Here is a 55,329-nt window from a genome sequence, read left to right as displayed (position 1 = left end):
AGAGGGCCGCCGGGCGGGGCGGTGCACGCGATCGGCCAGGGGCCGCCGGGGACGGGCTTCCAGAACAGCTGCGCAGGCTCCGGGTAGCGGGGGTCGAGCAGCGGCGGGGCGAGCAGCCGCGACGCGACACCGAGGAACGTCACCGACGCGACGACCCGCACCGGCACCACCGCGGGGTCGAGCCCGAACATCGTCAGAAGGGTCTCGCGCGCCACCCCGACCCGCTCCGCCGCGACGGCCGGGTCGAGCAGGTCGGCGAACGGCCGCCAGCCGTCTCCCGGTGTGCGGTCCTCCCAGACGAAGTACGGGTTCACGAGGCGCAGCGTAATCCAGCGATGCGGGACGATGACCGGATCGCGGCCCGGCGCGGGCGATACCATTGGCTGATGTCCGTGACCGCAGACACCGGCGAGCGTTCGCGGATCATCGAGGCCGCGCACCGCTGCCTGGTCGACACCGGCGGCGAAGGCCTCTCCGTCACCGGGGTCCTCACCGCCGCAGGCCTGTCCACCAGGGCGTTCTACCGGCACTTCGGCTCCAAGGACGCGCTGCTGCTGGCGATGTTCCGCCGCGACAGCGACCGGGTCCACGCGGAGCTGACCGCGGCCGCGGACGCCGCCGCCACGCCGCCGGACGCGTTGCGGGCGTGGATCTCCGGGTTCCTGTCGCTGACCGCCGACAGCCGGCGCCGGCGAGGGGTCCTCGTCATGTCGTGCGGCGAGCTGATGGGCACCGCCGGCTATGCGGCGGAGCGGGCGCGCCAGCTCGGCGCGCACCGGTGCGCGATCGCCGCGATCCTTGAGCGGGGGCGCGTGGACGGGTCGCTGCCGTGGGCCGACCCCGACGCGGACGCGCGGACGATCACGGCGGCGTTGTCCGCGGCGTTCCAGGAGCGGATGGCCGCCAGCCCGTCGCCCGGGGCCGCCGAGTCCGCCGCGGGGCAGGTCACCGACTTCGCGCTGCGCGCCCTGGGTGCGACCGCCAACTGACGCTTCCCCAACCTGTGGCCTATTGGCTACAGTCAGCGCATGCCGCCACGGTACGAGCTGGTCGCCGACTCCCTTCGGGCCCAGATCATGGCCGGGACGTTACGACCGGGAGCGCTGATCCCGAGTGCCGGCGCGCTCGCCCACGAGCACGACGTCGGCCGGGACACGGCGTTGAAGGGCATCGCCGTCCTCCGGCGGGAGGGGCTGCTGTTCCTGGCCCCGGACAAGTCCATCCGGGTCGGTCCGGTCGTGGGCAGGGCCACACGCGGGCCGCTGAGCGGCCCCGACGACGTGCTCGACGTGCCGCCCGGCGGGGTCGTGTCGGCCCGGATGCCGACGCGGCGGGAGCGGGAGCGCTTCGACCTGCCGGAAGGGGTGCCGGTGCTGGTCGTGCGCACCGGCACCGGGGAGGAGGTCCACCCCGCCGACCGGTACGGGCTGCGGCTGCCGTAACCATCATGGTCAGTCGGACCAGGCGGCGACGCCGTCCAGCCGGGTGGCGATGGCGTGCCACGTGGAGCGGACCGTGTCGGCGTCGACGGTGGCGAGGCGGCGGCGGCTGGAGCGGGCGGTGAAGGGCTGGTCGGCGGCACGGAGCAGGTCGTCGACGGTGTCGAGGAGCGTGCCGGGGGCGAGGAGCGCGCTGATGTCGTGCAGGTCGAACTCCTCGGCCAGTTCGACGGCCACGTCCCGGGCGCCGATCAGCAGGTCGGGCAGCCACTGCTGCGGCGGGAAGCCGAGGTTGTACTGCACCAGGTCCAGGTCGATCAGGTCTTCGTCGCCGGGGTGGCTGACGAGCGTCACGAACCGCTCGCGGGCGGCGTCCCAGCCCGGGACGGCGGCGAGCTCGTGGGTGTCGTCGGTCAGCAGGTACTCCGTGAGGCCTTCGACGCTGCGGAACAGCAGCGGGCCGCCGGCCCGGGCGAGGAACACGGTCCGTTCGGGTTCGGTGAAGCGGGCCCGGATCGTCCAGCCGCTCCCGGAGGGCAGGCCGAGGTGCAGCGGGTGGAACGGCGCGTCCCGCCACACGTCGGCGGCCACCAGCGTCCAGGGGTCCGGCAGCCACCTCCACAGGTGTGCGCCGTCGCCACCCGACTGCCTCGGCGTCGCCGGCGGAGGCGCCGGGGCGGCCGCCTGCCGGGGGAACCCGCTCAGGACCGCCAGGCTGCCCTCGGCGGCGGCGAGTTTCGGGTGGTCGGCGGCGACCGGCTCGATTCCGGTGGCGCGGTGGAGCAGGGTCGCGACGAGCGGCAGCAGGGTCGCGCCGCCGGCGAGGTGCACGCCTTCGACCGACGTCTCGTCGACGCCGGCGGCCCGCATGGTCCGCAGGGTCAGCTCGGCGGTGGGGCGGAGCAGGGGCGTCGCGATCCGCTCCAGGTCGGCCGGGGTCAGGGTCACGTCGACCCCGCCGGCGACGCGGACGGTGACGGGCACCCCCGTGGACAGGAGCTCCTTCGCGCGCCGCGCCTGGTCCAGGAGCCCGCGCCAGGCGCCGGACCCACCGCCCGGGGCCGCCGAAGAGCCGCCGGACGTGCCAGGGGCGCCCGGGGTCGCCGCGAGCAGGTGGGTGGCGATCGCCGCGTCGAGGTCCAGGCCGCCGGCGCCCGCCAGGCCCGCGGAGGCGACGATCCGTGGGCCGTCGGCGGAGGGTTGGACGACGGCGACCTCGAAGATGGCGGCGCCCAGCTCGTACGTAATGAAACTCCGCCCGGACGTGACCGGCAGCCGCCCGGCGAGCGCGCCGGCCAGCGCGACCGGTGACGGCACGAGCCTGGCGGCCGGCAACCCCGCCATCGACGCGGCGGCCAGCAGCGCACCACGGGCGTGGGCGCCCCAGGACGCGGGATGGGTCAGGGCGACCTCCCGCAGCGCGGCCCCGCCGGTGACCCGAAGCGCCTCGGCGTGCACGGCCCACAGGATCGCCGCGAACAGGTGCACGACCGGGACGTCCATCCCACCGAGCGGCACGCTCTCCGCGGCGGCGTGCGACTTCGGATGCGGCTCGAACCGGTCAGGATCCCCGGCGCCGCCCCGGACCGCGGCGGCGCCGACCGCCAGGACCCCCTCGGCCACGTCGAGGTGCACCGCCGACGGCAGCAGCGGCGACCCGTCGAACAGCAGCGGCGTCACCCGCCCGCCGGCGCTCTTGAGGACCGCGACCGTGCTGCCGGTGCCGACGTCGATGCCGAGATGCATCGACCGATGGTGCCAGGCCGTCCGCCGCCTGTCGCCCCCGCCGGCGCGGCGGCGGGAGGTCAGGGCTGCGTGGGGATGCCGATCGGGTCGGTGTCCATGCCGAGATGGGCGGCGACGCCCGTGTCGGTGTCCTCGTCCTCGGGGGCGGCGTGCGCGCCACGGGTGCGAGGCCCTGCGTCCGGGTCGGTCGCGAGGTGGTCCACGACGACGACGGTGACGTTGTCGCGCCCGCCGGCGAGGACGGCCCGGCGCACGAGGAGGTCGGCGGCGGCCTGGGCGACCGGCTCGGCCCGCAGGGCGGCGGCGATCTGGTCGTCGGTGAGCTCCAGGGGCAGGCCGTCGGAGCAGACGACGAAGCGCTCCCCCGGCACCGGCGACAGCACCCACAGGTCGGCGTCGGGTGCGGGCCTGGTGCCGAGCGCCCGCGTGATCACGCCGCGGCGGCGGGTGACGCTCTCGGGCGCGGTGTGGTCGACGGTGAGCTGGGTGAGGGCGTCGCCGTCGTAGCGGTACACCCGGGAATCGCCGACGTTGAACACGGCCCAGCGCTCGGTGTCGCCGTCGAGCACGAGGCTGAGACCGGTGACCGTGGTGCCCATGCCGGTGCGGACGGGGTGCTCGACGGCTGAGGCGAGGATGTCGGCGTTGGCGCGGGCGATCTCGTCGTGCACGTCCTGCGGGGTGCGGTCGGGCAGGTCCGCGAGCCGCCGCAGCGCCGAGACGGCGAGCTCGCTGGCGATGTCACCGGCGGCGTGCCCGCCCATGCCGTCGGCGACGGCGTACACCCCGGCGGCGACCAGCGCACTGTCCTCGTTGCGCCGCCGCACCCGGCCGATGTCGCTGGCAACGCCAGCCCGAACCGTCGTCACAAGGCACCAGCCCGGACCGTCATCACCAAGGCACCCACCCGAACCGTCGCTACAAGGCACCAGCCGGCACCGTCATCACACAGGGCACCCGGCCGGACCGTCGTCGCCAGGCACCGGCCGCACGCCGCACGCACCGGGCCCGGACCGGAGGTCACGAGGCACCGGCCTGAGCCGCGCCCGCCGCGGTGCCGGCGCCGAACCGCGACACCAGCGCGGCGACCACGTCGTCCCGATCGACCGGCGAGAGCGCGCCCGAGCCGTCGTCCGCCGACAGCATCCACGTCCCGTCGGCGGAGCGGGCGATCGCGACCCCCGCACCCTCCGACGCGATCGCCACGGCGGCCTCACCCTCGCCGGCCGTGCACCGGTCGACGAACCTGGCGAGCGGCGACGCAAGGGGCTCGGCCGGGTCGAGGACCTCGATCCCGAACAGCCCGAAGGGCCCCGGGTAGGTCGCGAGGCGGCCGGCCGTGCCGCTGAACACATGCATCGCAAGCGTCCTGTCGCCGGCCGATCCGGCCGCCTCCGTCGTCGTGTGCAGCGTCGCCAGGGCCGCGACCGCGCCGAGGACCAGCGCGCCCGGCACGACGTCGCCGCCCTCGTCGGTGCACAGGCCGCGGGCCAGCAGCGACGCGACCCCGGCGGCGGTGACGATGTCGGTGGCCGCCTCGGGCTGCAGGGCGAGCCGGCGCCGGACGCCGTCCATCGCGGCCGTGCGCTCACCGTGCGGGCCGGCGGCGGAGCGGAGCAGAAACTCCAGCTCCGCGAACGTGCACAAGGTCGTGTCCGCCATGCTCCTCCTTCACGTGTGCGCCGCGAGAAGCCGAGAAAAGCCGAAGGAAGAACGGCCCGATGAGACTACCAGGAGCCGGACCGCCGCAATCCGCCGCGGCCCAGCCGGCCCGTCCGAGCACGGCACGGAACGGCACACTGATCGCCCTCACCCTCAATTCGTACAAATGGCGCAAAACGCGGGCGTTTCACTGTTCACCTGCGGGTGAGGGCGGCGGCGGGGCAACGTCGAAGGAGTGGATCACGCAACAGGGCTGAGCCGGCGCGCGGTGCTGCTCGCGGCCGCCTGCGCCGGCGCGGGTGTCGCCGCCGAAGCCCCGGACGCCGCGGCGGCGGCCCCCTCACCCGGCGCGCTGCGGCCGGTCAGCATGGCGACGCACATTCACGGGCCGTTCAGCGAAGGGCTCGCCAGCTACGCCGCGCACCTCGAGCAGGCCCGCAAGCACAAGGTCGACGTGGTCTGGTGGACCGACCACGACTTCCGGATCGCGGCGTCCGGGCACCGGCAGGCCGTGCACTTCGACGGCGCCTCCGAACCCGAGCACGGGCTCGACTGGACGTGGAAGCAGCACCTCGTCGGCAAGCCCCGTGGCCACACCGCCGACTTCGTCGCCTCGCCGCACTCCCCGCGCGACGGCACCGGCAGGGCGCTGCGCCTGAGCGCCACCGGCGACGGCGCGCTGCGCATGGAGGGCATCGCCTGGAACGCGATGGCGAACGCCTGCGTCGCCGACACCGTCCTCACCCTGGACGTGCTGCCCGAGCAGCTCGCCGGCGGGTCGCTGACGCTGGAGATCCAGCTGTCCAACCAGCCGGGCAAGGGGGTGCTGCGGCTGCGGTACGACATCGGCGGCGCGAACAAGATCACGCACAAGGCCGACAAGGCGGTCGGCACGGTGACGCGCCCCGTGCAGGCGGGGGCCTGGCAGTCGCTGACGTTCGCTTTGCGCGACGACATCGCGGCGCTGTGGCCCGACATCACCGCCGGCGACAACGCCCTCACCGGGCTGGCGCTGGAGGTCCGGCAGGCCCGGTTCGTGGTCGACCGGCTCACCTTCGACCGGACCCGCCGCGCCGGGCAGGCCGGCGAGCAGCTGCGCGCCGAGGTCATCGCCGCCGTCGCGAAACGCTACCCGGACGTCACCCAGTTCCGGGCCCTCGAGGTCTCGATGGTCAGGCACCTGAACTGGTTCGGCGGCGACCTGACCCTCCCGCCGTTCCCGAGCCCGCCGCTGCGCGACAACGACCCCGACCTGACGGAGTCCATGGTCCGCCGCCTGCACGCCCACGGCGGCCTCGTCTGCTGGAACCATCCGATGGACGTGGCGAAGCGCGACGAGCTGGCGAAGCTGATCGTGACGCGGGGCGCCCTCGGCGCCGACCTCGTCGAGATCGGCCGTGACCCTGTCGAGGACCTGCTCTGGGTGTACGACGTCGCCGCCCGCAACTGCGTCTTCTTCACCGCTCTGGGCAGCAGCGACGACCACGACGCCACCGACTGGGCGACCAACGAGGACCACTTCGTCAGCCATGTCTGGTCCCCCTCGAAGAGCCGCGCCGACCTGCTGCGCGCCCTGTCGGCCGGCGCCGCCTGGTTCACCGACCTCGTCTCGTTCCGCGGTGCCCTCGACCTCCGCGTCGGCGGTGTCTCCTACATGGGGGCGGTCCTGGTGGGCGCGGCGCCCGTGAAGGTCGACGTGACGGCGACGAAGCTGCCGAAGGGCGCGAAGCTGGAGGTCGTCACCGGCAAGCTCGGGAGCGGCCTGTCGCCGTCCACGAAGATCACCGGCGGCACGTCGGTGCTGCTGCAGCCCGGCACCTACGTGCGATCGCAGGTCCGGCTCAAGAACGGCACGGTCGCGGGCGTGTCGAACCCGCTGTGGCTGCTGGCGAAGGCGCCTGCCACACCGATCCCGGTGGCCCGGCGGCGGGCATTGCCCTACTGAACTCCGGCCCGCGCTACTCGCCCGGGGTGCTACCCGCCCGGGTGCTACTCGGCCGAGTGTTGCTTGGCCGGTGGTTCTTGGAGCGGACGACGAGATTCGAACTCGCGACCCTCACCTTGGCAAGGTGATGCGCTACCAGCTGCGCTACGTCCGCGTTGCTGTGAAGACTCTAGCGCATCGTCGTGCGGCGTTCACCGAGGGGGGCGGTCACCCGATAGCGTGACGCCGTGAGACGCCTGATGTTCACGATGCCGCTGCTGCTCATCGCCGGTTGCACGGCCACCGCGGCACCCTCCGCCGCCGTGCCGTCGCCGTCCTCATCGCCATCTTCACCGGCTCCGGCCTCCCCGTCTCCCACCCCGGTCGACCTGACGCTCGCCTTCGCCGGCGACGTGCACTTCATGGACCGGACCGCCAAGCTGCTCGCGGACCCGGCGACCGCGTTCGGCCCGATCGCGGCGCAGCTGTCCTCGGCCGACCTCACGATCGTCAACCTGGAGACGGCGATCACGTCCCGCGGGACCGAGGAGCCGAAGACGTACCACTTCCGCACCACGCCCGTCGCGATCGACGCCCTCAGGGCGGCCGGGGTCGACGCGGTCAGCATCGCCAACAACCACACCCTCGACTACGGCCGGGGCGGGCTGCTCGACACCCTGGACGCCGTCCACAAGGCCGGCTATCCGGCGTTCGGGGCCGGCGCCACCATCGACGAGGCGTACCGGCCCTGGCTGACCACCGTCCGCGGCGTGAAGATCGCCGTGCTCGGCTTCAACCAGGTCAGCGAGCTCGCCTCCAGCTGGGCCGCCGGCCCCGGCAAGCCCGGCATCGCCATGGCGTTCGACACCGCCCGCGCGACCGCCGCGGTCGCCGCCGCCCGCGCCCAGGCCGACCTCGTCATCGTGTTCAACCACTGGGGTGACGAAGGCAACAGCTGCGCCAACAGCGCCCAGAAGACCTTCGCGGCCCAGCTCTCCACCGCCGGCGCCGACCTGATCATCGGCTCCCACGCCCACACCCTGCAGGGATCGGGCTGGCTGGGCTCCACGTTCGTCGCGTACGGGATGGCCAACTTCCTCTGGTACGGCACCTCCAAGAGCACCGAGACCGGCGTCCTGCGCCTGACGGTCCGGGACCGCAAGGTCACCAAGCGCGAGTTCCTGCCCGCCGTCGTCTCGGGCACCGGCCAGCCCAAGCTGCTCACCGGCACCGCCGCGACCAAGCTCAGCCAGCGGTACGACAGCCTCCAGACCTGCGCCGGCCTCGCCGCCCAACCCCGCTGACCCACCCCCGACGCGCCGGATCCGGATACCGGTTTGGCATGACGGTTGGCGGTCGGCTAGAGTTTCAATCCGTCGCCGGGTGCAAGACAGGCCAGGCGGTGCGGACGTAGCGCAGCTGGTAGCGCATCACCTTGCCAAGGTGAGGGTCGCGAGTTCGAATCTCGTCGTCCGCTCGGGAACAAGTGACCACGGTGGGGTGGCCGAGAGGCGAGGCAACGGCCTGCAAAGCCGTGTACACGGGTTCAAATCCCGTTCCCACCTCGGAAAGGCCACACCACGGTGAGGCACCCCAAGCTAGGGCGATTGGCGCAGTGGGAGCGCGCTTCCTTGACACGGAAGAGGTCACTGGTTCAAACCCAGTATCGCCCACGCAGGTCAGAGGGCCGGTCGACACAGTCGACCGGCCCTCTGCTTATGCCTGAGTGCCCAACTGAGTGCCTACGCTCCTCGCCGAGATTCCGATCTCCGTAAGGATCGGGCGTCGAGGGGATGATCACGCCGTGACTCCGGAAGAGCTGCTGACGTTGGCCCGGTCCGACAGCTGGGCGGACCGAGCACAGGCTGGCCGAGGACTGAGCGGCTTCGTAGGCGACCCGCAGGTGGACGAGGCCGTGCGGTACCTGCTTCTGAATGCCGGCGACACCGCCGTGATCGACGCGACCGCCGAGGCGCTGTTGGAACGCGGTGATGTCGCGGCGCTGCGACTGTTCGCGTACGCCTGGAGAAGGGCCGACGGCGAGTACGCGGATCACCTGTCCTCGGCCCTCAGCGGTCTGTTCTTTACGTTGTCTTGTGGCTCGTCGGCAGATCGTGACGGCTTCCGGTCGCTCCTGCACGAGTTGCTTGCCGATGTTGACGTGACGGTCCGGGACGGCGCACAGAATCTCCTGACTCGCCTCGACTGGGTGCGATTCGAGTAGCGGGTGGGGTCACGTCGATGCGACGTGACCCCACCCGCCCCAGCTCAGCCGAAATCCGTCCGGTCAGGGTCACTGACACCGAAAATTTTGTCCATGGCGACCGCCCCGGTGAGCAGCACCGGGCGGAGTTCGTGGCGGTAGACCGCCTCCGTCACCCGCGTGCCGGCGTGACCCATGAGATCGGCGATCTCCTCGATCCGCATTCCCCCGCTGGACAGCAGCGACACGAAGCTGTGGCGTAGCTCGCGCGGCGTCCAGTTGTGATCCGTCAGCCCGGCCTTCCTGGCGACGGCCCGGAAGGCGCGCCGCACGTTGGCCGCGTCGAGCGCCGCGCCGCTCGACGTCGAGAACACCAGGTCGGTCTCCTGCCAGCCCTCGCGGTCCTTCCGCTGCTTCGCCTGGTGCGCGGTGAGCGCCACAACGCACCGGGCCGGGATGGCGAGGGTTCGACGGGACTTCTTGGTCTTGGTGTCTCCGCCGTCCCGGACCGACCGCCACACCTGGATGGACGGCGGGATCGGCGGGTCGACGTCGTCCAGGCCGACGAGGTCGACGTGCGCCCACGTGAGCGCCCGCAGCTCCTCGGTCCGCGCGCCGGTCAGCAGCGACACCACGATGTATGCCTCGGCCGGTGCGCCCTTAGCTGCGTCGAGCAGTGCACTCGCTTGCGGGAGCGTGAGCGACCTCGACGGACGGCCCGGTTGCCCGGTCGGTACGCCACACAGCGCCACGACATTGCGCTTCACCTTGTCCCGGGCCATGGCCCTGGTGATCGCCCGGTTGAGGTAGTTGTGCAGGTTCTGCAGGGTCGCCGTGCTGAGCGTCTTGGCCTTGGCGGCGAGCCACTTGTCGACGTCGCTCGCGCTCAGTACGCGCAGCTTCCGGGCGCCCAGGTCGGGGATGATGTGGGTGTTGCACATCCCCGTGCACTTCGTCACGGTCGCCTCTGAGCGCCCGTTCAGGCCGTAGGCCAGCCAGTCCCGGACGGCATCCGCCACGGTGTAGTTCTGCGGCGCGATGGCCAGGCCGTCTTCGTGGTCGCGGAGCACCTCCTTCAGCTTGGCTCGCGCTTCGGTCTTGGTCTTTCCGCTCCCCCGGCGCATGATGCGCTTTCCGGCCGGCGTGTAGCCGACCACGACGGCGGCGATGAACCGCTGTCGCTCTTCGTCCCAGTAGAGGCTTCCCTCGCCCCTACCTCTGCGCGCGGTCACGCGGCCTCCCGTTCCAGCAGCGCGACGTACTCGGAGATCGCGCTGTCCGGCACGAGCCGGGCGCGGCCCTGCTTCACGGTGCGGAGGCGGCCGGCGCGGATCTGCTCGTAGATGACGGTCCGGCTGATGCTGAGCTGCTCCATCGCCTCGGGGATCTTCCAGAGCGCTTTGCGGGTGGCGACGGTGGTCACGCGACACCTCCGATGCGTCGGACGGCGGGGGTACCCGTCCCATCCGTCCCAGGCTCGTTTTCGCTGCTCACGGCCGGTACGGATGGTTTCGCCGGTACGGGTTGACCCGTACCGGGGTCGGCATCCGTACCGTCGCTGAGCTGGGAAGACGATGCTGGTACCGATGGGACGGTTCGGTCGGGGCAGTAGCGCTTCCACGCGTCCGCGAACGCCTCGCGGTGGTAGCCCTTGGCCTGCCCGACGGGGAACCGGATGGTCGCCGAGCTGATGCCGAACTCCCGCAGCAGGTCACCGAGCCGCTTGCCGGTCATGCCCGCCGGGCCGAACCCCTGCCACGGGCCTTCCGGGTCGTCGTTGAGTGCGGCGAGCAGCTCGGCGGTGGTGGCGGCGCCCGGGTCGCCGAGCGTCGTGAACGCGGTCCGGATGTCGGCCAGGAGCCGGACGCGGGTCGAGACGTGGCCGGTGTCCTCGGCCTCGGCGGTGAGGACGGTCGCGGCGGCCCGGCCGCGCGACGGCCAGCTCCCGCCCGCGAGGTCGGCGACGGCGATCAGCGGCTCCCAGGTGTCGGCGGCGCGGTCCTCCAGGGGCATCGCGGGTTCCGCGCGCTCCAGCTCGGCGAGATGCCCCCGGAGCCACTGGAACAGTTCGCCGGCCACCTTCCGCAGCACCGGCCCGTCGCGGCGGTGCCGATAGGGCGCCACGGTCTCGCCCGCCATCCGGCGGCGCATCCGTACGACCACGGCGCGGTCTTCGATGGTGTCGGGCATGGCGCCGATCCCGGCGAGCGCCGCCATGGCGAACGTGGGGATCTTTTCGAGGCGGTGTGCGTTGCTGTCCCAGCGGATCGCGGGCCGGTTGCGCTGGTGTCCGGCGTTGAGCAGCCCGCGCAGGTCCTCGTTGGCCTCGGCGTTCTTCCCGCCGAAGATGGTGTCGGCCTCGTCCACCAGGAGCGTGGGCGGCTCGTCGGTACCGATCGCGCGGTACACGGCGGCCGAGGAAGCGTTCACGGTCATGAGCGGGTTGCAGCACATGCCCTCGACCACGTCGAGCAGCCGGGACTTCCCGCAGCGCTTCTCCGGCGCGCGGATGACCAGCCTGGGCGCGTGCGCCCACGCGGGCATCGCGTGGGTCGCGGCGATCCACAGCACGACTGCGTCGATGGCCTCGGGCGACGGGAGCACGACGTAGCGGGTGATGACAGCGTGCAGCCGGTCGAGGATCGCGGCGCCGTCAACGGGTTCGGTGGTCACGCTGCCACTCCTTCGTCTCGGAAGCCGCCGGTGATGGCGGCGCGGGTCTCGCGGTCGGTCTGTCCGGCGCTGATTCCGGCGTCGTACAAGGCGTTCAGCGCGTCGCGGGTACTGATGGCGTTGGCCGCGACCATCCGGGCGACGCCCCGGGCGGAGCCGTAGAGCGTCGCCCGGCGGCGGCCCTTCGGCGCGCGGCGGACGGTGTCGAGCAGGGAGCGCAGCAGCGCGTCGGGCGATGAGATGCCCCCGGCCGGCGTCGAGCTCGGCGCCCTGGTCGTGCTCGCCGACGCGGCGGCCGGCGCGGGTCGGCAGGCCGTGATGAGGGCCGGGGGCATCTCAAACACGGGTCGGTCGCCGATCCAGCGGTACGGGCGGCCGGTGCGCGGGTGGATCGACGGCGGCGCCACGACGTACCCGCCGTCGCCCCGGACGTCGATGCCCTCGCCGAGGCGCCCCTGACTGTTCAGGACGGCCGTTCCCGGGTGGCGGTAGTACAGGTGCCACCCGCCGCTTCCCGTGACCACACAGGCCGTTTCCGGCATGAGCGCCGGGTCGAGGGCGCCGCCGTGGCCCGGGTCGATGTCGACCACGACCAGACCGGCGACCGCGCCGGTCCGCACCGCCAGCAGCCCGTCAGGCTGCGCGGCGACCATCGCGTTGACGCGCTGCGGGTCGAGCGTCGCGGCGTACAGGCCGTGGCAGAACATGCAGGGGCAGGCGTCGCGGTCGTGGTCCGGCCCGGCGGTCCGGCAGCCGTCGCAGTTGGCGATGGGGCGCTTGCTGCGGCCGAGCAGGAAGACCGGCCAGCCACGCTCGATGTAGTCGATCGCGTTGCGCAGCAACGCTTGCGAGTCAGCCATTGCGGATGCCTCCCTTGGGTCGGGCGCTGGCGCGGGTCGCCCGCTCCAGCACGCGGGTCAGGTCGGTGGTCAGGAGGAGCAGCTGCTGGCGCGCGTACGGCTCGGCGGTGGCGAGCGCGACCGTGAGGGTCACTTCCGCGTGCTCCCGGCCGTCGGCGGCGCGCACGCGGGTGAGCAGCGCGCGGCCGAGGCCGGGAACGCTGACCACGAGGGGGTCGGCGCGGTGCTCGCCGAGGTTGCAGCGGTGGCCACCGGCGCACCAGTCGGTGTGCCGCAGCGCGTCGACACCTGCGGCGCCGCCGAGCCGCGCGAGGCGGGTCATCGGTTGCCGCCGGTGCGGTTGCGGTCGTTGGCGCGGACGGTGCGCAGGTAGTTGATGGCGCGGCGGCCGGGGCGGAGCTGGCGGCCGGTGCCGTCGCAGCGGCGGCAGATGCCGAACGCCTTGCCGCCGAACAGGGCGCGGCGTTTGCCGGTGCCCTTGCAGCGGCGGCAGGCCACGAACGGCCAGAGCCAGCACGCCAGGATGTAACCGAACGTGACGACGATGAGAGCGAGGAACAGCAGCGCTGCGGCGGCCGGTTGGCCGGTAGCGGTAGCGGCGAGCGCGGGCATGCGAGAGCCTCCACGGGCTGTTTTGGGCGCGAAAGGGCTGCTGGCGCTACCCGCTACCTCGGTGGGTAGCGGCTGGCCAGGTTGGTAGCGGGGTGGGTAGCGGCGGCGCTACCGGGTAGCGGCGCCGCCGCTACCGTTCAGGCGCTCTTGCGGCGGTCGATCGCACTGTCCACATCGGACACGCGGGCACCCTTGAGTACCTCGCCGCGGACCTTGACGTTCACGCTCGGTACACGGTCGCGGAGCTGTGCGGAGATCGCGTCGGCGGTGATGTCGGCGTAGTGCTCCGGCAGGGCGTCGGCGAGGCGGGCGGCGATGGTGGCCCAGTGCAGGCCGTTCTCCCCGGCGAGGAACACCGACCGGACGTCGGCGAGGGTGTCGCGCAGGTCGCGGGTGATGGTCTCGCCGATCGCGGCGCCGGACAGCGTGCCGGCGGCCTGCCGATGCTTGCGGGCGGCGGTGAGGATCTTCTCCGCATCGCCGTGGTCGGCGAGGTACGTGCGCACCGTGGGCGTCTCGTCGGTGGCGCCGTACATGTAGCCCACGCCCCGGTACTGCGGGCCGTTGGGCAGCGCGGACGCGTCGTAGCCCTCGCTGTACGCCTCACCGCCCAGGACCGCCTCGGACACGACGCGGTTGCCGCACTTCAGCGCGAACCGCACCGCGTGGTTGTCGCGGTACCGGTTGAACAGGCGGCCGACGTCACCGGCACCGACGCCGGACGGCTTCTGCGAGCTGGACAGCAGGATCACACCGGCGGACGGGCCGACGGCCATGATGTAGGACAGGAGCGCGGCGATCTCCTTGTTCTGCTCCTGGCTGTCCAGCTCGTAGTAGACCTGGAACTCCTCCATCACGAGCATCCACACGGCGAGCTGCGGGTACTTCCGCGACAGCTCCCGCGTGATCTTCCCTTCCGGGCACTCTGCGGTGGACAGGGTCGACAGGAAGTCGTTGACCTCCAGGATGTGCGCCTTGACCTCGCGCAGCACCTCCAGGAGGTGCTCCACGGGGTTGTCGTCGCGCAGGTTCGGCACCGGCCCGAACACCATGCGGTGCGCCACGAGGCGGAACTTGTCCCAGTCCGGCGACATCTTGCCGTCCACGACGATGAGCCGCACGTACGGGTCGAGCGCGGCGAACAGGGCCAGGAGCCGGGTGGCGAACGTCTTGCCCTTGCGGGGCTGCGCACCCACGAGCACGCTGATCCACATCAGCAGCAGCGACACCTTCCGGCCACGCTCGTCCAGCCCGAACGGCGCCTCCTGCCAGATGTCGCGGACCTTGCAGTCCAGCAGCGGCGTCTTCCCGGCCGGGATGGCGAGGGGGTCGCGGTCGGCGACGAACAGCACGTGCCGCCGATGCGAGCTCGGGTCGCGGGTGAGAAACACCTGGTTGACCGACACATCCAGCCCGGACGCGATGGCGCCTTTGGCGTTGAGGACGTGCTCCCAGGTCTTGCCGTACGGCAGGTCGATGACCACCTGCGAGCCGGAACCGGAGGCGTCGCGGGACATCGTGGAACCGAACGTGACCTGCTGGTTGGGCTTGTCCGGGTGGCCGAGGCCGGCGGCGTAGTAGGCGCGCAGGATGATGTCGGGGTTGACCCGCCGGTACCGTCCAGCGACCACCGCCGGGCGCAGGATCGGCTTGTCCTGCGGGCGGCCGATGTGGGCCAGCCCGCACACCAGCCCGGCGGCGGCCAGGCCAGTCACCCACCACGGGGCCATGGCGTAGGCGACCGGACCGCCGATGGCGAGCGCGGCGGTCTCGGCGGCCAGGACGATGCCGCGCCATGCGCGGGTGGCCTTGACCTCGCGGTGCAGCTTGTACCAGGTCGCCGGGTCGTTGGCGTCGGCGGCTGCCTGCCGCAGCCCGTACTGCTCCGACAACCACCACCACCGCAACTGGCGCCCGACCACCTTGAACAGGCCCACGGTGGCCCAGAACCCGGCCTGCAGCGTGTACCAGGGCGCCCGGACGGCGTGGTACCCGGCGCGGTGCAACGCGTCCTCGGCGATGTCGCGGACGGTGGCCTTGAAGTTCTGCCAGCCCAGCAACCGCGTCGGGATGATCGGGCGGCGGCCCTTCGGATCGGCCGGCGGCGCGTCGACCAGCACGCCACCGCGCTCCGGCTCGTCGTCCAGCGGCACGTCGAAGTGGCTCTCAGCGCCGGTGCCGTCCCGGCGGGCGCGAGCGGCCCCAAGGTCGACCACGTCGGCGACGTCGGCCACCTCGGACTCGTACTTGGACCAGTCGAACCCCTCGGGGTGCTCGCGGTTCGGTTCGTTGCTCGCCATGCTGGAGATCTCCTGACCTCTGATGGAGGGATGGGGACCGGTGCGCGGCCGAGGGTTCCTAGGCCACGGAGGCCGCGCGCCGGGCGAACTGGTGGTGCCTCAGGCGCTGATGAGCAGCGCGGCGATGAACAGCCAACCGATGTGCCAGGACTGGTCGAGGGCGTACAGGCCGCCACCGCGCTCCAACCACGCCGGAGACTTCTTGAGCGCGTCGGCCATGTGGCGCAGCGGCGCCCGCCGGTCGGCGATGTGGTGCGTGACGGCCGAGACGGTGAGGCCGGCGGCGGTCCAGCCGAGGTGCAGCGCGGCGCCGGTCACGGCGAGCATCGCGACCAGGGCGACGACGGCGGTCAGCGTGTACGTGCCGACGTGCGCGGCACAGGCGAGATGCCCCCGCCACCCGGCGTCGGCCTTGTGGTCGGCCTGGTGCTGCGTCTGGATCCAGTGGTCGGCGACCTGGTGAGCGGCGTACAGGGCGACGAAGACAGCGGCGAGGGTGCCGGCGTCGGTCGGGGTTGCCATGATGGGGGTCTCCTGACTCCTGATGGAGGGATGGGGACCGGTGCGCGGCCGAGGGTTCCTAGGCCACGGAGGCCGCGCACCGGGCGAAGCTAGTCGCGGTTGGCGTGGATCAGGTGGGCGAGCGCGGCACCCATGCCGAGCACGGCGACGGGCAGGCAGGCAACCGCCGTGGTGATCCACCATGGCGCGGAGGTGACACCGGCGGCGCTGAGCAGGTGGTATGCGACCTGTCCGGCGCAGCCGAACACCAGGGAGCCGATCGCGGACCAGCGGGCGAACCGGCGCACCGCCGGGCCGTAGGCGTCGGACAGCCACACGGCGAGGGCGTACGCGGCGTACGCCTCCACGCCGATGGGGAGCGTGATGGCGGTGTTGATGCTGAACCCGTCCGCGATGCCGGGCAGCGGGTGGATCACGCCGAACCCAGTCAGCTCACCGAGCCCCACCCATCCGGACCAGATCGCCACGAACGCGGGCAGGGCCAGCACCCAGACCGGCCAGGACGGCGGCTTGCGCCGGGCGACCGGGGCGGGCGGCGCGCTGATGTTGGTGTCCGGGTGTCCGTCACCCGTGGCCTGCGGCGGCGTCTCGATCGCCTCGGCGGCCAGCGGCGCCTCGGCGGGCGGCTCGGGGTCGGGGGTGTCGGTGTCCGGCTCCAGGTCCGGCACGACGTGCAGCGTGCGCGCCGGGGGCATCTTGGCAGGCTCGGCGCGCTCGTCGGTGAGCGCCTCGCGGATGGCGTTGGCCTTCGGCGCGCCGATGCGGAACTCCTTCATCAGCGCGTTCCGGGAGGGGATCTCGCCGAGCTGGTCGGTGAGGGTGCGGGCCTGCGGCATGAGCGCTTCGATTGGGGCGGGGTAGGCGCTGGGGGCGGTGGCGGTGGTCATTGGGTGCTGCTCCTTCAGTAGTTGAGGACGCGGCCGGACACGGTGTGGGCGCTGAGCGCGATCGGGCCGGTCACGCGGATGGAGCCGGACACGGACTCGGCGCGGAGGTTGCACCGGTCGGTCGCGGCGACCGTGATGCCGCCGGAGATCGTCTTGGCGAACCCGTCGCCGATCAGGCGGTTGATCGTGATGCGGCCGGAGACGGTGGACAGGTCTGGCGCGCTCACCGTGTCGACGTGGACCGCGCCGGACACCGTCTCGACGACCGCGCGGAGCAGGGCGCCGGACACGTCCACGGACGCGCTGACCGTCTCGGCGAGCAGCGAGCTACCCAGCGGGAGCCGCGCCACGATGTCCACCAGCGGGCCGACGCCACCGCCGACAACCGCGTCGCCGGACATGCCGCCGATCGACACGACATCGCCGTAGACGACGCCGACGACGATGCCGGCGTTGTGCCCGACGACCTGGGTGAGGCCGCCGAAGTGCTGGCGGGCCGTGGTCGGCTCCAGGTTCGGCACCCGCACCGCGAGGTGGTCGCCGTGGTCATCGATCGTGGCGCGCTCGACCGCGTGGGCGCCCGGCTCGTTGCCGTCGGGGCTGGTCAAGGTCACTTCGGCGTGCTCGCGGTCCTCCACGATCACGCGGACACTGCCGACGTTGATGCGCACGTCCAGCGTGATCGCGCCGTACTCCCGCGCGGTGTACGTCCTCGCCTTCGGGGCGTTCATGCCGCCACCTCGTTGCTCGTCTCGCGGACGATCCGGACCACCGCGCCGTACGCGACGTGCAGGCGAAGGGCGATGCGGGAGAGGCTCACCGACCGGCGGCGCAGGCGGTTGACCGCGACGACCAGCTCGGCCGGCGTCAGCGTCACCCGCTCACCGCTGCACGCGAGGTCGACGGCGATCTCATCGATGTAGTCCGGGTCCGCCTCCAGCTCCCTGGGCAGGTCGCACTCGATCGCGAACCGCTCGTCGTCGCGGATCGCCAGCTCCCAGCACGCGCCGCATGCCACGCCCCGCGTGAACGGCGTGCGGTGCGCCTCGCAGTGCCGCGCGGCGACGTCGGCCAGGACGTGTTCCGGGCCGAAGTAGCCGGCGATGCCCGGGATCGTGGTCAGCGGCAGGACGTCGGCGCCCCGCTCCGTCTGTGTGATCACTCCGAAACCTCCAGATCGTGCCGGCGTCTGCCGGTCGCACGAATACAGCACCAGTGCTGTATTCGTGTCTGCGACCGTACAGCACCAGTGCTGTATTCGCAACCGCGTGGCGTGCCATTGAGCTGGGACTTGATCGATTGGCGCCCCGGTTGATCAGCGCCTGACACAAGAGAACCGCAGCGGCGACCTGGTCGACAGGGTGCGAGCTACTCGCCACGTGGTACTCGTCTCACACCCTGTGTGAATCGATCGACGGGGTTCCCTGAGCGTCACGGATTCCCTACGCTCCGGAGCATGGCCGAAGCGAATCTCCTGCTCGCAGCGCTCATCGAGCGCGCCGGCCTCTCCAACGCGGGCCTCGCGCGCCGCGTCAACCTGCTCGGCGCGGCGCATGGGCTCCGGTACGACCACGCGTCCGTCGCCCGCTGGATCCGCGACGGCGCCGTACCCCGCGACCCCGGCCCAGAGCTGATCTGCCACGTCATCGGACAAGCGCTGAACACGCCCGTCGCGCTGGCCGACATCGGCATGGAGCGCCGGAAGCCCGCACCGGTTGGGATGCCCCTCGCCCAGGCGGTCGAGCGCGCGTCGGCGCTCTGGCGCGGCGATCAGCGGGACAAGGCCGGCGGACCACCGGCCACCGGCACGGACGCGATCGCGCCGGTCTGGGAGTGGGAGAACCCACCCGACGACCTCGACATCTCGCGCGACGGTCACGCCCAGGTCGGCGCCGCCGACGTACAGCGCCTGCGCCAGCTGCGCGCTCGCTATCAGGAGATGTACCGCCGTGTCGGCGGCGTGCCGGTCCGTCCGCGCCTCGTGGCGGCCCTGAACGAACACGCGGCACCGCTGCTGCGTAACGCCTACGACAACCGCACCGGTCGGGAGCTGCTCCGCGCGGCCGGCGGGCTGGCGGCGCTTGCCGGGGTGTGCGCGTACGACGCCGACCAGCAGGGCCTCGCCCAGCGGTACCTCTTCGGCGCCCTGCGCATGGCGAAAGCCAGCGGTGACAAGGCTTTCGGCGCGTACGTGGTGGCGCTGATGAGCACCCACGCGTTGTATAACAACCAACCGCGGCTCGTCGTGCAGTACGCCGAGTCGGCGCTTCGCGCGGCGCGGGGGCATCTCAGCCACGCCCTCGCCGCCGACCTGCACTCGCTTGCCGGCAAGGCGTACGCGCGGATGGGGCAGGGCGTTGACTGTCAGCGGCACATGGCCGAGTCGGAGTGGACGGCGGGCCGCATCAAGCCGACCGACGAACCCGCCGAAGCGTCCTACGTCCAGCCGGGCCTCATCGAGACCCAGGTCGCGGAGGCGCTCCGGCGCCTGGGTGACCTCAGCGCCGCCCAAACGTACGCGGAGGAGTCCGTCCGGACAGCCGGCGGAACGCACCTACGCGGCCGCGTCCACCGCTTCGCCGGCCTCGCGCTCATCGTCGCCCAACGCGGCGACGTCGACCAGGCCGTACACGTCGGCACCCAGATGCTCGACTACGCCGAAGGCATGGAATCCGGCCGCATCCGCGACCGCGTCGCGCAGGTGACAACCGCGCTCCGGCCACACGCTAGGGTGCCAGCGGTGGCGGAGTTTCTCGACCGGGCCGACACCGACGCCCAGCTGAGGGGGTTCTGATGCGCTGGCAGGTCAACTCCGAACGCACGCTCTACCAAGACCAATGGGTCCACGTGCTGACCGCCGACGTCGAGCTACCCGACGGCAGACACCTCGACCACCGCCTCATCCGCAGCGCCCCCGGCGCCGGCGCCGTCGTCGTAGTCGACGGCAAGGTCCTCCTCCTCTGGCGCCACCGCTTCATCACCGACACCTGGACTTACGAGATTCCGGTCGGCGCCATCGGCAACGACGAACCCGCCGTCGCAGCTGCGCGCGAGGTCGAAGAGGAGACGGGTTGGCGGCCGGGACCGCTGCGCCCTCTGATCTACACGCAGCCGTCGCCCGGTCTCATGAACTCCGAGCACCACATCTTCCGCGCCGACTCGGCCGAGTACATCGGCCCGCCCGTCGACGGATTCGAGTCGGAACGTGTCGAATGGGTACCGCTCGACGACATCCGACGCCTCATCGACAAACGCGACATCGTTACGGGGACGACGCTGGTGGCGCTGCTGTACTTCCTGGTCAACGTTTCAGGGTAGGCGCCTACGCGGTGGGACGCCGGGGCCGAGCCTCCGCCCACGTCTTCACCGTTTCTGGACGCCAAACGGGCGAGCGGCCGAACTTTCGCTCAGCTTGTGGTGCCTGCTCACGTGCCACGTAGGCAGCCCAAGTGCTGCGCGTGATACCAAGAAAGCGCGCACAGTCGTCCGCAGTCCACCAGTCGGTGGGCAGCTCAGCGTCCTCAGCATGCGATGTCATCGTCCACTACGATACGCGGCCTGCTGCCAATGCCGCATTGGGCCCATTTCGGCGTAGCAACCCGACCTAATCGAGCGGCAGTCGCCCTTGACCTCCAGGACCCATCAAATGCTCTGGGTCGATCGGAAGTTCCGCCTGCACGGCGTCGCGTGGCCGCGGAGGGGCCACCCTACCCGGCCTTCTGATAGTCGGATCCGGACCGAAGACAAATCGCTGACCATCGTCGAGAACCATGGTTCCACCATATTGCTCGGGGAACTTTTCTCCGCAAAGCTCGTAGGCAAATAGAAGCAGCTTGTTAACACGCGATGCAAGGAACAGGTCAAACTTGTCATTGAATAAAATGGGGTCGATGAGTGCGGAGTCAAGAATGGCGGCAAGTGCATCTGGGTTCGGCGGCATCATGCTGCGATAATTCGAGGGTGCGTTCGCTCGAATTTTGTTGTTGTCAGCGCGGGTCAAGAAGCAGTGGTTAGCTAGAGAATTCGTCAGAGCTGACGATAGGCCAGTGCTCGACTGAATGAACGCCTTGGGGAAAATGTGATGAAACTCCGCCTTATTGTATGACTGAAGCACGCGCTCAAGATCGATATAATTGCCAGAAATAAAGCTACGTGGATGGCGCTGAGCAAGCATTGTAACGAAGGTGGCAGTCCTCGCGCTGTTGATTCGGAAGTCGGTGCCGAGAAAGAAGTCAGGAGAGATGCTAGCCGGAACTTTGGCCAGCAAATTCTGTTGACCATCGCGCAGTCGGGCCATTTCCTCCACGTCTACCTTCGCAGCCCGAACCGACTGGCCGCTGTAGCGCTCAGCAAAGCACGAACGCCAGAACCATTTTTTTAGGAGGCTTATCTCAGATTCCGGGGTTAGTCTCATTCGACCATTCGGAACTGCAAAGTATACCGATAGAGGAGCAAGCATCAACGGGTACGGAAGGGTTTTGATAGTCGCGACCTTCAGTTGGCGCTTCAGGAAGTCAATGGCACCCTTGATACCATTCTCCACCAGCTCGAAGCGGCTACGAATCTCTTCGCCCTCAAGTCCCATCAGGCTCTCTACCGAAGGGTCCCCCCTAAGAATTGCGGCACAGCAGCGCAGGACCAAGTTAGGATCGGCGGCAATATCACCGAAGGCGAATTCGTCTAGCTCCTCCTGCAGTAGATCGAGCTTATTGCGAAGGTCGAACTGTTCGCTCCAGGTCCACGCTGAGAGCAATTCGAGCGTTGTTAGATCCACGCCCATGCGGTTGATTCTCTCGAAAACAATCGCTACTGTTGCTCGATCTTCTGTCTCCATTTGCTGAATTGGTATCTGCGCCTCCTTGAAGATGCTGTGCAGCTTGTCTATTAGGCGAATCTCGCGTTCGCCCGAAAACAGATCTGACGCTCTTCTGAAGGCCACTGAATCGAATAGGGAGGAGAGGGGAAAATGGATGGACTTGTCTACTTCGGAAGGCTGAAGTGCAATAAATTGAGATTGCTGAACTCCCGGTTTTGCGGACAAGTCAAAGTATACTGATGGCCAGTCTCCCTGCCCGGGCCGCCCAAACTCGGTCTGGAATGTGATGAATAGCGAAGTAACCCGTTGTTGACCGTCAAGTACATAGGTGATGGGGTATTTTTCATGAGGTGCGGGTAGGGTAAATGGGCCAAGCCGACGTTCGGACGCAAGCTTCTCCTGCGTTAACCAAAACAGGAGGGAGCCAAAAGGGTAACCCTTGTAAATGCTATCCAGAAAGTGAGCAACATGTTCTGGATCCCATACGAAGCCACGCTGGAAGGCGGGAATTCTTACCTGCCCACCATAAATGTGGTCTAGCAGCTTACGAATGGGGTAACTAGTTAACTCGCTCACTAAAGAATGCCTCCTGGGTGCGACTGTGCCTACCGCTCGCAAGCACTCAAGCTTCCGGTCGATGTCGCAAAAGGTCAAGTGTTGCGCCACGGAAGAGGCGATCCGCGACTCGGCAAACCGCTACAAATTACGCAAAATGGATTCATTATCGTGTCAGGCGCTGATAGGCCGAGGCGTGACGAGCGTTGACGGAGAGCGATGCGACTACTGGCGTTTGCTGATGCGATGGCGAGCCGAGACCTGCATCTCCACCAGGTTCAGTGAGTGCCCAACTGAGTGTCGACCGGAACGCACAGGACCGGACCGCGGCGGACGTTGGGGGGCGGCCGCACCACGCCACCAGAGGGTCTCAGCAGGTCAACTGGCCTATCGGAAGCCTTGACACGGAAGAGGTCACTGGTTCAAACCCAGTATCGCCCACGGACCTGAGCGGCCCCTACTCGCGTAGGGGCCGCTCGTCGTTTGGTCCGTGGATCCTCCGCGCACCGGCGGGGCCGGTGCTCCCCAGTGGGGGACCTTCGCTCCACCCACACCCCCTCAAGACCCGTCGCCGCCACTTGGGTCGGTAGACCGCCTCCGTGACCCTCGTTCCGGTGTGCCCGACAAGGTCGGCGATCTGCTCCAAGGTCAGCCCGAGGGCGGACGCGATCGACACGAAGCTGTGGCGCAGCTCGCGCGGCGTCCACTCTTCGGCCTCCAGCCCGGCCTCCTTGGCAACGCGCTGGAAGGAGCGCCGGACGTTGGCAGCGTCGAGCGGCGTCCCGACCTTGGAGACGAACACCAGCCCCGTCTCCTGCCAGTTGTCCCCCGCCCGCTTCCGGGCCTAGTCCTGGCGCTGCCCGTGCAGGTCGAGCACCTGGACGCACAGTGCTGGCAGCGCCAGTGTGCGCCGGGACTTCTCGGTCTTGGTGTCGCCACCGTCCCGTACGGACCGCCAGACGGACACAGACGCGGGCACCAGCGGGTTGTCGTCCGGTGGACAGTCAGCACGCGACAGTCGACGACCTGCAGGAACTCCCAGCCGCGCCAAGCCATGTGGTTGCACAGGTGCGCGGTCTGCCACAGGTCACACGACGCCTGCTGATACTCGTAGGGCGCTTCAACGTCGGTCATGACGCCCACGCCAGCGCCTGCTCGACCCGTGCCACGCACGTCAGCGCCCGCGGCACCGCGCAGGAGCGCCTGGACGTCGTCGACCCGCAACCGAACCGTCGCCGGCTACGCCTCCGTGGACTCGTTCGTCTCGACCATGCCGTTGCCGAACGTCATGTCGTCGACCGCTGGCAGCTTCAGCGGAATCCGCGACGTCACCGCAGGGTTGTCGACGTGCCGGCCGCACACAGCGCAGTCGGCCTTCGTCCCCGACGGGCCTGTCTGCACGTTCCGCCAACCGCGCTGGTTACCGCACGGGCACTGGAAGATCATGACGTGGTCTCCGTTCGTTCGGGGGATGGGATGGTCAGTGCGTGCCTCGAGTACGGCGTCGGACTTCTTGCCGGTAGCCATCCGCGCAGCCAGCATTTCGCCGGCCTGGCCCGGGTGGTTGAACGAAATTGGTAGCGAGTCAAGGCCTCGATGGGGCTTCCAGCACCTTTGCCCGCCTCGATCGTGTCGCCCACGAGCGGCCACACAAAGATCACCACCACGGCCACGACCGCCACGAGCAAGCACAGGACAACTCCAGCAGCTATACCACCGGCAATCCAGACCCAGCGCTTACGCGGTCGCACCAAACGGCGGCCGGAACGCGCTCCCTGGTCAGAGCGAGCGATCCATCCAGTCCCCCGGGTGACCACCGTGCCGAAGGTCATCGACCGTTCGCCAGCTCCGGACAAGGGTCCGTCCGGGCCGAGCGGAAGCGACACACCGGTTCAGCGCTGGGTGGTGTGTGCCGTGCGGATCAAGCGGACAGCCGCGACGCCGAGAACCGCTCCCCCGGCGACGGTCATGGCGGTCCAGGTCGGCTCGCGCCGGGACCGGGACCGGGGCCGAGCAGTGATGTCCGTCGACACGAGGGACTGATTCTGGGGCGATGAGGTTGATGCGGCGGCCGATGTCCGTGCGTGACGCGGTCCTGGCATTGGTGGCGACCTCGGTCCTCGGCGTGTGCCTGCTCCTGCTGGCGTGACTGAGCGACGTCAAGTATCGCCAGCGCCGGACCGCGCCGCCGTGCGCGCGGAGCCAGGTGTTCACGCGGGCGGCGTGCCGGGCCGAGGTCGACGGCGTCCGCCGGGGGCGACGGCGTCAGTCGACGGTGGCGTACAGGATGACCATGGCGATGGAGAACAGGATGCCGAAGGTGCCGCAGAGGAGGCCGGCGAGGGCGAGGCCGCGCCGGCGGCCGGGCCCGCCGGACCTGCCGGCCGCACCGAGCAGGGCGACGGCGCCGAACACGACGGCGATGATGCCGGCGATCAGGCCGACCGGGGCGCAGGCCGCCGTGGGGAGGGAGAAGATGCCGAAGACGAGGGCGAGCGTCGGCGCAAGCGGCTGCGGGTCGGGCTGCGGCTGGGCGGGGGCGGCCGGGAGCGGCGGCAGGTCACGTACGATCCGCAGCAGCTCGCCCCAGGTCCGGGCCGCGTACGTGTGGCGGGTGCGGGCGTCGAACTCGGACAGGCTGAGCCGGCCCTCGGACAGGCAGGTGCCCAGGTGCGCCACGACGGCCTCACGGTCGGCGTCGGACGCCCGGAACGACGGCGACGGGTACATGCCATCGACCGTACTGCGGTTGGTCAACGACGGAGGGTGACCGGGATGGCGGCATCGGGCGGTATTCGGGTGCCTTCCGAGGATGAGATCCGCGCGCTGCACGTGCGGCACGCGCCGGACCGGGACACGTTCGAGCTGGTGTGGGCGCACTGCGTGACCGTGTGGCGCATCGCTGAGCAGCTGTTGCGGCAGACGGCCGTCGACGTGGACCCGGCCCTGGTCGAGGCGGGCTGCCTGCTGCACGACATCGGCGTGTACCGGCTCGGCGGCGGACCGTACATCCGCCACGGCGTCCTCGGGCACGAGCTGCTGCGCGGGGAAGGGCTGCCGGAGGCCCTCTGCCGGTTCTGCTCCTGCCACACCGGCGTCGGGATCACCAGCGAGGACATCGCCGGGCAGGGGCTGCCGGTCCCGCCCGGCGACTACGTCGCGGTGAGCGAGGAGGAGCGGCTCGTCATGTACGCGGACAAGTTCCACACCAAGAGCAGCCCGCCGCGGTTCGTGACGGCGGCCGAGTACCGGCGCGACGTCGCGCGGTTCGGTGCGGACAAGGTGGTGCGCTTCGACGCGATGGTCGCCCGGTACGGCGAGCCCGACCTCACAGCGCTTCGACGGTGACGTCCAGCTCGCGCGGGGTGCGGGCGTCGACGGTGTACCCGAGCTCCCGCAGCGCCGTCGCGAGGGCGGCCGGGGTGCGCGGCCGGGCACCCGCCAGCACCAGCGCGCGGACGAGCCGGCCCTTGGTGGCCTTGTTGAAGTGGCTGACGACCTTGCCGCCGTGCAGGACGCGGACCGTGACGCCGTTGCGCGGGGTCCACACCGAGGCGTACGCCGAGGAGCGCAGGTCCAGCACGAGGCTGTCGCCGGCGAGCTCGTCGAGGACCGGGGGCAGCACCGCGCGCCAGTGGGCGGCGAGCGGGCCGGCGGTCGGCAGGCGGACGCCGATCGAGCAGCGGTACGACGGGATCCGGTCGGCCGGGCGGACCGCGCCCCACAGCCCGGAGAAGATGAGCAGCTGTTTCCGCGCGCGGGCGAGCGCCGGCCCGGTGAGCGACGCGAGGCCGAGCGCGTCGTAGAGGACGCCGGTGTACAGCGCGGCGGCCGGGAGGGTCGGCGCGGTGCGCAGTTGTGCGTTGCGGGCGGCCTCGTCGGCCAGGCCGGGGGTCAGGCCGAGCGTGGTGAGCGCGAGCGCCGGGTCGTCGCTGAGCTTCACCAGGTCGTCGACCACGGTGGTGCGGGCGTCGGACAGCGCGGGCAGCGACAGCCGGTCGAGGTCCAGGGCCGCGCCGCGGCGCGGGGCGGCGGCCTTGCCCTCGGACGGTGGCAGCAGGATCAGCACCGCCCGAGGGTACAGCCGTCGTTACGCGTGCCGGCCCGACTGGACGAACGGCATGCCGTGGTGGTTGGTCTGGGCCAGCCGGCTGTTGAGGTTGCCGGCGTTGGCGATCTTGTCGTGGTACGCCTCGCGACGGCGGGCGACGCAGCCCGTCGGCTTGTCGCTGACCGAGACGAGATCGGGGTCGAGGTGTGTGTTGAGGCCGTCGCGCAGCAGCATGAGCGCCTCCGCGCGCAGCTGGGACACCCGCGACTCGGTGACGCCCAGGTCGTGGGCGATCTCCATCATGGGCCGCTCCTGGAAGAAGTACCCCTTCACGACCTTCCCGAGCCGCTCCGGCAGCGCTTCGACGGCGTTGTGCAGGTAGCCGATCCGCTCGCGGTGCAGGATCAGGTCCTCCGGGCCGGCGGCCCGCTCCGGCACCATGTCCTCGGCGCTGCCTGCCGCGAAGCCCTGCAGTGACAGCACCGCCGCCCGCTGCACGTCGTCGTCGATCGCCTGGAGCTCGTCGACGCTGACGCCGAGCGCCTCCGCCAGCTCGTGGTTGGTCGGGGTGCGTCCGAGCGCCGCGGTCAGCTCCTGTTGCATCGCGTCCGCCTGCCTGGCCCTGGCCCGCACGGATCGGCTCGCCCAGTCTAGTCCGCGCAGCTCGTCGAGGATCGCGCCGCGGATGCGGGTCGTGGCGAAGCTGCCGAACGGGATGCCCCTGCTCGGGTCGAACGCCTTCGCGGCGCCGGCCAGGGCCGCCATGCCCGCGGAGACCAGGTCCTCGCGGCTGACGTGGGCGGGTAGGCGTCCGAGCGTCTGGCGCACCAGATGCCCGACGAGTGGCAGATGCTCGCGGATCAGGTCCTCGAGCTCGCGGCCTTCCAACTGGACCTTGAGCGTGGCACCCTCAAGGGTCGCTGTCATCGGTTCCCCCTCGTGTCTGTGGTGAACCCCGTGCAGGCGGTCCACCTGCTGACACGAAGAACTTTCGACTACGAAGGGTGCTGGCACCGTCACTTTCGGGTGCCTTTTGGTTGCGAGACGGTGAGAGTGCTCAGATTCGGCGTGTCGCGACAACTCGCTCAGCGCGCCGATGCATTCGAACACCGGTACAGTCGCCGCGATGAATCTTGTACCGCTCGCACCCCGCCTACGCCGCGCCGCCCGCCAGCACTTCGGCTGGGACCGGTTGCGCGCGGGACAGCTTCCGCCGATGCGCGCCCTGCTCAAACGACAGGACGCTCTCGTCGTGTTACCCACCGGCGGCGGAAAATCAGCCATCTACCAGGTTCCGGCGATGCTGCTGCCCGGGCCCACTGTCGTCATCTCACCACTCCTCGCGCTGCAGCAGGACCAGATCGCCGGACTGAACCGCCGCGTCGCCGGGCAGGCCGTCAGGATCAGCTCGGCCGAGACGCCCAACCAGCAGCAGGCCGCCCTCGAGGCGCTGCGGGCCGGGACGGCCAGATTCCTGTTCATCACGCCGGAGCAGCTCGGCAACCCGGCGCGCCTGGCGGAGGTCAAGGCGCTGCGGCCGAGCCTGGTCGCCGTCGACGAGGCGCACTGCGTCTCCGCGTGGGGCTACGACTTCCGCCCCGACTACCTGCAGCTCGGGCACCTCATCAGGGAGCTCGGCGACGGGCGGGACCGGCCGGCGATCGTGGCGCTGACCGCGACCGCGTCGCCTCCCGTACGGGCGGACATCACCGAGACGCTCGGGCTGCGTGACCCGTTCACGCACGTCGCCGGCCTCGACCGGGCCAACCTGGAGCTGTCGGCGGTGCACTGCACCAGCGACGAGCAGCGCTGGCAGCGGCTCCTCGCGCAGGTCCGGAAGGAGCCCCGGCCCGGGATCGTGTACGCGCCGACGCGGGCGATCGCCGAGCAGTACGCGACCCGCCTCACCGAGCACGGCGTCGAGGCGGTCGCGTTCCACGCCGGGCTCGCCGCCGGTGAACGCAACCGCCGGTACACCGACTTCATGGCCGACAAGATCCCGGTCATGGTCGCGACCAGCGCCTTCGGCATGGGCGTCGACAAGCCCAACATCCGCTGGGTGCACCATGTGGCGCTGCCCGACTCCCCCGACAGCTACCTGCAGGAGATCGGCCGCGCCGGCCGGGACGGCTCGCCGTCCCGCACGGTGCTGTTCTTCCGGCCCGAGGACGTGTCGCTGCAGCGGTTCTTCGCCTCCGGCGCGCCCGACGGTCACGAGCTCACCCAGCTCGCCGCCGCCATGCGGGAGGGGCCGGTGAGCCGGACCGCGCTCGCCACCCGCAGCGGCCTGCCGGCGCGGAAGGTGACGTCGCTGCTGAGCCTGCTCGAGCAGGTCGGCGCGGTCGAGGTCCTGCCCGGCAACAAGCTCGGCACGCCCCGCTACGCGCCCACGCCCGCCGAGGCGTCGCGGCTCGCGCTCGCGCAGTTCGAACGCCACCAGACGCTGCGGCGGTCCCGGATCGACATGATGCGCCAGTACGCGGAAAGCGCCAACTGCCGCGGCAACGCGCTGCTCGCGTACTTCGGCGAGCAGGCCGAGCGCGCCTGCGGGCACTGCGACAACTGCGCCAACGGCACCGTCGTTGTGGATCCCGTGGTGCCGCGCGTGCCGTGGTACCGGCGGCTGTTCCGGCGCCCCGCCGCGGTGGTGACCGCGGACGAGGTCGCCGTGCCCGACCTGGACCGGCCGTTCCCCGTCTCCAGCGAGGTGCGGCACACCGCGTGGGGCACCGGCACCGTCATGGCCTACGAGCAGGACCGGGTCGTGGTCCTGTTCGAGGAGGTCGGCTACAAGACGCTGTCGGTGCCGATCGTGCGGAAGTCGAAGCTGCTGGAGCCCGCGTGACCCCGCCGCCCGTTGTTGGCGGGCGCCGCCGCGGGGCACCGCTTAGGCTGGACGCATGACCGAGCTGCCTGTCGACCAGCGTGCGTACAACCGCGAGCTCATCGCCGAGTTCCGGGCCGCGGGGCGGCGGCTGGAGGACCGGCCGCTGCTGCTGCTCACCACGAAGGGCCGCAAGACCGGCGCGCCGCACACCAGCCCGATGATGTACATCCGGATCGACGACAAGATGTACGTCATCGCCTCCAACGCGGGCGCCGTCAACGACCCGGACTGGTTCCGCAACCTGGTCGCCGAGCCGGCCGTCACCGTCGAGGCGGAAGGTGAGGAGTACGCCGCCACCGCCCGCCCCGTCGCCGACGAGGACCGGCCCGTGCTGTGGACCAGGATCTGCGAGCTGTACCCGTTCTTCGTCGACCACCAGAAGGGCGTCGACCGCAAGATCCCGGTCGTCGAGCTGGTCCGCCCTTCGTTCTAGGCTGGGCTGATCACCTTCTCGGGCTCGACGAACTGCCGGTCGGTCCCCGCTCCCCCGCCGCCCGCCTCGGCCGTCCACCAGGAGCCGTCGCGGAACTCCTCGGGCAGCTCGTCCTCCCAAGGGTCGAGGCCACGCTGCTCGACCGCGTCGAACCACGCGTCCCGCCGCGACGCCGGCAGCCGACCGCCGCACCACGGGCAGTACCCGATCACGACCATCGACGTGCCGCCGTCGCGGACGGGCAGCCCGTACTCGTCGAACCTCGCGTCATGGACGACGACCACATCCGGGTCGTCCTCGCCGTCCTCCGACTCCGCCAGAGCCAGCTGAGCGCGCATTCCGTCGCAGCAGTGTTTCAGCACGGCACGCAGTATGGCGGGCCTGCTTTGTCGGGTGTCCGGCAGGCCCGCAACTGTCGTTTGAGGGATAGTCCAGGCCGCTGAGCACGGTATACGCTCGTTTCACGGCGATGAACGGCTGGCACGTTTCCAGGATTCGACGCCCGCGGCGACGCTCTAGCGTCATCAGCAACACCGACCACTGAAGTCGCGAACACCCCCAACGCAATATCGAGAGGACCCACCATGAGCGAGTTCGACAGCGGCGCGGAATACGGTCACGTCGAGGCGGGCGAGAACCACGAGGCGCTGGACCAGCTGCACCAGGTCGACGCCAGCGAGAGCAACTACGACTCGCAGTTCGGCGTGTACGAGCAGGACCACGCGGCCGCCGAGTCGACCTCCTTCGACCAGGGTCACCAGGTGTCGTACACCGACGCGAGCGGCGCGACGTACCAGGAGTCGGACTTCACGTCGTACGACCACTCCGCCGCCGAGACGGACCACGTCTTCGCCGCCGAGGGCTCCGAGACGGCCAGCTCCAGCGAGTTCCACCAGCTCGACGCCATCCGGGCGCAGCTCGACTCCGCCTTCAGCGAGGCCACCGTCATCGACACCGACACCCCGCCGTCGATCGCCGCCGGCTGATCCTGCCCCGCTGTTCCTACTTCCTGACGCCGGCCCGCGGACCTTCCGCGGGCCGGCGCTCTGCGTGCGGCACCACGCCCCAGGCCGGCACGTGGGCCGGGCAGCGTGCGGCACCGCACGTGGACCGGCGCTCTGCGGGCGGCACCGCACGTGGACCGGCCGGCACGTGGGCCGGGCAGGATGGCGGGCATGACCAACGCAGCCCTGTTCCGCTCCCTGCACGACCCGGCCGACCCGATCGTGCTCGTCAACGCCTGGGACGCCGCCTCCGCGCGGGTCGTCGCCGCCGCCGGTGCCCGGGCGGTGGCGACCACGTCCGCCGGGGTCGCCTGGACGCTTGGCATGCCCGACGGTGACGTGCTGACCCGCGACGCGATGCTCGCGCACCTGCGACGGGTCGTCGCCGCGGTGGACGTGCCGGTGACCGCGGACATCGAGTCGGGGTTCGGCGCGAGCCCGGACGAGGTCGCGGAGACGCTGCGCGGGGTCGTCGCGGCCGGCGCGGTCGGCGTGAACCTGGAGGACACCGTCCGCGGCGCGCGGCCCGCCCTGCGGGAGGTGGCCGACCAGGTGGCGCGGGTCGGCGCCGCCCGGGCCGCCGCCCCGGACGTCTACATCAACGCCCGCGTCGACACGTACCTCCGTGGCGCCGGCGACCTGGAGGGGACCCTGGAGCGGACCCTGGAGCGGGCGCGCGCCTACCTCGACGCCGGCGCGAGCGGGATCTTCGTGCCGGGCGTGGTGGACGCCGACACCATCGGCAAGCTCGCCGCCGCGATCCCGGCGCCGCTGAACATCCTGGTCGAGCCGGGCGCGCCGACGGTCGCCGAGCTCGGCGAGCTGGGCGTGGCGCGGGTCAGCCTGGGCTCGTGGGTGGCGGAGGCGGCGTACGCCGTCGCACGTCGCGCCGCCGAGGAGGCGTTCACCGCCGGCACGTACACGAGCCTCGACGGCGCCCTCGACTACTCGGAGCTCAACCGCCTCATGAGCTGACCAGCGCCTGGGGCTTCCGCAGGCCCTCATCGGAGCAGCTTCAGCGCCGTCCTGACCGGCAGGCGCTCGACGGTGTGTTCGAACGACGTCTCCCCGAGGCAGAACCGCTCGAACATCCGCCACCCCGGCGGGGTGCGCAGCATCGCGTGGAAGAGCCCGGGCCGGCGGCTGAACGTGTCCAGCAGCCGCCGCCCGGCCGTCATCGCCGGGGCGAGCCGCTGCTCGACGGCGGTGACGTAGGCGTCGAGGTCACCGGTGGCGGCGGCCGCGCCGGCCAGGGCACCGGAGCGCACGGCGAAGCTGATCCCTTCGCGGGTCCACGGCTCGAGCAGGCCGGCCGCGTCACCGGCGACGAGAACGCGGCCGGTGCGCAGCGGAGACGTGGGGGTGCGGCAGCGGGTCAGGTGGCCGGAGTCGTGCACGGGCTCGATGCCGTCGAGGCCGACCCGGGTCACGAAGTCGCGCAGGTACTGCTTGGTCCGCTCGCCCTCCCCGCGGGACGCGATCACGCCGACGGTGAGCACGTCGTCCTTCGGGAACACCCACGCGTAGGAGCCGGGCAGCGGGCCCCAGTCGATCAGCAGCCGCCCCTTCCACCGGGCGGCGACGTCGGCGCCGACGGGCAGCTCCACCTCGAGTCCGAGGTCGACCTGGCCGTACTCGACGCCGGCGTGCCGCGCCGTGATCCCTGACGACCCGTCGGCGCCGATGACGGTGCGGCCGGTGACGGTGGAGCCGTCGGCGAGCCGGACCACGACCGCGTCGCCGGTCTGTTCGAGGGACCGGGCCGTCGCCGACTGCCGCACGACCGCGCCGGCCTTCTCCGCGGCGAGCCGCAGCGCGTCGTCGAACCTGGGCCGGCGGACCATCTGCAGCAGCGGGCCGCGCCGGGCGGAGCGGGCGAACGCGCGCCGCCCGTCGTGGGTGAACTCGACCCGCGTGATGTGATCGTCGGCGGGGATGTCGATGCGGCCCTCGACCGACTGGACGGTGAAGCCGATCAGCCCGCCGCCGCAGGTCTTGTACCGGGGGTGCACCGCCTTCTCCAGGACGAGCGTCCGGGCGCCGCCGGTCGCCGCCGCGTGCGCCGCGGACAGCCCGGCCGGCCCGCCGCCGACGACGACCACGTCCCAGTCCTGCGGGGGTGCGCTGTTGGGTTCACTCACCCGAGCAGCGTAGAGGGCCGGATTCACAGGTGAGATTGGCCTCGTGTGACGCAGACGTCATCCGAATGAGTGAGCAATCTGTTTGACTGGCGGAATGTCCGCGATCGACCACCTCATCCACGCCAATGAGCAGTACGCGAGCACCTTCCCGGGCCCTCGCCCGGTGCGCCCGCGGCTGCGGCTGACCGTCATCACCTGCATGGACTCGCGCCTTGACCTCTTCGGTGCGCTGGGCCTGGAGATCGGGGACGCGCACCTGATCCGCAACGCCGGCGGCCTGCCGACGGAGGAGGTGCTGCGCTCGCTCGCGATCAGCCAGCGCCGGCTCGGCACCCGCGAGGTCGTGCTGATCCACCACACCGAGTGCGGCATGCAGGACTTCGACGACGACGAGTTCCGCGCGACGCTCACCGCCGAGACGGGCCGGGCGCCGGGCTGGGACGTGCCCGGGTTCACCGACCTGCACGAGACGATGCGCTCCTCGATCGAGACGGTCCGCCAGTGCGCCTGGCTGCCGCACCGCGAGGACGTGCGCGGCTTCATCTTCGACGTCGCCAGCGCCAAGCTCGAAGAGGTCCACTGACTCCGGTGCGGTCCTACGTGGTGACGGGCGGCGGCCGCGGTGTCGGCCGCGCCGTCGTCGAGCGGCTGCTCCGCGACCCCGGCGCGACCGTCGTCGTGCTGGAGCGCGACGCGAGCGCCCTGGCCTGGATCACCCCGGGTGGGCGGGTCGAGGGGGTCGCCGGGGACGCCGGGGACGAGGAGGTCGCCGAGCGCGCCGCCGACCTCGCCGAGGCGCGGGGCCCGCTCACGGGCTGGGTCAACAACGCCGCGGTCTTCCGCGACGCCTGGGTGGACACGGTGCCGGCGGGCGAGGTGCTCGCCCTGATCATGGCGAACCTCGCCCCGGCCGTGACGGGCAGCGCCACCGCCGTGCGGCGCTTCCGCGCGGCGGGCCACGGCGGCGCGATCGTCAACGTCTCGTCGCACCAGGCGCAGCGGGCCGTGCGCGGCGCCTTGCCGTACGCCACCGCCAAGGCCGCGATCGAGGGCCTGACCCGCGCCCTCGCCGTCGACCACGGCCCGCACGGCATCCGGGTCAACGCCGTCGCCCTCGGGTCGATCGGGACCGAACGGTCGGCGGCGCACCTGGCCGCCCGCCCACCGGACGAGGCCGCCCGCATCGTGGACCAGCTCGCCCACCTGCACCCGATCGGCCGCGCCGGCGACGCGGCCGAGGCCGCCGAGGCGGTCGCGTTCCTGCTCTCGCCCGCCGCGTCGTTCATCTCCGGCGCGGTCGTCCCGGTCGACGGCGGCCGCGCCGCCAGGGGCGACGACCCCGAGTCCCGCTGACGCCCGTCGCTTTCGCGGCTTTCGAGGTGCTTTCTTGGTGAGTGGGATGCAAAGAGCGGGGGTTGCCGCGAGGGGGCAGGGGGCCTCACAGATGCCGGGTCATGCTGCACGATCGATCCCATGCGATACGGGGGGCGGCTGAACCGCATCGAGTTCACAGCGCTGATCGACCAGCGGGCGAACCGGATCCGCGCGAGCGCCGCCGCGCTGCCGCTGTACGGGATGGCGGGCTGGAGCGGCCCGTGCCGCATCGGCGCCTGGACGTGGGACGACGACCGGCTCGTGCACGCCGGCCTGACCTTCGGCGACCCGGCCGCGGGCGGCGGCTGGGTCGAGGTCGTCACCACCGCCGGCCCGCCCCTGCCGCTGCTCATCGACATACGCGTCGCCGCCGTCATGCCCCAGCCGCCCGAGGACCGCAAGACGTACGAGCGCAACCTCCGCGCCGCGTCCACCCCGGCCCCGCACCGCGTGGGCATCACCGTCGACGGCGTGCCGAAGCCCTTTCAGCGCTGGCCCGACCAGCAGGTCACCCCGGCGCACAAGGGCTGGCTCGCGGTCCTCGACGAGGTGCCCGGCCTGCTGCTGCGCGTCTCCAACCTCGCCCCTGCCGAGATCAGACTCGCCCGCGTCGGCGACCTGGAGCCCCACCTGGTCGGCACGAGGACCCAGCTGCTCGCCGGCTACGACGACCACGCCGAGGACCCGGCGCCCTCCTGAACATCCGCTCACCCCTTCGACCCCACAACGGACGAGCTCACGCCTCGCCGGTCTTCCTCTCTGCCCACGACCGGCACTGCCCACGACCGGCACGGCCCCACGACCGCCACGGCCCCACGACCGGCACTGCCCCACGACCGACGCGCCGCCGCCCGGAGTCCGGCCTGCCACGCACCCCTTCGACCCACGACGGGAGCTCCGGCGCCCGAGGCCGGCTGACCACTACTCGCCCCTTCGGCACCCGAACGGGCGGTGCTGGCGCGTGTCTCCCTCTCGCCCACGACGGGCGTGCGGGCACGTCTCTCGTCGCCCACGACGCAGCTGCGACGGCGCGCCTCCCCCTCGCCCGACATGGGCGTGGGCGTCGCTCCCCCTTGTCCGCAGCGGGCGGAGGCGGCGCGCCGGGACGTGGGTCGACGCCGGCTCGCGGCGGGGCGGTCAGTATCGCGAGGCGAGCGCCTGCGCGAAGTTCACCCGTTGCAGCGCCTCGGCCGCGTGCTGCGGCGAGTACACGACCTCCCGCGCCATGTAGTGGAACTGCCCCGCCTGCACCGACACGATCATCGGCCCCGACATCGTGTGCGTCTTCGCCGTCAGGAAGAACAACCCGAACAGCAGAAACAGGCTCAACCCGCACGTGAACGGCGCGAACACCACTCCCAGCACAGCGCACGTCACCCCCAGGCCGATCCCCCACCCCGCCGTCGTGACGACCGGCATCGGCTGCGAGATCACCATCCATCGGCTGCCCTGGATCGGCCACACCCCGACCGGCGTGTAGATCGCCTTGCCGTCGACCCGGACGTCCCCGATCTGCACGTCCGGCCCGTTGTACGCGGGCACATGCCCGCCACCGCCGCTGTAAGGGATGGGTAACGTCACGTTAGCATTGTGCCGCCTCGCCTTCCGCCTCGGGGACCCCCTCACCGGTTCCCACCCACCGGCTGAACGGTCGTCCCCCTCGACCGCCGCTGATGTTCACCTGCGATCCCGCTGCATTCCGGTGACGGTCTGGCCGGATGGGCTGGTGTGCTCCCACCGAAGGCCGGAGTGCGAAGCGCGGGCGGCCGGGCCGCACCGCCGCGGCGGGGATCGGCGTGAGGCGCCGGGGCGGTTCAGTGCCCGGCAAGGTGCTCCGCCAGCCGGTCGAAGAAGTGGCGCCAGCCCGCCGCGGCGCCGGCGGCGTGCTCGGCGTCGGTGTTCACACCCTGCTGGCGCATCGTCATCTCGGTGCAGCCGTCGCCGGTCGGCTTGAACATCACGCTGACGGTCGAGGCGATGTCGCCAGTCGTGTTGTCAGGGTCGCCGGTCGTCATGACGAGCCGGGTGGGTGCGTCGAGCTCACGGTAGAAGCCGCCGAGCGGATACTCGTTGCCGGCGCCGTCGAGCATGACAACCTGCCACGCGCCGCCGGGCCGGGTCTGCATGACGATGCGGTCCTCGGGCGTCGTGAACTCCCGCGGCCCGAACCACTGGCTGAAGCCGGCCGGCGTCGTCCACGCCGTGTACACGCGTTTCGGCTCGGCGGGGAGCCTGCGGGTGATCGAATACTCAACCGTGCTCACGGTGCGCTCCTTGCGCGAGAGTGGAGGGCCGGCGGTCCGCCGGCCCTCCAGGTGAGATCAGGCGTAGACGGCGGCGAGCCACTCGGACCAGGTGCCCTCGGCGGCCGCCTGGTCGATGTCGGCGAACACGTGGTGGCCGGTGAGGATCATGCCGCCGCCGCCCACGAACCGCAGCAGCGCGTCGTCGGTGCGCACGCCCAGGAACCCGGGCTCCAGGACCACGTCGACCACGCCGACGACGTCTCGCCCGCCGACGGTGAGCTGGACCTTGTCGCCCTCGCTGACCGGCCCGGTCAGTCCGACGGCGCCGACGAGGGCGGCCCACGCCTGCTCCTGGTCGGACTGCTGCGGCCCGAACGCGGTGACCGGCACAGCGGTGCGGCCCGGGAAGTGCACCAGATACTGCTCGAGCGTGCGCAGGTAGAGCGGGTTGCCCTTGCGCAGCGCGTCATACTGCTCTTCCCAGTCGCCGGCCAGGATGCCGCTGTGGACCATGCGCAGTGCGGTGCTCCCGCCGTCGCGGCCCTCGACCAGATACTCGAACGCCATGAACGTGCCGTCCTCGGCGGGCGTGCTCTTGTACGCGAACCGGTGCGGCGGCTCCCACGCGGTGACCGTCGACTCGGCGGTGAACCCGGGCATCGTGAACACTCCGCGTCCGCCGACGCGGGGCTCGACCTCGGTCCTGCCCATGAACCAGGAGTCGATGCCGGGGCCGGTGGCGATCGCGTCCCAGACCTGCTCGGGCGTGGCCGCGATGTCGATGTCGTGGGTGAGCTCGAATTCGTGCGACATGTCAGGACTCCTCGGTCTGTGGGCGGTGCTGGCTTTCGATCTGGATGTCGATGTCGGCGTCGACGGCGGCCGCGTCCATCGGACGCCCACCTTCCGGACGCAGGCTCGGATGGATCGCGATGATGACCCTGTGGTCGCGGCCACCCTCGGCGCGCTCGTCGTGATAGCGGCTCACCAGTCCGGCGACGGCCGCGGTCAGCTCCTGGACGAACGCGGCCCTGTCGGCCGCGGAGGCGAACCGCACGGTGCCGTCGAGCGCGAAGGTGGCGACCGGCTTGCCCGCCCGGGCGGCCCCGGTGATGAGCGTGCCGACCTCTTTGACGAGCCGGGCCGCGACGGCGAGCAGCCATCGCGCGGACAGCCTGTCGGGCGACTTCGCCGGGTCGGGCGCCACGGCCGAGAGCGCCGTCGGCGAGATCACGAACGACGCGGCAGCGGCTCGCAGCACGCGCTCCGTGACGTTGCCCTTGCGCCGCTCCTCCACGAGCTCGACGAGGCCGTGCGCCTCGAGCGTCTTGAGGTGGTAGTTCACTTTCTGCCGGGGCAGGCCGACGATCGCCGCCAGACTGGTTGCCGAGTGCGGCTCGACCAGCAGCGACAGCAGCCGCGCCCGGATCGGGTCCAGCGCCACCTCTGCCGCGCCGGCCTCCTCGATGACTCCCACTTCGAACATGCGAGAACCGTATCCGCCGACAACTACAACTGTCAAGACAAAAGAAATTGTCGGTGTCAGGAGCGGGTCGGTGGCAGCAGGCCCAGGGACATCGCGGTGGTGACGGCGGCGGTGCGGTCGCTGACGTCGAGCTTGTTGAACGCGCGGAGCAGGTGGGTCTTGACGGTGGCCTCGGTGATGTGGAGGGTGCGGCCGATGTCGGCGTTGGTGGCGCCGGTGGCGACGAGGGCGAGGACCTGCAGCTCGCGGGTGGAAAGGATCGGGGTCTGGGTGGGTTGGGGCGGGTTGCGGACCCGCTCGACGAGGCGGCCGGCGACGGACGGGGCCAGGACGGTCTCGCCGCGGGCGGCGGCGCGGACGGCGGCGGTGAGGTCGGTGCGGGAGGCGTCCTTCAGCAGGTAGCCGCTGGCCCCGGCTTCGACGGCGCGGAGGATGTCGGCGTCGGTGTCGTACGTGGTGAGGACGACGACCCGGGTCCGCGGGAGGGCGGCGAGGATGCGGCCGGTGGCGCCGGCGCCGTCGAGGCCGGGCATGCGCAGGTCCATGAGGACGACGTCGGGGCGGTGGGTGTGGGCGGCGGCGACGGCCTCGTCGCCGGAGCCGGCCTCGCCGACGACGGTCAGGTCGGGCTCGGGGTCGAGCATTCCGCGCAGCCCGTCGCGGACGACGGGGTGGTCGTCGACCAGCAGCACGCGGATCTCAGGCCGGGTCATGACAGCTCGACCGTGACCGTGGTGCCGGCGCCCGGGCGGCTGTCGACGGTGCAGACGCCGCCGGCGTCCTCGACCCGGGCGCGCAGGACCGCCAGCCCGTAGCCGGAGGCGGCAGCGGCGGCGTCAGCGCCGGAACTGGCGCCGGCGGGGAGGGTGAAGCCGACCCCGTCGTCGGTGACGGTGAGGACGACCGAGGTGCCGGTGGTGGTGAGCCAGACGTCGACGGCGGTGGCGCCGGCGTGCTTGCGGACGTTGGTCAGGGCCTCCTGCAAGGCGCGCAGCAGGACCACCTGCTGCGCGGTCGGCAGGTCGACGAGCGCACCGGTGGCCGGCGGGAGGTGGCAGGCCGTGCGGATGCCGGTCTCGGCCGCCAGCCGGGAGAGCTGACGGCGGACCGCGTCGCCGAGACCCGCGGTGCGCAGGTCGGCGGGGCTGAGGGCGGCGACCAGGGCGCGCGCCTCCGCCAGGTTGTCGCGGGCGGTGCCGGCCACCTGCTCGAGGCGGCGCGCGGTCTGCGCGGGGTCGGCGGCGGCCTGGGCGAGGGCGATGATGCTCGTGAAGCCCTGCGCGAGGGTGTCGTGGATCTCGGCGGCGAGCCGGGCCCGTCCGGTGAGCACGCCGGCCTCGTGGGAGAGGCGGGCGACCTCGGCGCGGCTCGCGGACAGTTCGGCGATCATCGCGGCCCGCTCCTCGTTCTGGTCGGCGAGGCGGGCGATGTACGTGCCGGCGACGATCGCGAAGGCGAGGCCCAGCACGGTGAGCGGGATCAGGCCGTGGACCCGCGTCAAGGTGCCGTCGCGCAGGTAGGCCAGCGGCACCGGGATCAGGTCGAGGGCGGCGACGGCAGCGATGGCGGGGCGCAGCGGGAGCACGGCGAAGAGCATCGCGCCCCAGGCGAACAGCGCGAACGACGCCGTGTGGTCGAGCCAGACCGCGGTGAGGTGCAGCAGCGCCAGCACCGCCACGAAGAGCGGCGAGGCGAACGGCACGAGGCGGAACACGACATACCAGCCGAGGCACGCCACCAGCAGCACGCACGCGAGCACGGAACCGGGAGGGTCGGCCAGCATGAAGCCGACGACCGACCCCACGACCGCCACGTACAGCACGTCCCACCGGCCGAACGTCACCGGCGCGACCAGCGGAACGTCAGCAGGCTCAGGACCAGTCCGGTCAGGCACCACGCCTGCAGGACCAGGACGGGCAGGTTGAGCACCGCCGGTGCGCTGCGGGCCGACCGGGCCAGCGACGAAGCGGCGATGCCCAGCAGGGTACAGGCGACCACCGACAGAATCAGGAGCCAGCCGAACGTCAACCAACGATCAACGCTCAGGAAAACTGGCAGGTCGAAGAGCAGCACGCCGACCAGCAGCAGCACCAGCACCTCGAAGACGGCGGCGAAGAAGACCAGCACGATCTTGCCGATGAAGTAGGCGCCGGCGGTGACGGGCGTGCCGCGCAGGCGCTTGAGCGTGCCGTCCTCGCGGTCGGCGGCGATGCCGACGCCCATGGAGATGAACGCGGTCGACAGGATGCCGTACGCGATCATGCCGGCGGCGAAGACCTGGCTGTGCGTGGTGGGCGACCCCGGCGACACGGGCGTGTCGAAGATGAGGCCGAGCAGGATCGTGAGCAGCGCCGGGAACGCGAACGTGAAGATGACCGCGTCCTTCTGCCGCACGAGCTGCAGCACCTCGACGTGACCACGCGCGCGGCCCATCGCGTACAACGACGGCATGGTCATGACCGGGCTCCGATCAGGTCGAGGTAGACGTCTTCCAGGCTGGGGCGGCGGATCCGCAGATCGAGCGCGTCGGGCGGCAGCGCGGCGACGACGCTGCTGGGCGAGTCGGTGCGCACCTCGTGCAGCCCGGTGCCGTCCCGCCAGGTGACCGTGGCCTGGGCAGTGGCCAGTCCGCCCACAGTGGACGGTGTACCGGCGGCGACGATCCGCCCACCCGCGATGATCGCCAGCCGGTCGGCGAGCGCCGCGGCCTCTTCGAGGTAGTGGGTGGTGAGCAGGACCGTGGTCCCGTCGGCGGCGAGGGAGCGGATCAGCGCCCAGAACTGCCGCCGCGCCTCCGGGTCGAAGCCGGTCGTCGGCTCGTCGAGGAAGACCAGCGAGGGGTTGCCGATGATGCCGAGCGCCACGTCGACGCGGCGCCGCTGCCCGCCGGACAGCGTCCGCACCCGGGCGCCGGCCTTGTCCGGCAGCCCGACGAGGTCGAGCACGAGTGAAGGATCGCGCGGGGCAGGGTAGAAGCGCGAGTAGTGCCGGACGGTCTCGCGGACCGTGAGGTCGGCGGCGTCCGTGGCGGTCTGCAGCACGATCCCGATCCGGGACCGCCACCGGCGGCCGGCGGTGGCCGGGTCCTCCCCCAGCACCCGTACGTCGCCCGAATCGCGCCGACGGTGGCCTTCGAGGATCTCGACGGTGGTGCTCTTGCCCGCGCCGTTGGGCCCGAGCAGGGCGAAGACCTCCCCGGGCCCAACGGAGAGGGAGATCCCGTCGACGGCCGGGATGCCCCCGTACGCCTTGCGCAGCCCGTGCACTTCGATCGGTGTCATGCGGCCATCGAACCCCGTACACCTGCCGCAGCGGGACGACCGGAGGACTGAAGCCGGCTGTCAACCGGTCGATGGACAGGCGCCGAGCCGGAAGACCTGGGCGGGTAGGTCCTCCGGCTCGGCAGGGGATAAAGCTCTTACAGCCCTGTCACGTAGATGATCTGGTTGGCCTGGTTGGCCGGACCACCCGTGTTGTTGATGACGTGGTTGATCGTGCCGACGCCGCCGAGCGAGACGCTGACCATGTTGTGGAAGGCGACGCCCGCCTTGACCGGGGTCTCGAAGGAGCGTTCGCCGACGACGGCGGGGTTGACGTTGAAGTAGCAGTAGCTGCCCAGCCCCCACGCCTCGTGCGTGCTCACGGCGTCGGCGACCTTGTAGGCGGCCCAGCCCCGGGTGGAGCCGTTCATCCAGGCGGCCTGGTTCGGCGGGTCGTAGGGCATCTCGTTCTGGAAGAAGTACGTGCGGCCGCCGTTGCCGTTCCAGATGACCTGGTACTGCTGGTAGTGCTCGACGAACAGCCCGTACATCGTGACGTTGTTGCCGTTGACGACCATGCCGTTCTGGCCGGTGTTGACGGTCCAGCCGAAGGTGCCGGCGTTGCCGTGGTCGGCGCGCCAGATCCACATGTGGTCGCCGATCACGTTGCTGCTGTTGACCTGCAGGCTGACGGTGGCCTTGCCGACGTGGGCGCCGCCGACGCGGAAGTACACGTCGTGCAGCGACGTCGGGTTCGCGGCGTGCGAGGCCGAGGAGCCGGCCGGGCCGAGCTCGACGAGCGTCGGCGAGTTGACGGTGCCGGCGTCGATGAGCAGGCCGGCGAGCTTGACGCCGTCGACGTCGGCGACCTTGATCGCGGTGACGCCGCCGTCGGGGACGAACGTGGCGAGGCCGAGCCCGAGGATGACCGTGTTCGGGTTGTTCACCTGCAGCGGCGCGTTGAGGTGGTAGACGCCGGGCGTGACGAGCAGGTGCCGGCCGGCGGCGAGCGCCGCGTTGATCTGCGCGGCGGTGTGCCCGGGGCGGACGATGAAGAACTGGTCGAGAGAGATCGACGAGCCCGCCGGGGTCTTGCCGAACCAGCTGGTGCCGGTCGTGTTGCTCTGCAGCGCCGGGACGAACACCCGGTAGGTGCCGGTGCCGTCGATGTAGAGGAACGGCTTCTCCCGCTGCAGCGGCGTCTGGTTGATCACGGTGTGCGACGGGTTCGGGAAGTGCGGCGGCGGCGCGCCGGTCACGCCCTGGAAGACCATGTTCCACACGGACCCGGCCCAGCTGCCGAGCTCGCTGTTGCGGGTGTACCACTGCTGCTGCGAGCCGGAGACGACCCGCCCGTCGACCTTCGTGTCGGCCATGAGGCCGCCGGAGGACCAGCCGTCGCCGCCGTTCCAGAGCTGAATCTCGTTGTTGCCGCCGCGCAGGTGCATGCGGCGGTACTGCACGGCCTGCGAGACGGCCCAGCGCTCGACCTGCACGCCGTTGCCGGTGTTCGGCAGGGTCACGGAGAGGTTCTCGGCGCCGCGCCAGAAGTTCTGGGTGGCGTTGCCGCCGAACCAGGTGGCCTCGGCCCGGACGTGGCCGTTGATGTTGACGTCGTCGGGCGAGAACCCGAGGCCGGCGACCTGGGTGTAGAAGCCGACGTTGGCGTCGATGGTGTGGTTGCCGGGCTTGAACAGCACCGCGTAACGCTCGGTGCCGAACTGGTTGGTCTCCTGGCCGGCGAAGATCTGGTTGAGCCGGGCCTGCGCGGCGGCCTGCTGCGACGGGTCGAAGACGGAGACGTTGGGGCCGAAGTTGGGGTTCTTCGGGTCGGGCGTCTCGATCGGGCCGCTGCTCGTGGGGCCGCTGCTCGACGGGTTGGCGCCGCCCGACACGTACACCTCGAACTCCCAGAGCGAGACGCCCCACTGCGTGGCCTTGGCGGTGGCGTTGACCCGAACGTAACGGCCGGTGCCGGTCACGTCGATGGTCTGGACCCCGCCGGTGCCGGTGGTGGTCGAGTGGATCGTGGTCCAGGCCGAGTTGTCGGCGGAGACCTGGATCTGGAAGGCGTTGGCGTAGGCGGCCTCCCAGCGCAGGACCACCCGGCAGACCTGGTACGACGCGCCGAGGTCGACGGTGATCCACTGCGGGACGGAGGCGGCGCTGGCCCAGCGGGTGCCGGTGTTGCCGTCGACGGCGGCGCTCGCGGGCGTGCCGGCGTTCTCGGTCGAGGAGGCGGTGGCCGGGCGGGTGATCGCGCGGTTCGTCGGGCCGCAGGTCTGGCCGGTCGGCGAGGACTCGCCGTAGACCTGGAACTCCCACAGCGAGTAGCCGTAGGCGGTGTTGCGCTGCGTGCCGTACATCCGCACGTAGCGTCCGGTGCCGGTCACGTTCAGGGTCTGGGTGCCGCCGGCGCCGGTCGTGGTGCTGTAGACCTGCGTCCAGGTCGCGGCGTCGTTGGAGATCTGGATCTGGAACGCCTTGCCGGACGCGGCTTCCCAGTTGAGCACGACCTGCGACAGGGCGGCGGGCGCGCCGAGGTCGACCTGGATCCACTGGGGGTCGGCGAAGGCGCTGGCCCAGCGGGTGCCGGTGTTGCCGTCGGTGGCGGCGGTCGCCGGTGTACCGGCGTTCTCGCTGGACGAGGCGGTGGTGGGCTTGCCCTGCGACAGCAGGGTCGGCGCGGCGCTCGCGTCGGGCAGTGCGATCGCGGCGACGGCGGTGGAGAGCATCAGGGTGGCGGCGCCACCGAGGAGCCAGCGGCGCAGACCGTTGCGCCGCGGCGGCGCATCAGCAAGCGCATGCGCGGATGGATAACGCGACAAACGCGGAAATTTCATGATCCTGCCTGTCAGTCGGGGGACGTGGCGGGGCCGTGAGCTGGGCGGACGGAACCGTGAGCGGTGACCTGTCGAGGCAAGGCGGTGCGTCGACGGTCGTCGACATCGCCATGTCGAAGCCGCACATGAGAGAGCGCTCTCTCAGAATCACGAGTGTTACGCCGAGGTTGCACCGCCGTCAAGACATACTTCGATCGCGACGTGAACAATCCCGTTTTGTCCGATCGTACGGACCGGCGGGAGCGCCTCCCGACCTTGACGTCCAGGTGACGCGCCACTTTAATGACGACATTATTTAAGTCCCGACAGAAACCAACTGGTCGCGGCAACACCCCGTTCGGCTGGGACCAGCACCACCTGCACCCCCCTGTCGAGCGTGCGACCGTCACGCCGCAGCCCCAATCCCTGCGGTCGCTTCGGCACGCCGGTCGGCACCCATCGAAAGGGCAGACACCGTGCCGAGACGAAGGCTCGCGTTACTGATGGCGGCCGCCCTGCTGACCGGTTCGCTCGCCGCGTGCGGCGACCCCGTGGCGGACGCCAAGACCCTGACCTACTGGGCGAGCAACCAGGGCAGCAGCCTCGAGTTCGACAAGCAGACCCTGGCCCCCGTCCTGGAGCGCTTCGAGCAGCAGACCGGCATCCACGTCAAGGTCGAGGTCGTGCCGTGGTCGGATCTGCTCAACCGGCTGCTGGCGGCGGCGACGTCGGGCCGCGGCCCCGACGTGGTCAACATCGGTAATACGTGGTCGGCGTCGCTGCAGGCGACGAACGCGCTGATCTCGTTCGACGCGGCGGCGTTCGACCGGATCGGCGGCCGGGACCGGTTCGTGCCGGCGGCCCTCGCCTCGGCGGGCGCGCCCGGCAAGGCACCGGCGGCGGTCCCGCTCTACTCGCTGTCGTACGCGCTCTACTACAACAAGCAGATGTTCGCCGACGCGGGCATCAGCAAGCCCCCGGCGACCTGGGAGGAGCTCGTCGAGGTCGGCAAGCGCCTCACCAACGGCAAGCAGTGGGGCCTCGCGATCGAGGGCGCGAACCTGTCGGAGAACGCGCACCACGCGTTCACGTTCAGCCAGCAGTACGGCGGCGAGTGGTTCGACCTGTCCGGCAAGCCCACGTTCGACACGGACCAGAACGTCAAGGCGATCAAGCGGTACATCGACCTCATGGCCGTCGACAAGATCGTCAACCCGAGCAACGCCGAGTACGCGAAGAACGAGTCGCTGTCCGACTTCGCCAACCGCAAGGCGGCGATGCTGCTGTGGCAGGCGGCCGGGTCCGCGTTCCAGGCGCAGGGCATGCGCCCCGAGGAGTACGGCATCACGCACGTGCCGTTCCCGGCGAACCCGCCCGCCGGCGGCCGGAAGGTCAACAGCATGGTCGCCGGCATCAACATCGCGGTCTTCCGGCACAGCAGGAACCTGGACGGCGCGATGGAGTTCGTGAAGTTCATGACCAGCGACGACGAGCAGGTCGCCCTCAACAAGGTGTACGGGTCGCTGCCGTCGGTCAAGGGCGCGCTCACGAACCCGGCGTTCCAGGCGCCGGAGCAGAAGATCCTCGCCGAGGTGCTCGCCTCGACGGCGTCGCCGCTACCGCAGGTGACCACGGAGAGCCAGTTCGAGACCCTGGTCGGCGCGGTGATGAAGGAACAGTTCGCCAACGCCGCGAACAACAAACCGATCACCGAGGCCGCCATCCGGGCGAAGCTGAAGGCCGTCGAGCAACGGATGAAGGCATGAGCGGGCCGCAGCGGAGCGAGGAGCCGCGAATCATGAGCGCAGTGCCCGGTTCAGGCCGACGCCGCAGCGAAGCGGAGGTGGCGGCATGACGGCGCCGCGGCGGGTGACGCCGATGCGGGCATCGGCCCGGGGGTCGGCGACCGTCCCCGTACGCCGGCCGATGCACGCCGCGCCGGACGTCCGGCAGCATCACGCGCGGGCGATGCCGTCGCAGCGGAAGGCCACCCCCCAGCAGCGTCGCCGGCGGCGGCTGCGGTCCAAGTACCTGCCGTACATGCTGGTCCTGCCGGCCGCGCTGCTGGAGATCGCGATCCACGTCGTGCCGATGCTCGTCGGCGTGTGGATGAGCCTCCTGGAGCTGACCCAGTTCCACATCCAGGACTGGTCGACCGCGCCGTTCGTCGGGTTCGGCAACTACAGCGCGACGCTCGACGTCAACAGCGAGACCGGCAAGGCGCTGCTGCACTCGTTCGGCATCACCGTGCTGTACACGTCGCTGTCGGTGTTCATCTCGTGGCTGTTCGGCCTGTCGGCGGCCGTGTTCCTGCAGCGGCCGTTCCGCGGCCGGGCCCTGCTGCGCACGCTGTTCCTCACCCCGTACGCGCTGCCGGTCTACGCGGCCGTCATCACCTGGGGCTTCCTGTTCCAGCGGGACACGGGCCTGGTCAACCACGTGCTCGTCGACCAGCTCGGGCTCGTCGACGGCGAGCGGCCGTTCTGGCTCATCGGCGAGAACAGCTTCTGGGCGCTGCTGGTCGTGTCGGTGTGGCGGACGTGGCCGTTCGCGCTGCTGTGCATCACCGCCGGCCTGCAGAACGTGCCGACGGAGATGTACGAGGCGGCCGCGATCGACGGCGCCGGGTTCTGGCGGCGGATCACCGCGGTGACGCTGCCGTCGCTGCGACCGATCAACCAGGTGCTGCTGCTGGTGCTGTTCCTGTGGACGTTCAACGACTTCAACACCCCGTACGTGCTGTTCGGCGGCTCCGCGCCGCCGGAGGCGGATCTGATCTCGATCCACATCTACAACAGCTCGTTCAGCACCTGGGACTTCGGCACCGGCTCGGCGATGTCGGTGGCGCTGCTGCTGTTCCTGCTGCTGGTCACGGCCGTCTACCTGGTGATCACGAACCGCAGGAGGATCCATGCGTGAGGGCCGGGGCGAGCGGATCGCCCGCTGGATCGTGCTGACGTTCCTGGCCGCGTTCGTGCTGACGCCGCTGTACGTGATGGTGAGCTCGGCGTTGAAGCCGCTGCAGGACGTGCAGGACTACTTCACCTGGTTCCCCTCGACGCTGACGTTCCAGGCGTTCGTCGACATGTGGAGCACCGTCCCGCTCGGCAACTACCTGCTCAACAGCGTGATCGTGGCGTCGGTCGCGGCGGTGTTCTCGGTGGTGATCGCGGTCTTCGCGGCGTTCGCGATCAGCCGGTACCGCTTCCGCGGCCGGGGCGTGTTCTCCGTCGCGGTCCTGTCGACGCAGATGTTCCCCGGCATCCTGTTCCTGCTGCCGCTGTTCCTCATCTACGTGAACCTCGGCACCGCCGGCGGCGTCGACCTGTACCAGACCCGCCTGGGCCTGGTCATCACGTACCTGACGTTCTCGCTGCCGTTCTCGATCTGGATGCTGGCCGGCTACTTCGACTCGATCCCCCGCGGCCTGGACGAGGCGGCGCAGGTCGACGGCGCCGGCTCGATGCGGACCCTGTTCACCGTCATCCTGCCGACCGCGGTGCCGGGGATCGTCGCGGTGACCGTCTACGCGTTCATGACGGCGTGGGGCGAGGTGCTGTTCGCGTCGATCATGACGGACCAGGACAGCCGCACCCTCGCCGTCGGGCTGCAGGCCTACTCCACGCAGTTCCAGGTGTACTGGAACCAGGTGATGGCCGCGTCCCTGGTCGTCAGCGTCCCGGTCGTCGCCGGGTTCCTGGCGCTGCAGCGGTACTTCGTGGCCGGCCTCACCGCCGGCGCGGTCAAGTAGGGCACCGCGCCGGCGCGGTCACACGAGCCGCCGCCGCGGTCAGGCAAGGCGCAAGCAACCCCCGTCCTCAACCACCAAGAGGAGAACCGTCCCGTGCTGGATCTGTCCAACCTGCCACCGAACTTCATCTGGGGGTCCGCGACCGCGGCGTACCAGATCGAGGGCGCCGTCACCGAAGACGGCCGTGGACCGTCCATCTGGGACACCTTCAGCCATGCGCCTGGCAACGTCGACAACGGCGACACCGGCGACGTGGCCTGCGACCACTACCACCGCTGGCCGGAGGACATCGCGCTGATGCGCCGGCTGAACCTGGAGGCGTACCGGTTCTCGGTGGCGTGGCCGCGGATCATCCCGGCCGGGACGGGTGCGGTGAACGAGGCCGGCCTGGACTTCTACGACCGGCTCGTCGACGGGCTGCTCGAGGCGGGCATCCGGCCGTTCGCGACCCTGTACCACTGGGACCTGCCGCAGGCGCTGCAGGACCGGGGCGGCTGGCCGGAACGGGCGACGGCGGAGGCGTTCGCGGACTACGCGGCGGTCGTCGCGGGCCGGCTCGGCGACCGGGTCGCGGACTGGAACACCGTCAACGAGCCGCTGTGCGTCTGCTGGATCGGGCACCTCGAAGGCCGGATGGCGCCGGGCGAGCGGGACCTGACCCGGGCGGTCCGCGCGTCGCACCACGTGCTGCTCGGCCACGGCCTGGTGAACCAGGCGATCCGCGCGTCGGCGCAGCTGCCGCCGGCGGTCGGGATCGTGCTGAACCTGAGCCCGACGGAGCCCGGCAGCGACCGGCCGGAGGACGTGGCGGCGGCTCGGCGCGCCGACGGGCACATCAACCGCTGGTGGCTGGACCCGCTGCACGGCCTCGGCTACCCGGAAGACATGCTCGACACGTATCAGGTGGAGGTGCCCATCCGCGACGGCGACCTGGACCTGATCGCGGCGCCGACGGAGTTCCTCGGCATCAACTACTACTTCCGCCAGGTCATCGTCGACGACCCGGGCTCCCACGCGCCGTTCGTGCGGCAGATCCCGGTGCCGGGCTCGATCGAGACGGCGATGCCGTGGGAGGTCTACGCGAAGGGCCTGGAGGACATCCTGGTCCGGGTCGCCGAGACGTACCGGCCGCGCAGCATCCTCGTGACGGAGAACGGCTCCGCGTGGGCCGACACGGTCGAGCCGAACGGCGACGTCCAGGACAAGGAGCGCGTCGACTACCTGGAGCAGCACCTGGACGCGGTCCGCAACGCGGTCGTCCGGGGCGCTCCGGTCGACGGCTACTTCGCCTGGTCGCTGCTGGACAACTTCGAGTGGGCGTACGGCTACGACAAGCGCTTCGGCCTCGTCCGGGTCGACTACGACACGCAGCAGCGCACGATCAAGGCGAGCGGCCACCGGTACGCTGAGCTGATCCGAAGCCACCGAGCCAGCCACCAGGCAGGTCACCAGGCTGGTCACCAAGCAGGGCGCGATCCGGTGATTTAGGGTCGAATGTGGCGCTGCCGGGTATGCAGCACGGCAGCGCCACGCCACCTGCGACCGACCGAGGAGACGTGATCATGAGCTCTCACACCGCGAGCTGGGACCCGGCACCGGACGAGGAAGGCCAGCTGTCCGCCGAGGACACCCTGTCGGACCGCGGCCTGGACGACGCCCTCGACGAGGGGTACTCGCCGCCGGAGAAGCCGCTCGGGTTGAACGCGTTCGGGGTCACCCAGGCCGAGGCGCAGCGGGGCGAGTCCTGGGACCGCCGCCTGCAGCAGGAGGAGCCGGACCCGGTGGCCCGCCCCGACCTCGACGACTACGGCACGACGACCGAGTCCGGCGAGTTCTTCGACGCGGGCGAGGTCGGCGACCGGCGGGCCGGGCGGCTCGTCGCCCCCGACGAGGGCTGGGGCGAGGATGAGGAGAAGGACGAGATCGGCTCCGACGTGGGCATCGACGGCGGCGCGGCGTCGGCCGAGGAGGCCGCCGTGCACATCATCGAGCCCGACCTGCGCTGACGCCGCCCGGTGGCCGCCAGGTAACCCAGCGCCACCACGGCCACCCCACCCGCCCACAGTACGTACCACTTGGTGAGGGCGAGCAGCCCGATCACACACAGCAGCGCCACGATCGCCGTTCGCCGGGACCACGTGCCGGCGGGGAGCAGCTTCACGGCGGCGGCCGTGCCCAGGAGGTACACGACCACGAACGACGCGGTCGTGGCCAGCATCAGCGGCGTCGCGCCGACGCCGAGGGGCCCGGCGACCGTGATCGTCGCACCGGCGAGCCCGGCGACCACCGCCAGCGACCGCCTGGGCACCTGCCCGGCGGCGGCCCCCTTCGCGAACCAGGCGGGCAGGGCCCCGTCCCGGCCGAGCGCGGCGCCGAGCTTGGCGGCACCGGCGAAGTAGGCGTTGACCGCGCCGCCGGTGAGCAGCAGCGCGACCAGCGCGGTGAGGACCTTCACGTCGCGGCCGAGGCCGATGGTGAGCAGCTCGGCGAGGGGTGCGGCCACGGTGCCGGCACGCGGGCCGAGGACCAGCTGGCTGGTGGCGGCGACGAGCAGGTAGAGCACGCCGACGACGGCGACGGCGATCCAGGTGGCGCGGGGCACGTCGCGGCGCGGGTTGCGGTAGTCGGCGGCGAGTGACGTGAGCGCTTCCCAGCCGGCGAACCCCCAGACGAGCACGGCGACAGCGGGCCCGATCGCGAGCCAGCCGTGCGGGGCGAACGGCCGCAGGTTGGCCAGGTCGGCGTGGGGCAGCGCGGTGACGACCGCGAGCAGCAGCAGCGCGGCGAGGATGCCGGCGAGCCAGAGCTGCGCCTTGCCGGAGACCTTCACGCCGCCGAAGTTCAGGCCCGCGACGACGACGATGAGGGCTCCGGCCGTGAGCATGGTCGTACGGTGGCCGCCGCCGACGACAGCGGTGACATAGGCGGCGCCGAAGCTCGCGGCGGGCAGGAACCCGACGGGGACGGCGAGGTAGAAGATCCACCCGACGACGGCGGCGGCGCGCGGGCCGAACGCCGTGCCGACGTACGTGGAGACGCCGCCCGCGTCGGGGTACCTGGCGCCGAGCGCGGCGAACGTGGCGGCGAGGGGCGCGGAGAGCACGACGAGGGCGAGCCACGCGACGAGCGAGGCCGGGCCGGCGGCCCGGGCGCCGAGGGCGGGCAGGGCGATCACGCCGGTGCCGAGGACGGCGCCGACGGACAGGGCCGCGCCTTGCTTGACGGTGAGCATACGATCGACGCTAGGCTCGGGCTTGGCCCGGTAGAAGTACCAATGTCGTACTAGTTCGAGTGGGCCAAGTTGGATCTGCACATCACCCTCGGCGGCCGCGGTGACCAGGCGGCCCGCATCTACCGGCAGGTCCGCGACGCGATCCTCGACGGGCGGCTGCGGGCCGGCGAGCGGGTGCCGCCGAGCCGGGAGCTGGCGCGGGACCTGGCGGTGTCGCGCAACACGGTCGCCGCCGCCTACGACCGCCTCGTCGGCGACGGGTTCCTGGAAGGGCGGGCGGGCGCGGGCACATTCGTGGCGATGCCGCCGCCGGCGTCCGGGTCGCGCCGTGCCCCGGTCGGCGCGCTGCGCCCGTCGCCGCGCTTCGCCCTCTCATCCGCCTCCCCCTCCGTCGCCCCGGCGCGGTACGACCTGCGGGCCGGCCACCCGGACGGCACGCTGTTCCCCCTCGCCACGTGGCGGCGGCTGCTGACGCGGTCGCTCAGCGCGTCACCCGACTACGGCGAGCCGGCCGGCCTGCCCGCGCTACGGGCGGCGATCGCGCGGTCGGTGGGGCTGTCCCGGTCGGTGCGCGCGTCGCCGGAGGACGTGATCGTCACCAACGGCGCCCAGCAGGGCCTCGACCTCGTCGGCCGGGTCCTGATCGAGCCCGGCACGGTCGTCGCCGTCGAAGAGCCCGGATACCCACCCTCGCGGCTGGCCTTCGAGTCGCTCGGCGCCCGCGTCGTGCCCGTCCCCGTCGACGGGTCGGGCCTGGTCGTCGAGGCGCTCCCGAGGTCCGCGCGGCTGGTGTACGTGACGCCCTCGCACCAATATCCGCTCGGCGTCCCGATGACGATGACGCGCCGGTCGGCGCTGCTCGGATGGGCCGAACGGCACGGCGCGGCGATCGTCGAGGACGACTACGACAGCGAGTTCCGCTACTCCGACCGCCCCCTGGAGCCGCTGCAGAGCCTGGACCGGGCAGGCAGGGTCGTCTACGTCGGCTCGTTCGCCAAGACGCTCCTGCCCGCGCTACGCCTCGGGTTCCTGGTCGCGCCCGCGTCGCTGCGCCCGGCCCTCGTCACGGCGAAGCGCCTCGCCGACTGGCACACCGAGCCCGCCGCGCAGGCCGCCCTCGCCTCGTTCATCGACGACGGGCAGCTGCGGCGGCACGTGCGGTCGGTGACGCGGGTGTACGCGACCCGCCACGACCTCGTGACCGCCGCGGCACGCGGGGTGCTCTCCGACCGGTTCACGCTCGTGCCGTCGTCGGCGGGCCTGCACGTGACGCTCGTCGCCGCCCCGCACGTCGACGTGCCGCTGGTCGTCTCGCGCCTGCGCGACTCGGACGTGGCGGTCGAGCGGCTCGCCGGGTTCTTCCTCGACGCCCCATCGGTGGACGGGCTCGTCGTGGGGTACGGCATGATCGGCGCCGACGACCTGCCTGTCGCCCTCGACCTGCTCGACCGCTGCTCCGCTCCTTCGGCCGCTCCGGACCTTCGGCGGCCGACCGGACGACAGACCGCCGGCGGCGGCTCCGCTATCTTGGACGGATGATCGTGCGCCGCGCCGCTGCCCTCACCGCGCTCACGATCTGCCTCACCGGCGTCGCGGCCTGCGGCTCGTCGAAGCCCCGCGCCGCCGCCCCGGTCGCGTCGTCCGCGCCGCCTGCCGCGCCCGCCTCGGCCGCGCCGTCGGCGTCCTCGCCGGCGTCCGCACCCGCTTCAGCCGCTCCGGCCCCCGCCGGCATCCCGACGATCACCTACACGAAGGCCGCGACCGGGTTCCCCGCCGACCCCGACCAGTCCTCGACGGCGCCGCTGACCGAGGCGGTGCACCCGACGGTGAAGCTCGCCGCCTACGACGCGCCCGGCGGCACCGCCCGCGCCTACCTCACCCCCGACATCAGCGGTGTGCCGCTGGTCATGCCGATCGTCGCCCGGCAGGCCGGCTGGGTCGCGGTGCTGCTGCCGTCGCTCAACCGCAGCATCGGCTGGCTCCCCGAGGGCGGCTGGAACAAGGTGCCGCTGCACGACCAGCTCGTGGTGCGGCGCGGCGCGTTCACGCTCACCTGGGTCCGCGACGGCGTCACCCAGCAGACGTGGACCGTCACCATCGGCGCGGCCGAGACCCCGACGCCGCTGGGGCGCACGTTCGTCCTGGGCCGCTCGTCGCTGCCGAGCAAGGTGTACGCGGGGCTCGACGTCCTCGCCCTCGGCGCCGTCCCGGACGACAAGGGCGCCGTCGCCGAGGGTCTGGCGGACGCGCACACCGGCATCCACGCGTGGTACCGAAACGAGTTCGGCTTCCGCCGCTCCAACGGCTGCGTCCGGATGCCGCCGGCCGCGCAGAAGGTCCTGCTGGACGCGGTCCCCGCTGGCACCAGCGTCGTCGTCCTGCCCTGATCCGTCACCTTCGATCAGTCTTCGATCAGCCTTCGATCAGCCTTCGATCAGCCTTCGATCAGCCTTCGATCAGTCGGATAGCGTTCATCTTCACTGGCACTTCACCCGCGACGGCTTACCGTTGGGAAGGTGATCCGTACAGTGGCACTGATTGGTATCGACGGCGCCGGCAAGTCCACCCAGGCGCGGTGGCTCGCCGACTGGCTCGACGCGAGCGGCACCCCCGCCCGCTACCACCGCAACGCCGCCGGACGGGTCTTCTTCGGCCGGCTGGCCCAGCGCCTCGGCCGCCGCGACGCCGAGGACCTGCTCGGCGTGCGGCTCTTCCTGCTGGTGGAGACGCTGCTGCGGGGCCTGGTCATCACGAAGGCCCTGCTGCTGTCCCGGCTGACCGGCACGGTGGCCGTGATGGACCGGTACACCTACTGCCAGTACACCAGCATCACCGTCCGCAAGGGCAGGCTCTGGCCCGCGCGGCTGCTCTTCCGTCTCCTGCCGCAGCCCGACCTGGTCTTCTACCTGTCGGTGCCGGCGCTCGTGGCGCAGGCACGGGTCGAGGCGCGGGGCAAGGACCACGAGGAGCTGGACTACCTGACCGCCTGTGACGAGGCGTACCGGGCGCTGCCGGAAGCCTCCCGCTTCACGGTCGTCGACGCCGGCACCGACCCGTCGGCGGTGCAGGCGTCCCTGCGCGCCGCGCTGTGCCCCGACCTGCTGCCGGGCGCGACCCAGCAGCCCCCGGCACGGGCCACGTCCCACCTGCTCCCGATCGGCTGACCTCGCTCACCGGGTCGGCCGGCCTTGCTCGCCGGCACGGCTGCTCCTGACCGGCCGACCTCGCTCGCCGGTGCGGAACGCGTGGCTGTCCCGATCGGGTGACCTGCTCGCCTGTCGGTCAGCCGGCAGGTCGGAAGCCGGTTTAGCGTCGATGTCTCGGGCCGCGCGGGCATCCGAGCACGACGAAAGGAGCACGCGTGTTCTCCACCGGCGACGATCCCGCGGCACGACTGCGCCACGAGCTGCACACCCCGTTGACGTCGATCCTCGCGTACACCCGGCTGCTGCGCGACGACCTCGCCGGCACCCCGGCCGCGGACGCCCTGCGCGAGGGTGTCGCCTGCCTCGACGCCATCGACCGCAACGCGCTCCGCCTCCAGCGCTACGTCGACGGCGTCATCCTCCCCCTGGCCACCGTCGCCGAAGACCCCACGGACGCCCACCGCGCCGGCGCCACCGACCTGGTCGCGGTCCTGCGCGACGCCGTCGACCTGGCCCGGCGCGTGGCGGTCGCCGGCGCCGTGAGCATCCACGCGGACGCCCCAGCCACGGTCCACGTCGCGGTCGACGACCTCGTCTGCCGGCACCTCGTCGGCCAGCTCGTGCTGTGGCTCGCGACGACCGCACCGAGCCGCGCCCACATCGAGATCGCCCTCCGCGCGAACCCCGTCCCGGCGATCGACGCGAAGATCGTCGCCCACGGCGAGCTCACCGCGCCGCAGCCCCGCCCCAGCGACCCGCAGAAGCCCGCCGACCTGCGCGTGGCGAGCGCCGTCGCCAGCCTCTGCGGCGGCGAGGTCCGCCTGGACGAGACCTCGTTCCGCCTCACCCTGCCCGCCAGCGTCCTCGCAACAGCGAGCCACCTGTCGCCGTAACGACCAACGCACGCAGGCGACGGCGACGGCGACACGGCCTCGGACAACTCACGTCCCGGCCCAACGGTGACCCCGCCAACGCACGAGCCGGCGGCGCGGGCCGTACGCGGGACGGACAACGCGCGGGCCGTGCACGGCGCGGGCGACGCGCAGGCCATGCACGGCGCGGGCGACGCGCAGGCCATGCACAGCGCGGGCGACGCACGAAGGCGACGGCGACGCGGCCGGGCCTCGGACAGCTCACGTCCCGACCCAATGGCGACCCCGGCCAACGCGCGAGCCCGCGGCGCGGGCCGTATGAGGGACGGACAACGCGCGGGCCATGCGCGGCCCGGGCGACGCACGAAGGCGACGGCGACGCGGCCGGGCCTCGGACGGCCCGCGTCCCGGCCCAACGGCGACCC

Annotated in this window: 56 protein-coding genes, 4 tRNA genes and 2 pseudogenes (1 of these 62 cut by a window edge); 28 read left to right on the top strand and 34 right to left on the bottom strand. The window is 71.4% G+C overall.

The features are described 5' to 3' along the window. A protein-coding gene (locus ACFY3L_RS12175; protein WP_389321909.1) for a (2Fe-2S)-binding protein crosses the window boundary here: on the bottom strand, window positions 1-314 show its 5' portion. The gene continues 307 nt to the left of window position 1, outside the view; 314 of the gene's 621 nt are visible here — the first part of the coding sequence; its start codon is at window positions 312-314; its stop codon lies beyond the left edge, outside the window. 72 nt (window positions 315-386) lie between these two features. On the opposite strand from ACFY3L_RS12175, the gene ACFY3L_RS12170 reads away from it, so the two are divergent. Together ACFY3L_RS12170 and ACFY3L_RS12165 are read left to right on the top strand one after the other, a co-directional pair. Next, window positions 387-989, top strand: coding sequence for a TetR/AcrR family transcriptional regulator (locus ACFY3L_RS12170; RefSeq protein WP_389321907.1), 603 nt, complete (start codon window positions 387-389; stop codon window positions 987-989). A 39-nt stretch (window positions 990-1,028) separates the two neighbouring features. After that, window positions 1,029-1,442, top strand: a complete 414-nt coding sequence (locus tag ACFY3L_RS12165; protein WP_389321905.1) for a GntR family transcriptional regulator — start codon at window positions 1,029-1,031, stop codon at window positions 1,440-1,442. A gap of 9 nt (window positions 1,443-1,451) precedes the next feature. Here the strand turns inward: ACFY3L_RS12165 and ACFY3L_RS12160 are convergent, their stop codons facing one another. The 3 genes from ACFY3L_RS12160 to ACFY3L_RS12150 form a co-directional block, all read right to left on the bottom strand. After that, window positions 1,452-3,185: an Hsp70 family protein gene (locus tag ACFY3L_RS12160; protein WP_389321903.1), complete on the bottom strand. Its 1,734-nt coding sequence runs from the start codon at window positions 3,183-3,185 to the stop codon at window positions 1,452-1,454. A gap of 59 nt (window positions 3,186-3,244) precedes the next feature. Further along, entirely contained in the window at window positions 3,245-4,054 is an 810-nt protein-coding gene (locus ACFY3L_RS12155) for a PP2C family protein-serine/threonine phosphatase (RefSeq protein WP_389321901.1), read from the bottom strand. 151 nt (window positions 4,055-4,205) lie between these two features. Then, on the bottom strand, window positions 4,206-4,847 hold the full coding sequence (locus tag ACFY3L_RS12150; RefSeq protein WP_389321899.1) for a hypothetical protein: 642 nt from the start codon (window positions 4,845-4,847) through the stop codon (window positions 4,206-4,208). Between the two features lie 235 nt (window positions 4,848-5,082). On the opposite strand from ACFY3L_RS12150, the gene ACFY3L_RS12145 reads away from it, so the two are divergent. Beyond that, window positions 5,083-6,792, top strand: a complete 1,710-nt coding sequence (locus ACFY3L_RS12145; protein ID WP_389321897.1) for a hypothetical protein — start codon at window positions 5,083-5,085, stop codon at window positions 6,790-6,792. Between the two features lie 78 nt (window positions 6,793-6,870). On the opposite strand, the gene ACFY3L_RS12140 is transcribed toward ACFY3L_RS12145, so the two are convergent. After that, window positions 6,871-6,946: transfer RNA gene (locus tag ACFY3L_RS12140), tRNA-Gly, on the bottom strand. A 73-nt stretch (window positions 6,947-7,019) separates the two neighbouring features. Between ACFY3L_RS12140 and ACFY3L_RS12135 the strand changes: the two genes are divergently transcribed. The 5 genes from ACFY3L_RS12135 to ACFY3L_RS12115 all read left to right on the top strand — a co-directional run bounded on the left by ACFY3L_RS12135 (window position 7,020) and on the right by ACFY3L_RS12115 (window position 8,995). Then, window positions 7,020-8,075, top strand: a complete 1,056-nt coding sequence (locus tag ACFY3L_RS12135; protein WP_389321895.1) for a CapA family protein — start codon at window positions 7,020-7,022, stop codon at window positions 8,073-8,075. A gap of 100 nt (window positions 8,076-8,175) precedes the next feature. Beyond that, a tRNA-Gly gene (locus ACFY3L_RS12130) sits at window positions 8,176-8,248 on the top strand. Window positions 8,249-8,265: 17 nt separating this feature from the next. After that, window positions 8,266-8,336, top strand: a tRNA-Cys gene (locus ACFY3L_RS12125). Between the two features lie 36 nt (window positions 8,337-8,372). Further along, window positions 8,373-8,444: transfer RNA gene (locus ACFY3L_RS12120), tRNA-Val, on the top strand. 131 nt (window positions 8,445-8,575) lie between these two features. Further along, complete coding sequence (locus tag ACFY3L_RS12115) at window positions 8,576-8,995, top strand: hypothetical protein (RefSeq protein WP_389321893.1); 420 nt, start codon at window positions 8,576-8,578, stop codon at window positions 8,993-8,995. A 44-nt stretch (window positions 8,996-9,039) separates the two neighbouring features. Here the strand turns inward: ACFY3L_RS12115 and ACFY3L_RS12110 are convergent, their stop codons facing one another. The 11 genes from ACFY3L_RS12110 to ACFY3L_RS12060 form a co-directional block, all read right to left on the bottom strand. Further along, window positions 9,040-10,206 carry a tyrosine-type recombinase/integrase gene (locus ACFY3L_RS12110; protein ID WP_389321891.1) on the bottom strand — a complete coding sequence of 389 codons (1,167 nt, stop codon included), beginning with the start codon at window positions 10,204-10,206 and terminating at the stop codon, window positions 9,040-9,042. After that, window positions 10,203-10,349: a helix-turn-helix domain-containing protein gene (locus ACFY3L_RS12105; RefSeq protein ID WP_259868948.1), complete on the bottom strand. Its 147-nt coding sequence runs from the start codon at window positions 10,347-10,349 to the stop codon at window positions 10,203-10,205. The genes ACFY3L_RS12110 and ACFY3L_RS12105 overlap by 4 nt, the downstream gene beginning before the upstream one ends. 44 nt (window positions 10,350-10,393) lie before the next feature. Beyond that, window positions 10,394-11,647 (bottom strand): DUF3631 domain-containing protein, encoded by a 1,254-nt coding sequence (locus ACFY3L_RS12100; protein ID WP_389321889.1) that lies wholly within the window; start codon window positions 11,645-11,647, stop codon window positions 10,394-10,396. Further along, window positions 11,644-12,507 (bottom strand): bifunctional DNA primase/polymerase, encoded by an 864-nt coding sequence (locus ACFY3L_RS12095; RefSeq protein ID WP_389321887.1) that lies wholly within the window; start codon window positions 12,505-12,507, stop codon window positions 11,644-11,646. The genes ACFY3L_RS12100 and ACFY3L_RS12095 overlap by 4 nt, the downstream gene beginning before the upstream one ends. Continuing rightward, window positions 12,500-12,829, bottom strand: a complete 330-nt coding sequence (locus ACFY3L_RS12090; RefSeq protein ID WP_389321885.1) for a hypothetical protein — start codon at window positions 12,827-12,829, stop codon at window positions 12,500-12,502. Before ACFY3L_RS12090 ends, ACFY3L_RS12095 begins: the two co-directional genes overlap by 8 nt. Further along, a complete protein-coding gene (locus ACFY3L_RS12085) occupies window positions 12,826-13,119 on the bottom strand; it encodes a hypothetical protein (protein ID WP_389321883.1) in 294 nt (97 codons plus the stop codon). Before ACFY3L_RS12085 ends, ACFY3L_RS12090 begins: the two co-directional genes overlap by 4 nt. Before the next feature lie 137 nt (window positions 13,120-13,256). Beyond that, window positions 13,257-15,419, bottom strand: coding sequence for a cell division protein FtsK (locus ACFY3L_RS12080; RefSeq protein WP_389321881.1), 2,163 nt, complete (start codon window positions 15,417-15,419; stop codon window positions 13,257-13,259). 99 nt (window positions 15,420-15,518) lie between these two features. Continuing rightward, on the bottom strand, window positions 15,519-15,944 hold the full coding sequence (locus ACFY3L_RS12075) for a transcriptional regulator (protein ID WP_389322616.1): 426 nt from the start codon (window positions 15,942-15,944) through the stop codon (window positions 15,519-15,521). A gap of 86 nt (window positions 15,945-16,030) precedes the next feature. Further along, window positions 16,031-16,828: an ABC transporter permease gene (locus tag ACFY3L_RS12070; protein ID WP_389321879.1), complete on the bottom strand. Its 798-nt coding sequence runs from the start codon at window positions 16,826-16,828 to the stop codon at window positions 16,031-16,033. A 14-nt stretch (window positions 16,829-16,842) separates the two neighbouring features. Next, window positions 16,843-17,559: a DUF4097 family beta strand repeat-containing protein gene (locus tag ACFY3L_RS12065; protein WP_389321877.1), complete on the bottom strand. Its 717-nt coding sequence runs from the start codon at window positions 17,557-17,559 to the stop codon at window positions 16,843-16,845. Next, the gene (locus ACFY3L_RS12060) at window positions 17,556-17,990 is read right to left on the bottom strand and encodes a hypothetical protein (protein WP_389321876.1); all 435 of its coding nucleotides are present in this window, start codon (window positions 17,988-17,990) and stop codon (window positions 17,556-17,558) included. Before ACFY3L_RS12060 ends, ACFY3L_RS12065 begins: the two co-directional genes overlap by 4 nt. Before the next feature lie 294 nt (window positions 17,991-18,284). Between ACFY3L_RS12060 and ACFY3L_RS12055 the strand changes: the two genes are divergently transcribed. Further along, window positions 18,285-19,622 carry a hypothetical protein gene (locus ACFY3L_RS12055; RefSeq protein ID WP_389321874.1) on the top strand — a complete coding sequence of 446 codons (1,338 nt, stop codon included), beginning with the start codon at window positions 18,285-18,287 and terminating at the stop codon, window positions 19,620-19,622. Further along, the gene (locus ACFY3L_RS12050) at window positions 19,622-20,146 is read left to right on the top strand and encodes an NUDIX hydrolase (RefSeq protein ID WP_389321872.1); all 525 of its coding nucleotides are present in this window, start codon (window positions 19,622-19,624) and stop codon (window positions 20,144-20,146) included. Before ACFY3L_RS12055 ends, ACFY3L_RS12050 begins: the two co-directional genes overlap by 1 nt. A gap of 286 nt (window positions 20,147-20,432) precedes the next feature. On the opposite strand, the gene ACFY3L_RS12045 is transcribed toward ACFY3L_RS12050, so the two are convergent. The 3 genes and pseudogenes from ACFY3L_RS12045 to ACFY3L_RS12035 form a co-directional block, all read right to left on the bottom strand. After that, window positions 20,433-22,220 carry a DUF262 domain-containing protein gene (locus ACFY3L_RS12045; RefSeq protein ID WP_389321870.1) on the bottom strand — a complete coding sequence of 596 codons (1,788 nt, stop codon included), beginning with the start codon at window positions 22,218-22,220 and terminating at the stop codon, window positions 20,433-20,435. Window positions 22,221-22,656: 436 nt separating this feature from the next. Continuing rightward, window positions 22,657-23,007, bottom strand: a pseudogene (locus tag ACFY3L_RS12040) (tyrosine-type recombinase/integrase); the annotation flags it as partial. Between the two features lie 36 nt (window positions 23,008-23,043). After that, a complete protein-coding gene (locus tag ACFY3L_RS12035; protein ID WP_389321868.1) occupies window positions 23,044-23,178 on the bottom strand; it encodes a hypothetical protein in 135 nt (44 codons plus the stop codon). Window positions 23,179-23,195: 17 nt separating this feature from the next. On the opposite strand from ACFY3L_RS12035, the gene ACFY3L_RS12030 reads away from it, so the two are divergent. Next, window positions 23,196-23,780 carry a hypothetical protein gene (locus ACFY3L_RS12030; protein ID WP_389321866.1) on the top strand — a complete coding sequence of 195 codons (585 nt, stop codon included), beginning with the start codon at window positions 23,196-23,198 and terminating at the stop codon, window positions 23,778-23,780. A gap of 684 nt (window positions 23,781-24,464) precedes the next feature. On the opposite strand, the gene ACFY3L_RS12025 is transcribed toward ACFY3L_RS12030, so the two are convergent. Further along, window positions 24,465-24,956 (bottom strand): DUF1707 domain-containing protein, encoded by a 492-nt coding sequence (locus tag ACFY3L_RS12025; protein WP_389321864.1) that lies wholly within the window; start codon window positions 24,954-24,956, stop codon window positions 24,465-24,467. 42 nt (window positions 24,957-24,998) lie between these two features. On the opposite strand from ACFY3L_RS12025, the gene ACFY3L_RS12020 reads away from it, so the two are divergent. Then, the gene (locus ACFY3L_RS12020) at window positions 24,999-25,547 is read left to right on the top strand and encodes an HD domain-containing protein (protein ID WP_389321862.1); all 549 of its coding nucleotides are present in this window, start codon (window positions 24,999-25,001) and stop codon (window positions 25,545-25,547) included. Here the strand turns inward: ACFY3L_RS12020 and ACFY3L_RS12015 are convergent. Further along, window positions 25,528-26,268: a YaaA family protein gene (locus ACFY3L_RS12015; RefSeq protein ID WP_389321860.1), complete on the bottom strand. Its 741-nt coding sequence runs from the start codon at window positions 26,266-26,268 to the stop codon at window positions 25,528-25,530. The two genes, ACFY3L_RS12020 and ACFY3L_RS12015, sit on opposite strands and share 20 nt — an antisense overlap. Window positions 26,269-26,289: 21 nt before the next feature. Then, on the bottom strand, window positions 26,290-27,177 hold the full coding sequence (locus ACFY3L_RS12010) for a sigma-70 family RNA polymerase sigma factor (protein WP_389321858.1): 888 nt from the start codon (window positions 27,175-27,177) through the stop codon (window positions 26,290-26,292). Between the two features lie 199 nt (window positions 27,178-27,376). Between ACFY3L_RS12010 and ACFY3L_RS12005 the strand changes: the two genes are divergently transcribed. Together ACFY3L_RS12005 and ACFY3L_RS12000 are read left to right on the top strand one after the other, a co-directional pair. Further along, window positions 27,377-29,095 (top strand): RecQ family ATP-dependent DNA helicase, encoded by a 1,719-nt coding sequence (locus tag ACFY3L_RS12005; RefSeq protein ID WP_389321856.1) that lies wholly within the window; start codon window positions 27,377-27,379, stop codon window positions 29,093-29,095. Between the two features lie 55 nt (window positions 29,096-29,150). Continuing rightward, complete coding sequence (locus tag ACFY3L_RS12000) at window positions 29,151-29,570, top strand: nitroreductase family deazaflavin-dependent oxidoreductase (RefSeq protein WP_389321854.1); 420 nt, start codon at window positions 29,151-29,153, stop codon at window positions 29,568-29,570. On the opposite strand, the gene ACFY3L_RS11995 is transcribed toward ACFY3L_RS12000, so the two are convergent. Further along, window positions 29,567-29,932 (bottom strand): DUF6980 family protein, encoded by a 366-nt coding sequence (locus tag ACFY3L_RS11995; RefSeq protein ID WP_389321852.1) that lies wholly within the window; start codon window positions 29,930-29,932, stop codon window positions 29,567-29,569. The genes ACFY3L_RS12000 and ACFY3L_RS11995 overlap by 4 nt on opposite strands. Before the next feature lie 222 nt (window positions 29,933-30,154). Between ACFY3L_RS11995 and ACFY3L_RS11990 the strand changes: the two genes are divergently transcribed. Next, window positions 30,155-30,556, top strand: a complete 402-nt coding sequence (locus ACFY3L_RS11990) for a hypothetical protein (protein WP_389321850.1) — start codon at window positions 30,155-30,157, stop codon at window positions 30,554-30,556. Window positions 30,557-30,745: 189 nt separating this feature from the next. Beyond that, the gene (locus ACFY3L_RS11985; protein ID WP_389321848.1) at window positions 30,746-31,549 is read left to right on the top strand and encodes an isocitrate lyase/phosphoenolpyruvate mutase family protein; all 804 of its coding nucleotides are present in this window, start codon (window positions 30,746-30,748) and stop codon (window positions 31,547-31,549) included. A gap of 26 nt (window positions 31,550-31,575) precedes the next feature. On the opposite strand, the gene ACFY3L_RS11980 is transcribed toward ACFY3L_RS11985, so the two are convergent. Further along, window positions 31,576-32,715 (bottom strand): geranylgeranyl reductase family protein, encoded by a 1,140-nt coding sequence (locus tag ACFY3L_RS11980; protein WP_389321846.1) that lies wholly within the window; start codon window positions 32,713-32,715, stop codon window positions 31,576-31,578. Window positions 32,716-32,809: 94 nt separating this feature from the next. Between ACFY3L_RS11980 and ACFY3L_RS11975 the strand changes: the two genes are divergently transcribed. The 3 genes from ACFY3L_RS11975 to ACFY3L_RS11965 all read left to right on the top strand — a co-directional run bounded on the left by ACFY3L_RS11975 (window position 32,810) and on the right by ACFY3L_RS11965 (window position 34,788). Next, the gene (locus ACFY3L_RS11975) at window positions 32,810-33,298 is read left to right on the top strand and encodes a beta-class carbonic anhydrase (protein ID WP_389321844.1); all 489 of its coding nucleotides are present in this window, start codon (window positions 32,810-32,812) and stop codon (window positions 33,296-33,298) included. Window positions 33,299-33,303: 5 nt separating this feature from the next. Further along, entirely contained in the window at window positions 33,304-34,068 is a 765-nt protein-coding gene (locus tag ACFY3L_RS11970) for an SDR family NAD(P)-dependent oxidoreductase (protein WP_389321842.1), read from the top strand. A gap of 120 nt (window positions 34,069-34,188) precedes the next feature. Next, entirely contained in the window at window positions 34,189-34,788 is a 600-nt protein-coding gene (locus ACFY3L_RS11965) for a hypothetical protein (protein WP_389321840.1), read from the top strand. 438 nt (window positions 34,789-35,226) lie between these two features. On the opposite strand, the gene ACFY3L_RS11960 is transcribed toward ACFY3L_RS11965, so the two are convergent. The 9 genes from ACFY3L_RS11960 to ACFY3L_RS11920 form a co-directional block, all read right to left on the bottom strand. Beyond that, window positions 35,227-35,670 carry a hypothetical protein gene (locus ACFY3L_RS11960; protein ID WP_389321838.1) on the bottom strand — a complete coding sequence of 148 codons (444 nt, stop codon included), beginning with the start codon at window positions 35,668-35,670 and terminating at the stop codon, window positions 35,227-35,229. Window positions 35,671-35,903: 233 nt separating this feature from the next. Continuing rightward, entirely contained in the window at window positions 35,904-36,353 is a 450-nt protein-coding gene (locus tag ACFY3L_RS11955) for an SRPBCC domain-containing protein (RefSeq protein WP_389321836.1), read from the bottom strand. A 57-nt stretch (window positions 36,354-36,410) separates the two neighbouring features. Next, window positions 36,411-37,148 (bottom strand): SRPBCC domain-containing protein, encoded by a 738-nt coding sequence (locus tag ACFY3L_RS11950; RefSeq protein WP_389321834.1) that lies wholly within the window; start codon window positions 37,146-37,148, stop codon window positions 36,411-36,413. Between the two features lies 1 nt (window position 37,149). Beyond that, window positions 37,150-37,821: an ArsR/SmtB family transcription factor gene (locus tag ACFY3L_RS11945; protein WP_389321832.1), complete on the bottom strand. Its 672-nt coding sequence runs from the start codon at window positions 37,819-37,821 to the stop codon at window positions 37,150-37,152. A 56-nt stretch (window positions 37,822-37,877) separates the two neighbouring features. Beyond that, window positions 37,878-38,534 carry a response regulator gene (locus tag ACFY3L_RS11940; protein ID WP_389321831.1) on the bottom strand — a complete coding sequence of 219 codons (657 nt, stop codon included), beginning with the start codon at window positions 38,532-38,534 and terminating at the stop codon, window positions 37,878-37,880. Next, on the bottom strand, window positions 38,531-39,664 hold the full coding sequence (locus ACFY3L_RS11935; RefSeq protein ID WP_389321829.1) for a sensor histidine kinase: 1,134 nt from the start codon (window positions 39,662-39,664) through the stop codon (window positions 38,531-38,533). Before ACFY3L_RS11935 ends, ACFY3L_RS11940 begins: the two co-directional genes overlap by 4 nt. Beyond that, complete coding sequence (locus tag ACFY3L_RS11930) at window positions 39,661-40,278, bottom strand: ABC transporter permease (RefSeq protein WP_389321827.1); 618 nt, start codon at window positions 40,276-40,278, stop codon at window positions 39,661-39,663. The genes ACFY3L_RS11935 and ACFY3L_RS11930 overlap by 4 nt, the downstream gene beginning before the upstream one ends. Continuing rightward, window positions 40,275-41,102 carry an ABC transporter ATP-binding protein gene (locus ACFY3L_RS11925; protein ID WP_389321825.1) on the bottom strand — a complete coding sequence of 276 codons (828 nt, stop codon included), beginning with the start codon at window positions 41,100-41,102 and terminating at the stop codon, window positions 40,275-40,277. Before ACFY3L_RS11925 ends, ACFY3L_RS11930 begins: the two co-directional genes overlap by 4 nt. Window positions 41,103-41,239: 137 nt before the next feature. Beyond that, window positions 41,240-43,816, bottom strand: coding sequence for a discoidin domain-containing protein (locus tag ACFY3L_RS11920; protein ID WP_389322614.1), 2,577 nt, complete (start codon window positions 43,814-43,816; stop codon window positions 41,240-41,242). 563 nt (window positions 43,817-44,379) lie between these two features. Here ACFY3L_RS11920 and ACFY3L_RS11915 point away from each other — a divergent pair. The 5 genes from ACFY3L_RS11915 to ACFY3L_RS11895 all read left to right on the top strand — a co-directional run bounded on the left by ACFY3L_RS11915 (window position 44,380) and on the right by ACFY3L_RS11895 (window position 49,660). Further along, window positions 44,380-45,669: an extracellular solute-binding protein gene (locus ACFY3L_RS11915; RefSeq protein WP_389321823.1), complete on the top strand. Its 1,290-nt coding sequence runs from the start codon at window positions 44,380-44,382 to the stop codon at window positions 45,667-45,669. An 85-nt stretch (window positions 45,670-45,754) separates the two neighbouring features. After that, entirely contained in the window at window positions 45,755-46,822 is a 1,068-nt protein-coding gene (locus ACFY3L_RS11910) for a carbohydrate ABC transporter permease (RefSeq protein WP_389321821.1), read from the top strand. Further along, window positions 46,815-47,654 carry a carbohydrate ABC transporter permease gene (locus ACFY3L_RS11905; RefSeq protein ID WP_389321819.1) on the top strand — a complete coding sequence of 280 codons (840 nt, stop codon included), beginning with the start codon at window positions 46,815-46,817 and terminating at the stop codon, window positions 47,652-47,654. The genes ACFY3L_RS11910 and ACFY3L_RS11905 overlap by 8 nt, the downstream gene beginning before the upstream one ends. 93 nt (window positions 47,655-47,747) lie before the next feature. Beyond that, the gene (locus tag ACFY3L_RS11900; RefSeq protein ID WP_389321817.1) at window positions 47,748-49,142 is read left to right on the top strand and encodes a GH1 family beta-glucosidase; all 1,395 of its coding nucleotides are present in this window, start codon (window positions 47,748-47,750) and stop codon (window positions 49,140-49,142) included. A 74-nt stretch (window positions 49,143-49,216) separates the two neighbouring features. Further along, the gene (locus ACFY3L_RS11895; RefSeq protein ID WP_389321815.1) at window positions 49,217-49,660 is read left to right on the top strand and encodes a DUF5709 domain-containing protein; all 444 of its coding nucleotides are present in this window, start codon (window positions 49,217-49,219) and stop codon (window positions 49,658-49,660) included. 20 nt (window positions 49,661-49,680) lie between these two features. Here the strand turns inward: ACFY3L_RS11895 and ACFY3L_RS11890 are convergent. Next, window positions 49,681-50,886 (bottom strand): annotated as a pseudogene (locus tag ACFY3L_RS11890) (amino acid permease); the annotation flags it as partial. A 69-nt stretch (window positions 50,887-50,955) separates the two neighbouring features. Between ACFY3L_RS11890 and ACFY3L_RS11885 the strand changes: the two are divergent. The 4 genes from ACFY3L_RS11885 (at window position 50,956) to ACFY3L_RS11870 (ending at window position 54,925) form a co-directional block, all read left to right on the top strand. Then, entirely contained in the window at window positions 50,956-52,425 is a 1,470-nt protein-coding gene (locus ACFY3L_RS11885; RefSeq protein ID WP_389321813.1) for a PLP-dependent aminotransferase family protein, read from the top strand. Next, on the top strand, window positions 52,422-53,273 hold the full coding sequence (locus ACFY3L_RS11880; protein ID WP_389321811.1) for a L,D-transpeptidase: 852 nt from the start codon (window positions 52,422-52,424) through the stop codon (window positions 53,271-53,273). Before ACFY3L_RS11885 ends, ACFY3L_RS11880 begins: the two co-directional genes overlap by 4 nt. Before the next feature lie 129 nt (window positions 53,274-53,402). Then, a complete protein-coding gene (locus ACFY3L_RS11875; RefSeq protein ID WP_389321809.1) occupies window positions 53,403-54,050 on the top strand; it encodes a dTMP kinase in 648 nt (215 codons plus the stop codon). A 197-nt stretch (window positions 54,051-54,247) separates the two neighbouring features. Then, complete coding sequence (locus ACFY3L_RS11870; RefSeq protein ID WP_389321807.1) at window positions 54,248-54,925, top strand: histidine kinase dimerization/phospho-acceptor domain-containing protein; 678 nt, start codon at window positions 54,248-54,250, stop codon at window positions 54,923-54,925. Window positions 54,926-55,329 lie beyond the last annotated feature (404 nt).

This window comes from Dactylosporangium sp. NPDC000521, assembly GCF_042898305.1.
GTDB lineage: Bacteria > Actinomycetota > Actinomycetes > Mycobacteriales > Micromonosporaceae > Dactylosporangium.
Note: the sequence above shows the minus strand (reverse complement) of the source record. Positions and strands in the feature narration are given on the sequence as shown.

Coding starts and splice junctions, on each gene's coding strand:
- ACFY3L_RS12170 (WP_389321907.1), top strand. CDS start 387: ATGTCCGTGACCGCAGACACCGGCGAGCGTTCGCGGATCATCGAGGCC.
- ACFY3L_RS12165 (WP_389321905.1), top strand. CDS start 1,029: ATGCCGCCACGGTACGAGCTGGTCGCCGACTCCCTTCGGGCCCAGATC.
- ACFY3L_RS12160 (WP_389321903.1), bottom strand. CDS start 3,185: ATGCATCTCGGCATCGACGTCGGCACCGGCAGCACGGTCGCGGTCCTC.
- ACFY3L_RS12150 (WP_389321899.1), bottom strand. CDS start 4,847: ATGGCGGACACGACCTTGTGCACGTTCGCGGAGCTGGAGTTTCTGCTC.
- ACFY3L_RS12105 (WP_259868948.1), bottom strand. CDS start 10,349: ATGGAGCAGCTCAGCATCAGCCGGACCGTCATCTACGAGCAGATCCGC.
- ACFY3L_RS12095 (WP_389321887.1), bottom strand. CDS start 12,507: ATGGCTGACTCGCAAGCGTTGCTGCGCAACGCGATCGACTACATCGAG.
- ACFY3L_RS12090 (WP_389321885.1), bottom strand. CDS start 12,829: ATGACCCGCCTCGCGCGGCTCGGCGGCGCCGCAGGTGTCGACGCGCTG.
- ACFY3L_RS12085 (WP_389321883.1), bottom strand. CDS start 13,119: ATGCCCGCGCTCGCCGCTACCGCTACCGGCCAACCGGCCGCCGCAGCG.
- ACFY3L_RS12080 (WP_389321881.1), bottom strand. CDS start 15,419: ATGGCGAGCAACGAACCGAACCGCGAGCACCCCGAGGGGTTCGACTGG.
- ACFY3L_RS12070 (WP_389321879.1), bottom strand. CDS start 16,828: ATGACCACCGCCACCGCCCCCAGCGCCTACCCCGCCCCAATCGAAGCG.
- ACFY3L_RS12065 (WP_389321877.1), bottom strand. CDS start 17,559: ATGAACGCCCCGAAGGCGAGGACGTACACCGCGCGGGAGTACGGCGCG.
- ACFY3L_RS12055 (WP_389321874.1), top strand. CDS start 18,285: ATGGCCGAAGCGAATCTCCTGCTCGCAGCGCTCATCGAGCGCGCCGGC.
- ACFY3L_RS12050 (WP_389321872.1), top strand. CDS start 19,622: ATGCGCTGGCAGGTCAACTCCGAACGCACGCTCTACCAAGACCAATGG.
- ACFY3L_RS12010 (WP_389321858.1), bottom strand. CDS start 27,177: ATGACAGCGACCCTTGAGGGTGCCACGCTCAAGGTCCAGTTGGAAGGC.
- ACFY3L_RS12005 (WP_389321856.1), top strand. CDS start 27,377: ATGAATCTTGTACCGCTCGCACCCCGCCTACGCCGCGCCGCCCGCCAG.
- ACFY3L_RS12000 (WP_389321854.1), top strand. CDS start 29,151: ATGACCGAGCTGCCTGTCGACCAGCGTGCGTACAACCGCGAGCTCATC.
- ACFY3L_RS11990 (WP_389321850.1), top strand. CDS start 30,155: ATGAGCGAGTTCGACAGCGGCGCGGAATACGGTCACGTCGAGGCGGGC.
- ACFY3L_RS11985 (WP_389321848.1), top strand. CDS start 30,746: ATGACCAACGCAGCCCTGTTCCGCTCCCTGCACGACCCGGCCGACCCG.
- ACFY3L_RS11975 (WP_389321844.1), top strand. CDS start 32,810: ATGTCCGCGATCGACCACCTCATCCACGCCAATGAGCAGTACGCGAGC.
- ACFY3L_RS11965 (WP_389321840.1), top strand. CDS start 34,189: ATGCGATACGGGGGGCGGCTGAACCGCATCGAGTTCACAGCGCTGATC.
- ACFY3L_RS11950 (WP_389321834.1), bottom strand. CDS start 37,148: ATGTCGCACGAATTCGAGCTCACCCACGACATCGACATCGCGGCCACG.
- ACFY3L_RS11945 (WP_389321832.1), bottom strand. CDS start 37,821: ATGTTCGAAGTGGGAGTCATCGAGGAGGCCGGCGCGGCAGAGGTGGCG.
- ACFY3L_RS11940 (WP_389321831.1), bottom strand. CDS start 38,534: ATGACCCGGCCTGAGATCCGCGTGCTGCTGGTCGACGACCACCCCGTC.
- ACFY3L_RS11930 (WP_389321827.1), bottom strand. CDS start 40,278: ATGACCATGCCGTCGTTGTACGCGATGGGCCGCGCGCGTGGTCACGTC.
- ACFY3L_RS11925 (WP_389321825.1), bottom strand. CDS start 41,102: ATGACACCGATCGAAGTGCACGGGCTGCGCAAGGCGTACGGGGGCATC.
- ACFY3L_RS11920 (WP_389322614.1), bottom strand. CDS start 43,816: ATGCTCTCCACCGCCGTCGCCGCGATCGCACTGCCCGACGCGAGCGCC.
- ACFY3L_RS11910 (WP_389321821.1), top strand. CDS start 45,755: ATGACGGCGCCGCGGCGGGTGACGCCGATGCGGGCATCGGCCCGGGGG.
- ACFY3L_RS11905 (WP_389321819.1), top strand. CDS start 46,815: ATGCGTGAGGGCCGGGGCGAGCGGATCGCCCGCTGGATCGTGCTGACG.
- ACFY3L_RS11895 (WP_389321815.1), top strand. CDS start 49,217: ATGAGCTCTCACACCGCGAGCTGGGACCCGGCACCGGACGAGGAAGGC.
- ACFY3L_RS11880 (WP_389321811.1), top strand. CDS start 52,422: ATGATCGTGCGCCGCGCCGCTGCCCTCACCGCGCTCACGATCTGCCTC.